This window comes from Pseudomonas sp. NY15181, assembly GCF_048068055.1.
In the GTDB taxonomy this organism is placed as follows: Bacteria; Pseudomonadota; Gammaproteobacteria; order Pseudomonadales; family Pseudomonadaceae; genus Pseudomonas.
In genome coordinates this window covers 278,103-334,711 of the sequence record NZ_JBLUPT010000001.1, presented here as the reverse complement: position 1 = coordinate 334,711, position 56,609 = coordinate 278,103, and the positions used below count along the sequence as shown (strand labels likewise).

The following is a 56,609-nucleotide window of genomic DNA, read 5'->3' as shown; positions in this document are numbered from 1 at the left end:
TCCTCGCCCTGGGCGTTGGCTACATGCTGGTCGCACGCCGCTGGCTCGGGGACGACGACGGCGATGCCGGGCAGAGCCTCAAGCGCCGCACCCTGGGTGACCTGATCCGCGACTACCAGCTGGCCGGCCGCGAACGCCGCCTGCGCATCCGCGCCGACTCGCAGCTGGTGGGCGCGAGCCTGGGCGACGTGGAGCTGCGCGCCCGCGCCGGCACCAACGTGGTGGCCATCGAGCGCATGGTGCACTTCCGCGTGAAGATCCTCGGCCCCAGCGCCAACATCGTCCTGCAGGCCGGCGACGTGCTGCTGGTGGACATCTACGGCGAGCGCGGCGACCTGCTCGGCCTGTACCACGAGTACGGCCTGGAACCGCTGAGCCTGCAGGGCGACTACTTCACCGAGCGCGCCCATGAAGTGGGTATGGCCGAAGTGACCCTGCCGCCGGAATCCGCGCTGCAGGGCAAGAGCGTGCTGGAACTGGGCTTCCGCAGCCAGTACGGGCTCAACGTGGTGGGCCTGCGGCGCAACCGCGAGGCGCTGGTGGACGGCCTGCTGGAGGCCAAGCTGAAGGTCGGCGACACCCTGCTGGTGATCGGCGCCTGGAAGGATATCCGCCAGTTGCAGGCCCGTGGCCGCGACTTCCTGGTGCTCAGCCTGCCAGCCGAGGTGGACGAGGCCGCCCCCGCCGCCAGCCAGGCACCCCACGCGCTGTTCAGCCTGGCGGTGATGGTGATCCTGATGGTCAGCGGCCTGGTGCCCAACGTCATGGCCGCGCTGATCGCCTGCCTGCTGATGGGTGCCTTCCGCTGCATCGACATGGACAGCGCCTACCGCGCCATCCACTGGCAGAGCCTGCTGCTGATCGTCGGCATGCTGCCCTTCGCGCTCGCCCTGCAGAAGACCGGCGGCATCACCCTGGCGGTCAACGGCCTGGTCGGCGTCCTCGGCGATGCCGGGCCCTACGCGATTCTCGCCAGCCTCTTCGTGCTCACCGCACTGATCGGCCTGTTCATCTCCAACACCGCCACCGCCGTGCTCATGGCGCCCGTCGCCATCGCCACGGCGAAAGCCCTCGACGCCTCGCCCCAGGCGTTCGCGATGATCGTCGCGCTGGCCGCCTCGGCCGCCTTCATGACACCAATTTCGTCGCCGGTGAACACCCTGGTGCTCGGCCCCGGACGCTATCGCTTCGGAGATTTCGTCAAGGTTGGCGTACCCTTCACGATTCTGGTGATGATCGTCAGCGTTCTGCTGGTACCCTGGCTGCTGCCGCTGTAGCAGATCCACAAGGCCAACAAGGAAACGTCTCGATGGAAGTGAGCAAGACCAAAAGCAGTTTCTACCGCCGCCTCTATGTCGCCTGGCTGATCGACAGCGGCACCGCCACCAGCGTCCCGGCCCTGATGGAAGCCACCGGCATGCCCCGGCGCACGGCGCAGGACACCCTGGCCGCGCTGGCCGACCTGGACATCGACTGCGCCTTCGAGCAGCACGACGGCGAACGCAACAACGCCGGGCACTACCGCATCCGCGACTGGGGCGCCATCGATCCGCGCTGGATCGCCCAGCACCTGGCGCAGATCAAGGACGTCCTGCAGTACCCCTGAGTCCGTCCCATGCAGTCCCTTCCATCCCCGATCTGGCGTTATCGCCGACTGATCCTGCTGCTGGCCTTCGCCCTGGTGCTGTACGCGCTCTACCGCGCCAGCGGCCTGCACGAGGATTTCAGCCTCGACTACCTGCGCAACGAGCTGCAGGACAACCGCGTGCGCGGCCTGCTGCTGTTCGTCGGCCTGTTCGCCCTGGGCAACCTGCTGCACATTCCCGGCCTGCTGTTCCTCGCCGCCGCCGTGCTGGCGCTGGGCAAGCTGTGGGGCGGGCTGATCACCTACGGCGCGGCGGTGTTCTCCTGCGGCTTCACCTTCCTGGTGATACGCGCGGTGGGCGGCAACGGCCTGCGTCTGCTGAACAACCGGGTCACCCGCGCGGTATTCAGCCACCTAGACCAACGCCCAGGCATCTGCGTCTTCCTCCTGCGCCACGCCTTCATGACCTCTCCGACGCTGAACTACAGCCTCGCCCTCTCGGGCGTCGGCTTCGCACCCTACATGCTCGGCACCTTGTTCGGCCTGCCGATTCCGCTGCTGCTCTGCTGCCTGCTGTTCGACCGACTGGGCAACGTGCTGCTCGGCTGAGGCGCGCCACGCCCATCTGTGGGAAAATCGCCCACCGCTTCCCAGCCCCGCGCCCCGTCATGCCGAAACCGCCGAAACGCCCCACCGCCAAACCTGAAGCCCTGCGCGACCCCGCCGCCAAGCGGCCGAACCTGTTGCACCCGCGCAACCGGCATCAAGGGCACTATGATTTCCCGGCGCTGATCGAGGGCTGCCCGGAGCTGGGCCGCTTCGTCATCACCAATCCCTACGGCAAGCCGAGCATCGACTTCGCCAACCCCGAAGCCGTGCGTGTGTTCAACCGCGCGCTGCTCAAGGCGCAATACGGCATCGCCCGGTGGGACATTCCCGCCGGCTTCCTCTGCCCGCCGATTCCGGGCCGCGCCGACTACGTGCACTACCTGGCCGACCTGCTCGGCGAGGAGAACGGCGGCCGAGCGCCGCGCGGAGCCGGCCTGCGCCTGCTGGACGTCGGCGTCGGCGCCAACTGCATCTACCCGCTGATCGGCCACCGCGACTACGGCTGGCGCTTCCTCGGCTCGGACATCGAACCTGCCGCGCTCGCCTCGGCCCACGCCATCCTGAACGGCAATCCGGGCTTGAACGAGGCCATCGAGCTGCGCCAGCAGCACGACCCGCAGCACATCTTCCGCGGCCTGCTCGGCGCCGATGAGCGCTTCGACGCGACCCTGTGCAACCCGCCCTTCCACGCATCGCCCGAGGAAGCCAGCAGCGGCAGCCGGCGCAAGTGGAAAAACCTCGGCAAGCTCGACCCCTCGCGCAAACTGCCGACGCTGAACTTTGGCGGGCAGAGCAACGAGCTGTGGTGCGAGGGTGGCGAGATCGCCTTCCTGCGCAAGCTGGCGGCGGAAAGTGCGGAAGTCGGCAAGCAGGTGCTATGGTTCAGCTCGCTGGTGTCCAAGGCCGGCAATCTCGACGAGTTCCGCCGCGCCCTGAAGAAGGCCGGCGCCGTCACCGTGCGCAGCGTGGACATGGCCCAGGGGCAGAAGCAGAGCCGCTTCGTCGCCTGGACCTTCCTCGAACCCGAGCAGCGAGCGACGTGGCGCGCGCAGTGGAAGTGACGCTCAGCGGATGAACTGCTTGCTGACCTCGCGGAACACTTCCGTACCGGCGCGTTCCAGCCACTCGAAGGCGACCATCTCCCGCGAGACGATCATCGCCCCGGCCTGACGCATGCGCTCCAGCGCCAGCGCCTTGTCCCTCGGGCGGCGCGAGCCCACGGCCTCGTCCACCACGAACACCTCGCGGTCCTCGGCCAGCAGCCCCAGCACCGTCTGCAGCACGCAGACATGCGCTTCGGTGCCACAGACCACGAACTGCCGGCGCTCGCCGCCGTTCATCTGCAGCAGGCCGGGATCGGTCACGGCGGAAAAGGCGATCTTCTCCAGCACGGCCTCGGCCGGCAACGCCTCGCGCAGTGCCGGCAGGGTCGGCCCCAGGCCCTTGGGATACTGCTCGGTCGCCAGCACCGGCACACCCAGGCGCTGCGCAACCGCCAGCAGCCAGGCCGTGTGTTCCAGCACCGATTCGGCCTCATGAATGGCCGGGAACAGGCGCTCCTGGATATCGACGATCAGCAGGGTGGACGTCTGGGCGCGTAACAGCATGGCGGTCTCTCCTCTGGTCGGTGGGTGGTCAGCCGGCATAACCCTCGGCGATGTGCTGGTCCTTGAGCTTCACATAATTGCCGGCGCTGTAGGTAAAGAAGGCGCGCTCCTTGTCGGTCAGCGGACGGGCCTTCTTCACCGGGCTGCCGACGTAGAGGTACCCGCTTTCCAGCACCTTGCCCGGCGGCACCAGGCTGCCGGCGCCGAGTATCACCTCGTCCTCGATCACCGCGCCGTCCATCACGATCGACCCCATCCCCACCAGGATACGGCTGCCGACGGTGCAGCCGTGCAGCAGCACCTTGTGACCGACGGTCACATCGTCGCCGATGGTCAGCGGGAAGCCATCCGGGTTGAAGGGCCCGGCGTGGGTGATGTGCAGCACGCTGCCATCCTGCACGCTGGTACGCGCGCCGATGCGGATGCGGTGCATGTCGCCGCGGATGGTGACCAGCGGCCACACCGAGCTGTCCGCGCCGATCTCCACGTCGCCGATCACCACGGCGCTGGCGTCGACGAACACGCGCTCGCCGAGCGATGGCGTTTTGCCCTGATACGAACGAATGGTCACGATAGCTGCTCTCCTAAAGTAAGCCTCTGGCTGCGAATACGGCCGATTGTATTTAAGATGGCCGAGTGTTTCTTCAACCAAGGTGCCACCGTGAGCGCGAATCCCCTTCTGCAGAGCTACGACCTGCCGCCCTTCTCGTCCATCCGTCCGGAACACGTGAAGCCGGCCATCGAGCAGATCCTCGCCGACAACCGCGCGGCCATCGCGCGCATTCTCGCCGGGCAGAACGGCACCCCGACCTGGGCCGGCCTGGTGCTGGCCATGGACGAACTGCATGACCGCCTGGGCAAGGCCTGGAGCCCGGTCAGCCACCTCAACGCGGTGTGCAACAGCGCCGAACTGCGCGAAGCCTACGAAGGCTGCCTGCCGCTGCTGTCCGCCTACTGGACCGAACTGGGCCAGAACCGCGAGCTGTTCAAGGCCTACGAATCGCTGGCCGCCAGCACCGAGTCCAAGGGCTTCGACGTCGCCCAGAAGACCATCCTCGAACACGCCCTGCGCGACTTCCGCCTGTCGGGCATCGACCTGCCGGCGGAACAGCAGAAGCGCTATGCCGAGATCCAGACGCGCCTGTCCGAACTGGGCAGCCGCTTCTCCAACCAACTGCTGGACGCCACCCAGGCCTGGACCAAGCACATCACCGATGAAGCGGCACTGGCCGGCCTGACCGATTCGGCCAAAGCGCAGATGCAGCAGGCTGCACAGGCGAAGGAACTGGACGGCTGGCTGATCAGCCTGGAATTCCCCAGCTACTACGCCGTGATGACCTACGCGCAGGACCGCGCCCTGCGCGAAGAGGTGTATGCCGCGTACTGCACCCGCGCCTCGGACGAGGGCCCGAACGCCGGGCAGAACGACAACGGCCCGGTGATGCAGGAAATCCTCGACCTGCGCCAGGAGCTGTCGCGACTGCTGGGCTTCAAGAATTTCGCCGAGCTGTCCCTGGCCACCAAGATGGCCGAGACCCCCGAGCAGGTGCTGAACTTCCTCCGCGACCTGGCCGTACGCAGCAAACCCTTCGCCGCCCAGGACCTGGAGCAGCTCAAGGCCTACTCCGCCGAGCAGGGCTGCCCGACGCTTTCGAGCTGGGACGCCAGCTACTTCGGCGAGAAGCTGCGCGAGGCGCGCTACAGCGTGTCCCAGGAAGCGCTGCGCGAGTACTTCCCGATCGACAAGGTGCTCTCCGGCCTGTTCGCCATCGTGCAGAAGCTCTACGGCATCCAGATCCGCGAGCTGAACGACTTCGAGCGCTGGCACCCGGACGTGCGTCTGTTCGAGATCGAGGAAAACGGCCAGCACGTCGGCCGCTTCTACTTCGACCTCTACGCCCGCGCCAACAAGCGCGGCGGCGCCTGGATGGACGGCGCCCGCGACCGTCGCCGCACCGCCGGTGGCGAGCTGCAAGCGCCGGTGGCCTACCTGGTGTGCAACTTCACCCCGGCCGTCGGCGGCAAGCCGGCGCTGCTGACCCACGATGAAGTCACCACCCTGTTCCACGAATTCGGCCACGGCCTGCACCACCTGCTGACCCGCGTCGAGCACGCCGGTGCCTCGGGCATCAACGGCGTGGCCTGGGACGCGGTCGAGCTGCCCAGCCAGTTCATGGAGAACTGGTGCTGGGAGCCGGAAGGCCTGGCGCTGATTTCCGGCCACTACGAGACCGGCGCGCCGCTGCCGCAGGACCTGCTGGAGAAGATGCTGGCCGCGAAGAACTTCCAGTCCGGCCTGATGATGGTCCGCCAGCTGGAATTCTCCCTGTTCGACTTCGAGCTGCACGCCACCCACGGCGACGGCCGCAGCGTGCTCGACGTGCTGGAAACCGTGCGCGATGAAGTCGCGGTCATGCGCCCGCCGGCGTACAACCGCTTCGCCAACAGCTTCGCGCACATCTTCGCCGGCGGTTACGCGGCCGGTTACTACAGCTACAAGTGGGCCGAAGTGCTGTCCGCCGACGCCTTCTCCCGCTTCGAGGAAGAAGGCGTGCTCAACCCGGCGACCGGCGCGGCCTTCCGCGACGCGATCCTGGCCAAGGGCGGTTCCCAGGAGCCGATGGCGCTGTTCGTGGCCTTCCGGGGTCGCGAGCCGTCCATCGACGCCCTGCTGCGCCACTCCGGCCTTTCCGAGGAGGCTGCGTGATGGCCGAGGTGAAGAAGCGCTTCATCGCCGGGGCTGTCTGCCCGGCGTGCAGCGAGCAGGACAAGATCGTCATGTGGGACGAGGACGGCGTGCCGCACCGCGAATGCGTGGCCTGCGGCTATGCCGACACCCTCAACGCCCAGGGCCAGTCGGTGCCCAAGGAGCTGACCACCCGCGTCAACGTCAGCGGCCTGAAGAAGCCCGCCGATCCCAAGGTGCAGGGCGTGCAGTTCTTCCCCAACCCGAAGCTGAAGAAGCCGGGCGAGTAACTTCACCCAGCCAATAAAAAAGCCGTTTCTCCGCAGGGAGAAACGGCTTTTTTCATGCCCCGGAAATCAGTGCCCGGTGCCGTCACCGCGGCGGCTGGTCTCGAACAGGAACCAGGTGCGCTGCTCGGTTTCGTCGATCCAGTTCTCGATCAGGCTGGCCGTGGCGATGTCGTGGTGCTCGTCGCACAGGTCATGGACTTCGCGCATGTAGGCGGTCAGCGCCTTGTTGTCCCCCTGCAGCTCGGCCAGCATGTCCAGCGGCTGCACGAACTCGGCGTCGTTGTCGAGGATGCGCTGGTCGCGGGCGATATGGCCGATGGAGCGGAGGGTGTTGCCGCCGATCTTGCGGGTGCGCTCGGCGATGACGTCGGTCATCGCGAAGATCTCGGTGGCATGGTCGTCCAGCAGCAGGTGGTAGTCGCGGAAGTGCGGGCCGCTGACGTGCCAGTGGAAGTTCTTGGTCTTCAGGTAGAGGGCGAAGACGTCGGCAAGCAGGCGGTTGAGCGCGGCGGAAAGATCGCGGGTAGCGTTCTTGCTCAGGTCCGAAGGCGTGGCCAGTGCCGCTGCGCGGCGCACGGCGGGCTTGGCGGCAGCCGGCTTGGCGGCTTTGCTGGCAGCAGGCTTGCTGGCGGCGGCCTTGGCGGCCGGCTTCGCTGCCGGCTTCGCAGCGGCGGGTTTTGCCGCCGCAGGTTTCTTCGGAGCCGATGCGGATTTCTTCATCACAAATCACCTCTACGAAAGATCACGATACCTGTGGATGCCTTCCCGTTCGGGACGTGGCTGACTTACGCGGTCTTGAGCCTATCTCGCTCACCGTTGTTTGCAAGTCGACAGCCGCTGGCGCCCATGCGTTCCCCATGACTGCAGATCAATCGGGCAACAACCGCCTCAACCCTTATCCGGCGTGAAGCGGAAGCACGCGTCAAGCTGGCTATAGCCCATGCCGACGCCCTTGTGCACCTTGAGCTGCACCGGGATGCGCTCCTTGAGCGCCTCGACGTGGCTGATCACGCCGATGGTCTTGCCCGTCGCGTTGAGGCTGTCGAGGGCGTCCAGCGCCACTTCCAGCGTCTCGCCGTCGAGGGTGCCGAAGCCTTCGTCGAGGAACAGCGAGTCGATGCTGGTCTTATGGCTGACCAGGTCGGACAGTGCCAGGGCCAGCGCCAGGCTGACCAGGAAACTCTCGCCGCCGGACAGCGTCTTGCAATCACGCGCGGTATCGCCCTGCCAGGTGTCGATCACCTCCAGCTCCAGCTCGCCGTCGCTGCGCCGCGCCAACTGGTAGCGGCCGTGCAGGCGTTGCAGCTGGCGGTTGGCGAGGTGCACCAGGTGGTCGAGGGTCAGGCCCTGGGCGAAGCGCCGGTAGCGCGCGCCATCGGCGGAGCCGATCAGGCTGTTCAGGCGCTGCCAGAGGTCGTGCTCCTCCTCCTGCCGGCGAATCTCCTCGAACAGGCTTTGCTGGCTGGCGCGCCGCGCATCGTCGCCTTGCAACTGCGCACGGATTTCGCCCTGGCGCTGGCCCAGTTCGCGCAGCTCGGCGTTGAGGGTGAGCAGTTGCTGGTTCAGTTCGTCCAGCGACAGGTCGCCGTGAGGTTCTGCTTTCAGCCGCTCGACGTCCTGCGACGCCGCCGCACGCAAGGCCACGGCCTCGGCAATGGCAGTTTCCAGTTTCTGCTTGAGGGTACTGAGCGCGGCTCGCTGGGCGTCATCCAGCAGCGCCGCCAGATACGCGGATTCGTCGGCGAACGGGCTCTGCTCCAGCGCGTGCTGCCAGGCCGCCTGGCTCTGCGCCAGACGCGCCTGATCCTGCTCCAGGCGCTCCACCAGCGTCTGTTCACGGCCTTGCAGCGCATCGGCCTGGCGCTGGCTGGCGCCCAAGCGTGCCTCGGACTCGATCAGCGCCTGCTGCGGATCATCCACGCGGGGCGACTCTGGCCGTGGCTCGAAGGCAGCGTCCTGCCAGCGTTGCAGCCATTGCTGCGCGGCCTCCCGCGCAGCAATGGCTGCCTGCGCCGCATCACGGTCGGCGGCTGCCAGCTGCTGGCCAAGTTGCTGGTCCCGTTGCCAGTGTTGCCATTCCTCGCTGCGCTCGGCCAGCCACTGCTCACCGTCGTCCGGCAGACCATAGCCCAGCTCCGCCAGCGCAGCGGTCAAGGCGTCTTCCTGCTGTTGCAGCTCGGTACACAGGCTGGCGATCTGCTGCGTACGCTCATCCTGGCGCTGCCGGGCGAACTGCTGCTCGCCTTCGAACAGCGCCAGCCGCTGCGCCGCCTCACTGTGGGCACGCTCAGCATCGATACGCGTCTGCGCGTTCTCCTGCAGGCGAGCCTTGTGCTCTTCCAGCGCCTTCAACTGCTGCTGCAGATCAGTCAACGCCGCTTCGTGACGCTGGCGCTCGGTCGCCAGCGACTGCTCATCATCCAGCTGCAGCCCCTGCACCGCGCACTGCTGTTGCCAGGCTTCGTGATGCTGCCGGAGCGCCGCTTCCGCCTCTTCGAGCTGCCGCTGGCCCTGCTGGATCTGCGCCTCCAGTTCGGCCAGCTCGCCGCGCAGGGCAATGCCCTGGCTCTCCAGCTCCGCCAGCGTCCGCCTGCTCTCTTCGAGCGCGGTCTGGGTGGCCGACACGTCCATTGCCTGATACGCATCCACCGCCGGGTGCTGCTGGGAACCACAGAGCGGGCAGGCTTCGCCCGGCTGCAATTGCGCACGCCAGTGTTCGAGTTGGTGGATACGCTGCTCCTGCTGCAGGAGTCTTTCCCGGTCGGCGACCTGTTGCTGCACCGCCTTATAGCGCTCGCGCAGGGCGACGATGGCCCCGTCGCGCTCGCCCTTGCGCTGGCGCAACGCGAGCAGCTCCGGTTGCCAGCGGGCAAGTTGCGCGGCGGCCTGGCCCCGTGTCTGGGCGATCTGTTCCAGTCGGTCGAAACCACGTCCAAGCGCCTGCGACTGCTGCGCACGCTCGCGCAGTTGTGCTTCGGTCGCCCCAGCGAGCAGCGCCTCCAATTGCTGCCGGGCGGAGGATTCGTTCAGGCGAGCTTCGCCGAGCTTCTGCTCGGCAAGGGTGACGGCGCCTTGCAACGCTTCACGGCGAGTGCCGGCCTCGCGGAACGCCTGCTCCGCGAGATCGAACTGACGCTGGCTATCCGCGCTGGCCGCCACCAGGCGCGCACGTTGGGCGAACTGTGCGCGCCAGCCGCCCAGCAACTCGCCCAGCCGCGCACGTTGCGGCTGCCGGGCAAGACGAGCCTCCAGCGACTGACGCTCTGCAACCAGGGCGTCCAGTTCCGCGCCACGGGCGTCGCTGACCTGCCGGGCGAACTGGCTGGCGCTCCACAGCGCCTCGGCGATCCGCTCGCGGCTGGCGGCCTGCTCGCGGCGATTGTCCTCCAGCGCGGTACGGTCCTGCGCCAGGCTGTCGTGGCTGGCACGCCAGGCCTGATGCAGCGGCTGCAGGCGCGCGGCGGGCTCGCTGGCGGCCAGGCGTTGCAGGTCCAGCTGCGCCGCATCGAACGCCCGCCGGGCGCCGGCTTCCTTCTCGCTGGCCTGCTGCATCTGCTGCTCGGCGCGGCCGAGGTCATCGCGCCAGCGGTGCTGGGCCTGCAACGCAACCTGACGGCCTTGCAGCGAGGCTTCCTGCAACAGCGCCTGGTGGTTCTGCTGTTCGAGGGCTTCACGCTGCTCGCCGCTGAGCAACTCGACGCCGTCGGCGCGGGCGCGCAGCTGGTCGAGTGCGCCGCGTACTTCGCGGGTACGCTCGAAGACGCGCTGCGAGATCAGCCCGTAGATTTCCGTGCCGGTCAGCTCTTCCAGCAGTTCGGCGCGCTGGTTGGCGTTGGCTTCGAGGAAAGCGGCAAAGCCGCCCTGGGCCAGCAGCATGGATTTGGTGAAGCGCTCGAAGTCGAGCCCGGTGAGGGTCTCGGTCTGCTTGAGCTTGTCGTTGATCTTGTCGGTGAGGATTTCCCCCTCGCCGCTGGCGCGGTCGATGCGCACCAGCTCCACCTTCGGCGCCTGCAGCGCGCCCTCGGCCTTGTCGCGGGCGCGGCGCTGGCTCCAGAAGGCGCGGTAGGGCTGCCCCTTCACCTCGAACTCCACCTCGGCGAGGCAGTCGGCGGTGTGCCGGGTCATCAGCTCGTTACCGCTCTGCGACAGCACGCTCATGCGCGGCGTGCGGTGGTAGAGCGCGAGGCAGATGGCATCGAGCAGCGTGGTCTTGCCGGCGCCGGTGGGGCCGGTAATGGCGAACAGGCCGTTGCCGGCGAAGGGCTCGGCGGTGAAGTCGATCTTCCACTCGCCCTTGAGCGAGTTGAGGTTCTTCAGGCGCAGGCTGAGGATTCTCATGGCTGTTGCTCCTGTTGCTCATGCAACTCGCTGACCACCTGCCGGTACAACCCAGTCAGGCGATCGCGCAGGGGCGCTTCCAGTTCCTCGCTGTCCAGGCGCTGGCGGAACACATCCTCGGGGCTGAGTTCGTCGAGGGTTTCCTTCGCCTCGCTGAACAGGCTCGCCTGCGCAGTGCCGCGCTCGCGGCGGGTCCGCAGGACGACAACCGGCAGGTCTTCGCAAAGCTTCTCGACGCGCACCTGGATATCAGTGAGATAGTCGTCGGTATGCACCAGCACCTCCAGCCACACAGGCTGCTCGGCGCCGCCCTCCCGGGCCACGCGGGTCAGTTCGGCGGGCAGGCTGGCGAGGCTGCCGGACACCGATTTCAAGGGCTGGAAGCAAGGCACTGGCAAGGCGCTGACGCCGAGCAGGCCGCTGTCATCCAGGTCCACCAGCAGCACCTCCTTGCCTTGCGTGGCCTCGTCGAAACTCAGCGCAATGGGCGAACCGCAGTAGCGGATGTGCTCCAGCCCACCGACCTTCTGCGGCCGGTGGATGTGCCCCAGGGCGATGTAGTCCGCCGGCGGGAAGGCGCTGGTGGGAAAGGCTTCGAGCGTGCCGACGTAGATTTCCCGCACCGACTCGCTGGCGCTCGCGCCCACCGTGGTGAGGTGGCCGGTGGCGAGGATCGGCAGGTGGCGGCCGAGGGTTTCGCGCTGCGCCTCGGCGCGTTCGAACAACTGCCGGTAATGGCCCTGGATCGCCTGTTGCAGCGCCAGCTGCTTGTCCTGCGCGCTCTGCCCGGCCTGGCTGGTGAGCACGTCGCGCGGGCGGATGAAGGGGATCGCGCAGAGGATCGCGCCGGGCTCGCCGCCACGCTGCGGCAGCACCAGCACCTGCGCATCCAGGTCGGTGCCGGCCGCGGCGATCACCTGGGTATCCAGGCATGCCAGCAGCTCGCGGGACTCCTCCAGCATCGCCACCGAATCATGGTTGCCGCCCAGCACCACCAGCCGTGCGCCGGTATCGCGCAGTTCGACGATGAAGCGGTTGTATAGCTCGCGGGCATAACTGGGCGGCGCGCCGGTGTCGAACACGTCGCCGGCGATGATCACCGCATCCACTCCCTGCTCGCGCACCTGCCCGACCAGCCAGGTGCAGAAGGCCTGGTGCTCGGCCTCGCGGCTCTTGCCCATGAAGTGCTGGCCCAGGTGCCAGTCGGAGGTGTGGAGAATGCGCATACCGAGACGTCCGCAGCGGTGATCCAAAGGCTGGGATGATAGCGGCTTCCGCCTCCGTGATGGCGGATTCGCCGGCCTGCGCCGCGCAGGCTGGCTATCTTTCAGGAAGGCACGCCGTGAAAAGGACTCTCCATGCAACGCCTCCTCAACATGCTCAAGGACCTCGCCATCCTCGTCCGCGCCAACCTCTGGCTGGTGCCGGTGCTGGCTGCGCTGGTGGCCGCGCTGTTCTACTTCGTCGCCCCGCCGCCGCCGATGAGCGCGACCCTCGCCACCGGGGCGCCGGGCGGCGGCTACGCGATTTTCGGCGAGCGCCTGAAGGAGGAACTGGCCAAGCAGGGTTTCGAGCTGAAGCTGATGCAGACCGCAGGCTCGACCCAAAACCTGGAGAAGCTGCTGGATGCGAACAGCGGCGCGAACATCGGGCTCGTGCAGAGTGGCCAGGAGCAGCAACTGGAACCCGACCAGCGCGCCAACCTGCAGACGCTCGGCGCGATGTTCCAGGAGCCCATGTGGCTGTTCCAGCGCCACGACGTGAAGATCGATCGCATCGCCGACCTGTTGCCGCTGCGGCTGGCCATCGGCACGCCCGGCAGCGGCACCGAGGCGGTGACCGAGGCCATCCTCAAGGCCAATGACATCCCCAGCGACCCGCTGCCGCCGAACTGGCAGGCCCGCGGCGGCAACACGGTGGCCAGTGAACTGCTGGCCGGCACGCTGGACGCGGCCTTCTTCGTCGGCCCGGCGGAGAACCCGCTGATCCAGCGCCTGGCCGCCAGCCCGGAGCTGAAGCTGACCGACTTCCGCCGCGCCCACGCCTACGAGGCGCGGATTCCCTTCCTCAAGCGGGTGGAGGTCAGCGAAGGTCTGCTGAACCTGGCGCAGAACGTCCCGGAACAGGACATGGCCACGTTGTCGCCGGTGGCGACCCTGGTGATCAACGACAACTTCCACCCCGCGCTCACCCCGCTGATCCTGGAGGCGGCGCGCCGGGTGATGAGGAAAGGCACACTGCTCGACCCGGCCGGCGCCTTCCCCAGCGCCGAGCCACGCACCCTGGCCCTGCAGGGCGACGCCGAACGCTACTACAAGAGCGGCCCGCCGCTGCTGCAACGCTTCCTGCCGTTCCGCATCGCCTCCCTGGCCGATCGCTACATCATCCTGCTGATCCCCTTCATCGCCATCCTGATTCCGCTGCTCAAGTCCATCGGCCCGTTGTACCGCTGGCGCATCCGTGCGCGCATCTACCGCTGGTACCGCTACCTGCGCGAGATCGACCGGCGCCTGGACGAGCGCGCCGGTACCGCCGAGCTGAGCACCGAGATCGAGCGCCTGGAGCAACTGGAGGCGGAGCTGGCCAAGGTCGAGGTGCCGCTGTCGTACTACAACGAGCTGTACGAGCTGCACCTGCACCTGAACTACGTGATCCGCCGCCTGCGCCAGCTGCGCCGCAACCGGCGCGAGCGCGACGCAGGGACGGCGCCGGCGGCGGACTGATCGGCGTCGCGCACAGGTGCTCCGGGTCGGGTAAACTCTGGCGTTTTCCAATCATCTGCCCGCCCCGCCGCCGCCCTGCCTGCGGCGTGGCCGGCATTGAACCTCCAGGTCCGCCATGCCGATTCGCCACGCCATCGTCCACCTGATCGACAAGAAGCCCGACGGCAACCCCGCGACGCTGCACGCGCGCGAAGCCGAACTGGGTGACTCCCAGGCCATCGAGAACCTGATGGCCGACCTCAACGAAAGCTACAACGCCAAGCCGAACAAGGCCTGGGGCCTGTTCCAGGGCGAGTCCGGCGCCTACCCGTTCAGCGGCTGGCTGACCGATTACCTGGACGGCGGCAAGGATTTCGTCGCCTTCTCCAAGCAGGCGGTGGAACACCTCAAGAGCCTGATGGAAGAGTCCAACCTCTCCACCGGCGGCCACGTGCTGTTCTGCCACTACCAGCAGGGCATGACCGACTACCTGGCCATCGCCCTGCTGCACCACAGCGAAGGCGTGGCGGTGACCGAGTCGCTGGAAGTGACGCCCTCGCGCCACCTGGACCTTGGCCAGCTGCACATGGCGGCGCGGATCAACATCTCCGAGTGGCGCAACAACAAGACCTCCAAGCAGTACATCTCCTTCATCAAGGGCAAGGGCGGCAAGAAGGTCTCGGACTACTTCCGCGACTTCATCGGCTGCACCGAGGGCGTCGACGGGCCGAGCGAGACCCGCACCCTGCTCAAGGCCTTCAGCGATTTCGTCGAGAGCGAGGACCTGCCCGAAGAGCAGGCCCGCGAGAAGACCGACGTGCTGGTGGACTACGCCACCAGCCAGGCGAAGATCGGAGAACCGATGGCCCTGGACGCGCTGTCCGAGCTGATGGACGACCAAGCGCCGCGCGCCTTCTACGACTACATCCGCAACAAGGACTACGGCCTGTCGCCGGAGATCCCGGCGGACAAGCGCACCCTCAACCAGTTCCGCCGCTTCACCGGACGCGCCGAGGGGTTGTCGATCAGCTTCGAGGCGCACCTGCTGGGCAGCAAGGTGGAATATGACGAGGAGCGCGACATGCTGATCATCCGTGGCCTGCCGACCCAGCTGCACGACCAGCTCAAGCGCCGCAAGAACTGAGGCCGCGCAGCCCCAAGGGAAGCCCATCTCGCGATGGGCTTTTTTGTGGGTGAGACATCGAGGCTGGGCCGTTCGCGAGCAAGGGCTGGGCATTCCCTTCGGTTCTAAGCAGAGCGACGCCGTGCCTGCAGGAGCGAGCTTGCTCGCGAACCCACCACGTTCCACCGACGAACCGCCGGAAACCTCCACGCCGCGGCTGCTAGAGTCAAGTGAGGCGCCTCACTTTCGCGGTGGCCGCCATGTCCGCCCACGCTTTCACCGCCGCTCTCCCCCCGCGCTCCGGGTGCTCCCGGGCGCACCGCTCATACCTCGCATTGCTGTTCCTGCTCTGCGCCGGCCTCGTCTGCGCCGATCCCGTACCGCCGCTTTCGCCCAACGTTGCGCGCTTCGTCCTGGCCAACGCCGAATTCAGCGTGATGCACGAGATGGGGCACATGCTGATCGCCGAATACGACCTGCCAGTGCTGGGGCGCGAGGAGGACGCTGCCGACCAGCTCGGCTTCATCCTGCTGTTCCGCTATTACGCCAATCTGCCCCAGGATGAGATCGATGCGCGCCTGCTGGACATTGCCGACTACTGGCGCCTGGAATGGCAGACGCCCAAGCCGCTGCCAGACCAGGTGCTGGCCTGGGACAGCCACCCGCTGGACGAGCAGCGCTACTACAACATCGCCTGCCTGCTGTACGGCAGCGACATGAACCGGCTGGACTGGGTGCCGGCACTGACGGGGCTACCCTACGAGCGTGCCGTCTATTGCGACCAGGAATTCCAGCAGGCCAGCAAGGCCGTGAACTGGGTGCGCCACGCCCGGCGTACCCTGGCGATACGGCACCATCCCGGGGTGCACCTGGATTTCGAACCGCCGGTCGTCAACCGCGAGGAAACCGAGCAACTGATCGCCCTGCTGCGTGACGAAAACCGCCTCCAGACCCTGGTGAACGAGGTCCTGCTGCAGTTCCATCCGCCCCGCCCGCTGACGCTGCGACTGGTCAACTGCGGCGCACCGGATGCCTGGTACAACATCAACGGCAGGGAAATGGCGCTCTGTTACGAGCGCCTGCAGCATTTCCGCGAGCTGGCCGAGAACCTGCCGCGTCTGCGTACCCCTGCGACGCGGCAGTGCCCCTGGCCTGCGGGGCTCAGACCGGGCGGATGCTGAAACCCAGACGCGGGAAGTGCACGTGGACGGTGCCGGCGCGCGGGTCCTCGCGACACAGTACCAGGCTTTCCCGCCCCGCATGCAGCAGCTCCCCTTCCACCGGGTCGACGCCGTAGTCGGTGGCGGCGATCACCACGCGCTGGCCAGCCGTGAAGCCATTGGGATCGACGAAATCGTCGTCCGGCAATGCGGCGGGCTGGCTGTCGCGGGCAATGGCGATCGCCTCCTCCGCACTCATCTCGCTATGGGCGCCGTGGCCAAAGCCGAGCACGCGGCCCAGCCAGGCGCTGACGGCAGGGTAGTCATCCACCAGCGGCGCGGTCACCGGCGTACCCTTGAGGAACCACAGGCAGTGGGCCAGGGCGAAGTCGGCAATCGACGGTTCGCCGAACAGGAAGTCGCCCTCCTCCCGCGCCAGTTGCTGTTCGACCCGGGCCATGAACACCGGCCACTGGTGCCGGGCCTGCTCTGCCGGCAGGCGGCTCGCGGTGCCGCCGCTGAACAGCTGGCTGCGGTCGGCGATGAAGGCCTTGAGGAATTCCGGCGGCAACTTGCCAAAGCGCACCGCGATGGAATCGGGCTGGAACACCAGGCTGACGGCGTGCTGGAAGATCACCGAGTCGGCCCACAGGGCGAAGCTCGCGGCGGTGAACTCCTGGCCTTCGGGGAACAGCGAGGGCACGGCCTTTTCCTGCTCCAGGCGGCGGGAGATCAGCGCGGTATCGCAGTAGATGTCGGCGCCGACCTGCAGCACCGGGGTCCGGCGGTAGCCGCCGGTCAGGGCCATCAGGTCCGGCTTGGGCATCAGCGGCGGGATGGTCACCGAGTGCCAGGACAACTGTTTGAAGCCCAGCAGCAGACGCGCCTTTTCGGCGAAGGGCGAAGTCGGATAGTGGTGCAGGATCAGCTCGGACATCACGGGCTCCAGCGGCCGGAAGGTAGACAGGCAGCTTAACCCGCAGGGCGACGGCGGCCTACCTCATGCCTCGGATAGGGCAACATCCACGGCAGTGATGGCCGGATTGGCCTGCACCAGGCGCTCCTTGGCCAGCTTGGTCAGCCCTTTGATCGCCCGTTCGCGGCGCAGGGCGTCGCCCTTGCCGGGGCAGGCCTCGACATAGACCAGCGCCTGCGCCGGGCTGGAGTGGAAGAAACGCGCACCGCGCCCACTGCGATGGGTCTCGAATCGGCGCTGCGGGTCATCGCTGATGCCACAGTAGAGCGCGCCATTGGCGGCGCGCACCAGGTAGACGAACCAGGGTTTGGCTTCTGCTGCGGTCACGACGCCCAGACTCGCGCCTGCATGCGCTCGCAGTAGGCCACTAGCCGTTCATAACTGCGCGCCATGTCGTTGAGCGGGGTTTCCAGGGTGCTCAGCACCAGGTTGGCCAGCACGCCGTAGGCGGCTGCGTCGGCACTGCAGGGCTGGGCGCCGCCGTAGAACGGCAGGTCGCCGAGCATGCCGTCGAGCGCTTCGAGGTCGTCGCGGGCGAAGCTCAGCAATTCTTCACGGCTGTGCCGGGTCAGGCCGCGACCGCTGAGGTCGCCACGGATCTTGCGCTGTATGAGCTGCCCCACCAGCGGGCGCAGCGGCGCCGGGAGGCTGCGGAACATCACGTCCTTCACCTGGCGGAAGCCCTGGTCGTCGAGCCAGCGGAAATACACCAGCAACGGCACCAGGTGCTCGTCGCACAGCCGGGTGATCGACACCGCCCAGCCACGGCCGCGAGCGTCCAGCCCGGCGTCGAGGTCGAATTCGTAGTACTGCTGCAGGGTGCGCATGATGATCGCGGTATCGGCGATGGCCTTGCCGTCCAGGGTGATGAACGGCAGCTTGCCCTTGGGCCCCTTGCGCGGATCGGTCACGTGCTTGATCTGGTACTCCAGCCCGGCCAGGCGCAGGAAGGTTTCCAGCTTCAGGCAGAAGGGGCTGATGTTGGGCACGTTGAACGCGGGCGGGAACTGAAAAAGAGTGATCATGGCGGCATCCTGTCGGAGTCGCCTGTCATTTAAGCCTATCCGCCCCGCGCGGGCGAGCCCGGCACCTTGACATCAGGCCGTCGCGGACCGTTGTGCGCGGTACGCCGCAAGTCCTCTGGCCGCCTGGGCGCGGATCGCCGCCTGCACCGGAGGCGCCCAGCCCAGCAGGGCTCCCTTGGCGCCGAGGGCCTGGCGCGACCACTTCCACAGATCGAACGAATCCACGTGCTGACAGATCAATCCGTCACGGAAGTGGAAATGTGCCTGGATGTGATTGATCACTTTCCGACCGGTCTGGGTGAAGGTGTAGGACGCCACCCAGCGTGCCGAACCACGCGCATCGTCGGCCTCCACGCCCTCGTAGCTGAGAGAGAAATCCTGGGCGCGGGCGGTGAGCATGCGCCACATGTCCCCGGCCTCGGCGCCACGCAGGTCGGTGAAGACTGGATCGCTGAACCGCACATCGGCGCTGTAGCAGGCCGCCATGGCCTCGCCGTCACGGCGTTGGAAGGCCTGGTAGAAGCGTTCGATCAACTGGGCGTTGGGATGGGCCATGGCGGCGCTCTCGTGATGGGATTGAGCGCAGTATCGGTGCGGCTTCGACTGGACACGATTGGCAATATCGACAAAATTATGACCGATACCGCCAACTGTAGTGAGACGTCATGTTCAGGATAGCCCTGTTCGTCTGCCCGCAAACGCTGTGTTCCAGCCTTGGCCTGTCCATGGATGCCTTCCACCTGGCCAACCGGCTCGCCGGCCGGCGTCTCTTCGAGGTGTTGCGAGTGAGCGCCGACGGCATGCCGGTCACCCTCTCCTTCGGACGCATCGAAGTGGAAGGCGGCCTCGACCTCGCCCGCGGCTGCGATCTGCTGCTGATCCCGGCCACCGGGCCGGACGTGGCCGCCGCCTGCAATGCCAATCAACCGCTGCTCGCCTGGCTGCGCGCCGCCCCGCCCGGCGTGGAGCTGGGCAGCCTGTGCAGCAGCGCCTTCCTGCTCGCCGAAGCGGGGGTGCTGGACGGCCGCCGCGCCACCACCCACTGGGCGCTGGAGGCCGCCTTCCGCGAGCGTTATCCACAGGTAAACCTGGACATCGACGCGCTGTGCACCGAAGACGGCGGGCGCCTCTGTTCCGGCGGTGCCCAGGCCGGGCTGGACCTGTGCCTGTACCTGATCGAGCGCCACGCCGGCGCTGCATTGGCCCGGCGCGCCGCGGCCACGCTGGTGTTCGAGCATGGCCGAGGCCGGCAACGGCGTTTCACCCCGCTGCTGCCCGAGCCGCTCCCCGAAGGTTCGGCGCTGGCGCCCTTGCTGGAATGGCTGCAGGACAACTACGCCGAACCGTTCGACCTGGCCGCGCTGGCGCAGCGCGTGCATTGCTCGACGCGCACCTTGTTGCGGCGTTTTCGGGAGCAGTTGGGGATGACGCCCAACGATTACGTGCAGCGCCTGCGCATCGCTTCGGCGCAGGAGGCGCTGGGCGACCCGGGGCGCTCTCTGGAGCGCATCGCCAGCGATATCGGCTACGCCGACCGCGCCAGCTTTGCGCGGCTGTTCAAGCAGTTGTGCGGGGAGACGCCGGGGGCCTTTCGGCAACGGCTGATGGGGCGGTAGGCGTATAGCGTTCGATGTTATACGCCGCTTGACCGAGGCCCGTGCACACTCCAGAGGGGAGCCCGAAGCCCCGAGTCAGAGCCTAGAGCGTGGCCCCGGAAGCAGCGAACAGGCGAGGTATATCGGCGTACAACCGCGAACGGTTGTACGCCCTACGTCCGAATGGATAGCCGAGCGATGGATCAGTGGAACCACTCCACCGCCGTGCGCCAGATGCACACACCCACGAAGTAGGCCGACGCGGCGAACCACAGGCCGAGCTGCCAGGGCTGGTCGTGCGGCTGCTGGAGGATCAGCAGCGCACTGCTGAGCATCCAGATGAAGGTCACGGCGATGTTCAGCGGCATGAACTGGCGCACGCGGAACGGGTGCAGGAACTTCATCTTGGTCAGGGTCAGCGCGGCCAGCCCCAGCACCGTGATGAAGCTCACCCAGGGATGCAGGGCGAGCACGTAGAAGTACACCGCGACCACGTTCCATGCGGCCGGGAAGCCGACGAAGTAGTTGTCCTTGCTCTTCATGTTGACGTTGCAGAAGCAGAACAGCGAGGACACCAGGATCACGCCCACCGCCAGCAGTTCGGTGTGCGCCGGCAGCGGCACGTAGCGGTAGATGAAGATCGCCGGGATGAACACGTAGGTGAGGTAGTCGATCACCAGGTCCAGGGTGGAGCCGTCGAAATGCGGCAGCACCGCCTTGACGTCGAACTTGCGCGCCAGCGTGCCGTCCAGGCCATCCACCAGCAGGGCCACGCCCAGCCACAGCAGGCACGCCTGGGGTCGGTTGTCGACCAGAGCCAGCAGCGCCAGAAGCGCGAGGATGACACCGCTGGAGGTCACCGCATGGGCGCTCCAGGCTTTGGCTTTGCTCAGGTTCACTGGCGATAGGATCAGGTTCACGTCGGCTCTCTTCCTTCGGACGGCGATGCAGGTGAGCTATTTGAAACGGTAGCCCATCCCTGACAAACCACTGCGCATGGGAACACCGATCCGCCGGCCGAGTTCAGCCTGCGCGTATCGTTGCCGTCATGTCGGCGGTGGAAGTTCCAGCATACGCTGTCGCGGCGGCGGGGTGCCATCGGGGGAGACGAGCGTGAGGTTTCCGGGCATTGCGTTGGGGAAGCGGAAGAGCCCCTCACCCTAACCCTCTCCCAAAGGGAGAGGGGACCGTTCGACGTTCCTGGAGAAACTCCCGAGCTCGCCGGCTGATATCTTGGTTTCCGCCTTGCACAGGCAGCCCCTCTCCCGCTTGAGGAGCGGGGCGCGCAGCCAGGGTTCGGGTGAGGGCGCTTCTCCCTCTCAGTGCAGGATCTGGCTGAGGAACAGCTTGGTGCGATCCGACTTTGGATTGTCGAAGAACTGATCCGGCGCGGCCTGTTCGACGATCTCGCCCTTGTCCATGAAGATCACCCGGTTCGCCACGGTGCGCGCAAAGCCCATCTCGTGGGTCACGCAGAGCATGGTCATGCCGCTCTGCGCCAGGCCGATCATGGTGTCGAGCACCTCCTTCACCATTTCCGGGTCGAGCGCCGAGGTCGGCTCGTCGAACAGCATGATCTTCGGCTTCATGCACAGCGCCCGGGCAATCGCCACCCGCTGCTGCTGGCCGCCGGAGAGCTGGCCGGGGTACTTGTTGGCCTGCTCCGGGATGCGCACGCGCTCCAGGTAATGCATGGCGACTTCCTCGGCCTGGCGCTTGGGCATCTTGCGCACCCACATGGGCGCGAGGATGCAGTTCTGCAGCACGGTCAGGTGCGGGAACAGGTTGAAGTGCTGGAACACCATGCCGACCTCGCTGCGGATCGCCTCGATCTGCTTGAGGTCGTTGGTCAGCTCCGTGCCGTCGACCACGATGCTGCCCTGCTGGTGCTCCTCCAGGCGGTTGATGCAACGGATGGTGGTGGACTTGCCCGACCCGGACGGGCCGCAGAGGACGATGCGCTCGCCCTGCTTCACCTCCAGGTTGATGTCCTTGAGCACGTGGAACTGGCCGTACCACTTGTTCACGCCCTTCATGGTGATCATCGTGTGATCGCCGATGGCCGGCTGTGCGGTCTTGTTAGTGGCTTCAGACATGACGATTCACTCCTAACGCTTGTGGCCGGTGTCCAGCTTGCGCTCCAGGTGCTGGGAGTAGCGGGACATGCTGAAACAGAAGATCCAGTAGACCGCCGCGGCGAACACATAGCCTTCGATGGCCATGCCCAGCCAGGCCGGGTCCGCGGTAGCACGCTTGATACTGTTGAGGAAGTCGAACAGGCCGATGATGATCACCAGGCTGGTGTCCTTGAACAGCGCGATGAAGGTGTTGACGATGCCGGGGATCACCAGCTTGAGCGCCTGCGGCAGGATCACCAGGCCCATGATCCGCCAGTAGCCAAGGCCCATGGCGGCGGCGGCCTCGTACTGTCCCTTGGGGATCGCCTGCATGCCGCCGCGCACCACTTCGGCGATGTAGGCGGCCTCGAACAGCACCACCATCACCATGGCCCGCAGCAGCTTGTCGAGGTTCATGCCCTCGGGCAGGAACAGCGGCAGCATCACTGAGGACATGAACAGCACGGTGATCAGCGGCACGCCGCGCCAGAACTCGATGGTGGTGACGCAGATGACCTTGATCGCCGGCATCTTCGAACGCCGCCCCAGCGCCAGCAGGGTGCCCAGCGGCATTGCCCCGCAGATGCCGACCGCGGCGATCACCACGGTGAGCATCAGGCCGCCCCACGCGCTGGTGGACACGGTCTCCAGGCCGAGGAAGCCGCCATGCAGCAGCCAGAAGGCCACCAGCGGCAAGGCCACGAGGAAGCACGCGCCGTACTTGAGCTTATAGTGGAAGCGTTTGAGGAACAGCGGCGCCGCCCCGAAGACCACGAAGAGCACGGTGAGGTCCACGCGCCAGCGCAGTTCCTCGGGATAGAAGCCGTACATGAACTGGCCGAAGCGCGAGGCGATGAACACCCAGCAGGCCCCCTCGCGGGAACAGTCGGCACGGGTCGTGCCGACCCAGTTGGCCTTGATGAACGCCCACTCCAGCAGCGGCGGCAGGATCAGGAACACCAGGTACAGGCCCACCAGCGTCAGCAGGGTGTTGAACCAGCCGGAGAACAGGTTGGCGCGCAGCCAGCCGACAACGCCCACGCTCATCGCCGGCGGCGGCAGATCGGGCTTGAAGGTATGAGTTGCCATCGAAGACTCCCTATCGCTCGATCAGCGCGATGCGCTTGTTGTACCAGTTCATCAGCAGCGAAATGCTGATGCTGATGGCCAGGTACACGCTCATGGTGATGGTCATGGTCTCGATGGCCTGGCCGGTCTGGTTGAGCACCGTGCCGGCGAACAGCGAGACCATGTCCGGGTAGCCGATGGCGGCCGCCAGCGAGGAGTTCTTCGCCAGGTTCAGGTACTGACTGGTCAGCGGCGGAATGATCACCCGCAGCGCCTGCGGGATGATCACCAGGCGCAGGGTCTGCCCCGGGCGCAGGCCGAGGGAGCCAGCGGCCTCGGTCTGGCCGTGGCTGACCGCCTGGATGCCGGCGCGCACCGTTTCGCCGATGAAGGCGGCGGTGTACACCGACAGCGCCAGGATGATCGACACCAGCTCAGGGATCACCACCCAGCCACCACGGAAGTTGAAGCCCTGCAGCACCGGCACGTCCCAGTGGAAGGGCGCACCGGCGAACAGCGATACCAGCGCGGGCAGCAGGATCAGCAGCGCCAGGCCGCTGAGGAACACCGGGAAGGTCTTGCCGGTGGCGTGACGGCGGGCCTTGGCCCACTTCCAGATCACCGCCCAGCCGACGATCGCCAGGATGAACGCGACGATGAACGGCCCCAGGCCATCGGCGGCGATCGGCTGGGGCATCTGCAGGCCACGGTTGTTGACGAAGAACAGGTTGCCGAAGCTGATGCTCTGCCGCGGGTTCGGCAGCGGACCGAGCACCGCGAAGTACCAGAAGAAGATCTGCAGCAGCGGCGGGATGTTGCGGAAAGTCTCGATGTACAGCGTCGCCAGCTTGCGGATCAGCCAGTTGCGCGACAGCCGCGCCACGCCAAGGATGAAGCCGATGACGGTGGCGAAGAAGATGCCCACCACCGTGACCAGCAGCGTATTCAGCAGGCCGACCAGGAACACCCGGCCATAGGTGTCGCTTTCGCTGTAGTCGATCAGGTGCTGGGAGATGCCGAATCCGGCGCTGTTCTGCAGGAACCCGAAGCCGGACTGGATGCCCCTGTGCGCCAGGTTGGTCTGGGTATTATCGAAGAGGAACCAGCCGACGCCCAGGACGCAGATGACGGCGATGATCTGGAATGCCCAGCCGCGCACGACGGGATCGTTGAGCGATACCCCTCGCGGGCGCTGGGCCTTGACGGAATTCTGCATGTAAGCCCCTCGGAAGGCCGCCGGGCGACCACGGGGCTACGCCCGCGAACACCCGGAGGCTTCACGTCGTTCGAAACAGTCCGGCGCCCAGACTCCGGGCGCCGGAGCGGGTCGGGTCAGCGCACCGGCGGTGCGTACTGCAGACCACCCTTGTTCCACTGGGCGTTGAGGCCACGCTTGATCTTCAGGTCGCTGCCGTCACCGACGTTGCGGTCGAAGATCTCGCCGTAGTTACCCACTTGCTTGACGATCTGCACCACCCAGTCCTTGGACAGTTTCAGATCCTTGCCGTAGTCACCTTCGGCACCGAGCAGGCGGGCGACGTCCGGGTTCTTGGTGTTCTTCGCCATCTCCTCGACGTTCTTCGAGTTCACGCCCAGTTCCTCCGCGTTGAGCATGGCGAAGAGCGTCCAGCGCGCGATGTGGAACCACTCCTCGTCACCCTGGCGTACCGCCGGGGCCAGCGGCTCCTTGGAGATGACTTCCGGCAGCACCACGTAGTCGTCCGGCTTGGCCAGCTTGATGCGCTGGGCGTAGAGCTGCGACTGGTCGGAGGTCAGCACGTCACAACGCCCGGACTCCAACGACTTGGCGCTCTCGTCGGAGGTGTCGTAGGTGATGGGGGTGTACTTGAGGTTGTTGGAACGGAAGTAGTCGGACAGGTTCAGCTCGGTGGTGGTGCCCGCCTGGATACACACGGTGGCGCCGTCGAGCTCCTTGGCACTGGAGACGCCGAGTTTCTTGTTCACCAGGAAGCCCTGGCCGTCGTAGTAGGTCACGCCCACGAAGCTCAGGCCCATGGCGCTGTCGCGCGAACTGGTCCAGGTGGAGTTGCGCGAGAGGATGTCGATCTCGCCGGACTGCAGCGCGGTGAAGCGCTCCTTGGCGGTCAACGGGCTGAACTTGACCTTGCTGGCATCGCCGAACACCGCGGCGGCCACGGCGCGGCAGACATCGACGTCGATGCCCTTGTACTGCCCCTTGGCGTCGGCGTAGGAGAAGCCCGGAAGACCGTCACTGATACCGCACTGCACGTAGCCTTTCTTCTTCACTGCATCCAGGGTGGTGCCCGCGTGAGCGAGGCCGCTGATACCGAACACGGCGGCGGTGGTCAGCACTGCCAGGGTGGATTTCACCATCTTCATCGATCTTCTCCGTTGCTTTTTTAGTGTTCTGGAGTCCCGGCTCCACCGCCGTACCCTCGTGAGGCACAAGCAGGACCACTGACGGGATGGAGACCTAAGGGTGAGTCTAGTCGGCTCTCGGAATCCGCACCGAGGCATTGCAGACGCCCCCCGAGCCCGCGGGTGATGCGGGCTGGAACGGGTATAAGCAGATCATTGCGCGTGAAGGCGAAGGCCCGTCGGGCCAACCGTTGACCGCGGCCGGACGTCGACGGGCCCTGAAGCGGCCCAAGGCCCTTGCCACCCCGCTTGCGGTACAGCTTTCCGGATGGGGTCGGTAAAGTGTTACCGCAAGCGGGGTGGCACAGCCTGGAGCCTGAGACAGCAAGGGTCGTACCAGCTCCGCGAAAGTTCCTGCAATCTGGCAGCGTCAAGCCCCGCAAGTTATGGCAATGCGACATCTTCTTGCAGGGCGCTTTCGACCGTTTTCGCGCGCGGCGCGCCATCCTAGAGCGCCCGCCCCACACTGGAGCCTCCATGACCCAGCCCCTGATCCTCGACCCCTCCCTTCCGGCCGACGCCTGCGTCATTTGGTTGCACGGCCTGGGGGCCGACCGTTACGACTTCGAACCGGTAGCACGGATGCTGCAGCGCATCTTCACCAGCACCCGCTTCATCCTCCCGCAGGCGCCGACCCGGCCGGTCACGGTGTTCAACGGCATGCCCGCACCGAGCTGGTACGACATCCTCGCCATGGCACCGGCCCGCGCCATCGACGAAGCACAGCTGGAGGCCTCGGCCAATAGCGTGATCGCGCTGATCCAGGGACAGATCGGCCAGGGCATTCCGGCAAGGCGCATCATCCTCGCCGGCTTCTCCCAGGGCGGCGCCGTGGTGCTGCACACCGGCTACCTGCGCTGGAACGGCGAGCTGGGCGGCGTCATGGCCCTGTCGACCTATGGCCCGACCTTCGGGGAAGGCGTCAGCGTCCCCGCCGCCAGCAGACAACTGCCCGCGCTCTGCCTGCATGGCACGCTTGACGACGTGGTGACACCGGACATGGGCCGCGCCGCGTACGACTTCCTGATCGGCAACGCAGTCCCGGCGCAGTGGCGCACCTACCCGATGAGCCATGAAGTGAGCAACGAGGAGCTCGGCGACATCGCCGCGTGGCTGCGGGAACGCCTCTGACTTACTCGCCCGCAGGAAAGCGGCCGGCGCCCGAGCAATGAGGTTCACCCCTCGCAAGCCGGGCGTGCAGGCCAGCCCGGCGGAGCGGCTGGAAAGCTGATGAATCGCCGGGCCGACCGCCGGTCGGCCCGGCGTGACGCCAGATTGCCAGTATCCAAATCTGATTAATACTGATGGCTCAATGTGCGAATTGGACTACTAGGGAGAGTCGGTCGTGCACATCATCAGTCCCTTCCCCGCCTCCATCGCGCCATGAAGCCCGCGCAATGGAAGGAGGATATCCAGCAACTGCAGCACCTTCGCCTGTTTCAGAACGTGGCCGCGGCCAGCCTGCAACAGTTGCTGAAGGACTTTCGCGCCTGCGAGCTGGAAGCCGGTGAAATCCTCCTCTCCCCGTTCAACCGCAACCACTTCCTTTATATGGTCCTGCACGGCCAGCTGAAGGTGTACCTGGGCTCGCTCGACAACCAGCCGGTGACCACTCTCAACCCTGGCGACTGCGCCGGCGAAATCAGCTTCATCGACAACGACCACCCCTCCGCCTACGTGGTGGCCGGTGAATCGACCACCGTGCTGCGCCTGCATCGCGAAGCGCTGATCAGCCTCTTCCAGCACTCCCCGCAAGTCATGCAGAACCTGCTCGGCGTGCTCTGCGAAAAGGTCCGCCAGGGCAACCGGATCATTCTCGACACCGAGCAGAACGCCAACATCGACACCCTGACCGGGCTGTTCAACCGGCGCTGGCTGGAGCATATCTACGACCGCGAAAGCACCCGCTGTGCGTTCAACGAGCAGCCGTTGTGCCTGCTCATGCTGGATGTCGACCGCTTCAAGGACTACAACGACGAGCACGGCCACCTGGCCGGCGACTACGCCCTCTGCCTGGTCGCCCACACCCTTCGCAGCCAGTTGCGCCCCAAGGACAGCATGGCGCGCTACGGCGGCGAGGAGTTCGTCATCCTGCTCCCGGAAATCGGCGCGGAAGAAGCCCGGCGCATCGGCAACCGGCTGCGCCAGAGCCTCGAGCAGGTGAAGACCTTCTACTCGCCGATGGGCGTGCTGCCTGGCGTCACCGTGTCCCTGGGCCTTGCCCAGATGGACTACCAGGAGAGCCTGCCGAACCTGATCCTGCGAGCCGACAGCGCGCTCTACCAGGCCAAGCAGGATGGTCGCAACCGCCTGGTGGGATGACCCTCTCGCACAAGCCTCGCGGATTCCCGCACCCGCCCCTCCCCGCCTTTGCTAGAGTCGCCGCACTGGAACAAGACAGCCGGGAAGCTGACATGCGCAAAATCCTGATCGCGTTGCTATTGCTGGTGGCCGTTGGACTGGGGATCTTCTTCAACCTGCCGGGATACCTGGACCGCAAGATGAACACGGTGGCCACCCCGCCGCCCTACCCCGCCTCGGATACCGCGACCGCCCTGCACAACACCCTGTTCGTCGCCGACCTGCACGACGACGCCCTGCTCTGGGACCGCAACCTGCTCGACCGTCACGATCACGGCCACACCGACCTGCCGCGCCTGCTCGAAGGCCACGTCGGCCTGCAGGTGTTCTCCACCGTCACCAAGACCCCGCGCGGCCTGAACTACGAGCGCAACGGCGCCGACAGCGACAACATCACCCCGCTGGTCATCGCCCAGCGCTGGCCGGCGCGGACCTGGAACAGCCTGCTGGAGCGTGCCCTCTACCAGGGCGAGCTGCTCGACAAGGCCGCCGCCGACAGCCAGGGCAAGCTCACCCTGGTCCGCAGCCGCGACGACCTCGCCCGCTACCTCGACGCCTGGCAGAAAGACCCGAAGCGGCTCGCTGCCGTGCTGGCCACCGAAGGCCTGCACCCGCTGGAAGGCCGGCTCGAAAACATCGACCGCCTGTACGACGCGGGCTTCCGCATCATGGGCCTGACCCATTTCTTCGACAACGAAGTCGGCGGCTCCGCCCACGGCCTGAAAAAGGGTGGCCTGACGCCCTTCGGCCGCGAGGTGATCGCCCGCCTGGAAGAGAAGAAGATGCTGGTGGACCTGGCGCACGCCTCCCGCGCCCTGATCGACGACGTGCTGGCCATCGCCACCCGCCCGGTGCTGGTCTCCCACACCGGCGTCGAGGGCACCTGCCCGGGCATCCGCAACCTGACCGACGCCCACCTGCAACGCATCGCCGCCACCGGCGGAGTGATCGGCATCGGCTACTGGGACGGCGCCGTATGCGACACCTCGGTCAAGGCCATCGTCAAAGCCATCCGCTACGCCACCGACAAGGTCGGCGTGCAGCACATCGCGCTGGGCTCGGACTTCGACGGCGCGGTGCACACGCCCTTCGACACCAGCGGCCTGGCACAACTGACCCAGGGCCTGGCGGAAGCCGGCTTCAGCCAGGCGGACATCGCCGCCATCATGGGCGGCAACGTGCGCCGGCTGCTGCTGGAAACACTGCCCTGAGGCCCGCCGCCGCTTCGCCGAACCGACGGCGAAACGGCATCCGCCCGGCCCGTCAAGCCCGCGAAATCCTGTGGCACTTCGCCCTGCGGGCATCTTGCATTACACTGGCGGCCGTTCATTCCTTAACCAGTACGAGATCACCGTGCTCAAAGCACTCAAGAAAATCTTCAGCAAAGGCGAGGGCGAACAGCCTGTCGCCACGCCGGCAGCCCCCGCCCCCGCTGCCTCCGAGCCCGCCCAGAGCGGTGAGAAACGTCCGCGCAAACCGCGCAATCCGCGCCCCGAAGGCGAAGCTGCCGAGAAACAGGCTCGCGCCCCCAAGGGCGACAAGCCCCGTGCCGAGCGTTCCGAGAAAGCCGAACGCGGCGAAAAGATCGAGCGCGCCGACAAGCCCCGCGAGCCCAAGGCCGACAAACCGCGCCGCGAGCGCAAGCCGCGTCCGCCGGTGGTGGACAACTGGAAGCTGGAAGATTTCGTGGTGGAGCCGGCCGAAGGCAAGACCCGTTTCCACGACTTCAACCTCGACCCGCGTCTGATGCACGCCATCCATGACCTTGGGTTCCCCTACTGCACGCCGATCCAGGCGCAGGTGCTGGGCTTCACCCTCAAGGGCCAGGACGCCATCGGCCGCGCCCAGACCGGCACCGGCAAGACCGCCGCGTTCCTCATTTCCATCATCACCCAGCTGCTGCAGACCCCGCCGCCGAAAGAGCGCTACATGGGCGAGCCGCGTGCGCTGATCATCGCGCCGACCCGCGAGCTGGTGGTGCAGATCGCCAAGGACGCCGTGGGCCTGGCCAAGTACACCGGCCTGAACGTGATGAGCTTCGTCGGCGGCATGGACTTCGACAAGCAGCTCAAGACCCTGGAATCGCGCTTCTGCGACATCCTGGTGGCCACCCCGGGCCGCCTGCTGGACTTCAACCAGCGCGGCGAGGTGCACCTGGACATGGTCGAGGTGATGGTGCTGGACGAAGCCGACCGCATGCTCGACATGGGCTTCATCCCGCAGGTCCGCCAGATCATCCGCCAGACCCCGTACAAGGGCGAGCGCCAGACCCTGCTGTTCTCCGCCACTTTCACCGACGACGTGATGAACCTGGCCAAGCAGTGGACGGTCGACCCGGCCATCGTCGAGATCGAGCCGGAGAACGTCGCCAGCGACACCGTCGAACAGCACGTCTACGCCGTGGCCGGCAGCGACAAGTACAAGCTGCTGTACAACCTGATCGCGCAGAACGACTGGACCCGCGTGATGGTCTTCGCCAACCGCAAGGACGAGGTGCGTCGCATCGAGGAACGCCTGACCAAGGACGGCATCAGCGCCGCCCAGATGTCCGGCGACGTGCCGCAGCACAAGCGCATCAAGGTCCTGGAAGGCTTCCGTGAAGGCAAGATCCGCGTCCTGGTCGCCACCGACGTAGCCGGCCGCGGCATCCACGTCGACGGCATCAGCCACGTGATCAACTTCACCCTGCCCGAAGATCCGGACGATTACGTGCACCGCATCGGCCGTACCGGCCGCGCCGGCAGCACCGGCACCTCGATCAGCTTCGCCGGCGAGGACGATGCCTTCGCCCTGCCGCCGATCGAGGAACTGCTGGGCCGCAAGATCAACTGCGAAATGCCGCCCACCGAGCTGCTCAAGCCGGTCCCGCGCAAGCACTGACCGCTTGTTGCACCACAAGAAGGCGAAGCCACCCGGCTTCGCCTTTTTTGTTTCCATCGGCGTTACGTCCGGTGACGCCTTTGCTGTCCGTTCCCGCCCCAGCACATCCCATTCGTCCCGCCGGACCCGCCGGGACGACCTTGAGCTAACCCACCACAAACAATGGCAACACGCCATCCTCCTGCGCCGGCATCAGTCGCGCGCCCTTTTCGATCATTTTTATTTACAGACGTAAATTAATTCGCACGCTTCTTGCACAGCAAGCGAGAACAATTCCAAGAAACCTCGCCGGAATCCTCCCATGTCCCTGCGCGCCAAACTTGCCCTCAGTTTCCTGTCGATCGGCCTGCTTCCCGTACTGGTGATGGCTATCGTGGTCTACCTCCAGGCCAGCCGGGCCCTCGAAGAGCAGAGCCTGAATGCCCTGGAGGCGGTCGCCAGCATCAAGCAGCGGCAATTGATGGACGCCTGGAAGGCGCGGCACGACCAGCTCAGCAGCCTCGCCAACAGCCTCGGCAGCAACTACGCCGGCCTCGACAACGACGCCCTGGTGACCACCGCCAACTACGACCGCCCGGTGTTCGAGAACTTCATCAAGACCTTTGGTTACCGCGAGCTGCGCCTGGTGGCTGTCGACGGAACCGTGGTCTTCAGCCTCGGGCGCGGCGCCGACTATCAAAAGAACGTCGGCGCCCCGGAATGGCGCGACACCCCGTTCGGCAAGTTCATCCGCGCGGCCCTGGACGGCGGCAAGGCCAGCATCAGCGACCTGGAGCCCGCGCTGGACGACAAGCAGCCCGTGCAATGGCTGGCCGCACCGATCAAGGACAATGACAAGCTGAAATTGCTGCTCGTCCTGGAACTGCCGCTCACCGCGATCAACGAGGTGATGCAGAACCGCCAGGGCCTGGGCGACGCCGGGGAAACCTACCTGGTCGGCAGCGATGGCAGCCTGCGCTCGGACTCCGCGCGCTTCGCCGATCATCACGTGCGCCGCGACAAGGAAAGCCCCGCCGCCCTGCCCGGCCAGGCCATCGAGAAGGCCCTGGCCGGCGAGCAGGGCCGCCTCGCCGAGAATGGCCTGAACAACCAGCCGGCGCTGAAATCCTTCGTGCCGCTGAACCTGGACGGCCAGCACTGGGCCTTGGTGGCGGAAATGGACCAGGACCAGGCCTTCGCCCCGGTCCGCAAGCTGATGTGGCAGATTCTGGTGCTGGGCCTGCTGACCCTGTTGGGCGTGGCCGCCGGCACCTGGCTGGTCAGCCGCAGCGTGATGCGCCCGCTGGGCGGCGAGCCCGCCAGCATGGCCGCGCTGGCCCAGCGCCTGGCCAACGGCGAACTGCGCCTGGGCGACGACGCCAGCGCCAGCAGCGGCCTGATGCAGGCCCTGCGCGAGATGACCGCGGCGTGGCGCCAGGTAGTCGAGCGCTTGCGCCAGGCCAGCGAGGCCGTGGGTGACGCCAGCGGCGACATCCTCGACGCTGCCGGGCGCACCAGCAGCCACCTCGACCAGCAGCAGGAAGCGCTGGAAATGGTGGTCAGCGCCGTCGACCAGATGGCCGCCACCGTGCAGGAGATCGCCGGCAGCGCCAGCCGCAGCGCCGATGGCAGCGCCGCGGCGCGGGAAGCCTTCGTCGCCATGCAGAGCACGCTGCAACACATGATCGGGCGCCAGGACCAGTTGCTCGTCGGCCTGCGCCAGGCCGATGGCGTGGTGCAGACGCTGGCCGGCGAAAGCCAGCAGATCGGCTCGGTGCTGGACGTCATCCGCTCCATCGCCGAACAGACCAACCTGCTCGCCCTCAATGCCGCCATCGAGGCCGCCCGCGCAGGCGAAGCGGGCCGTGGTTTCGCCGTGGTCGCCGACGAGGTGCGCAGCCTCGCCCAGCGCACCCGCAGCGCCACCGACGAGATCGTCGCCATCGTCGGCAGCCTGGGCGACTCCTCCGTCCAGGCCCAGGCGAGCATGAGCGGGGCCAGCGAGCAGGCCCATACCCTGGAACAGGACACCCAGGCGGTACTGGCAACCCTCGGCGCGCTCGACGAATCCCTGCAAGGCGTCCACGCCATGGCCTTCCAGATCGCCGCGGCGGCCGAACAGCAGGCCGCCACGACCCAGGAAGTGAACCAGCACATGCACCGCCTGAGCGACATGACCGTGGAAAACCGCAAGACCGCCGCCCACACCCGCGATTGCGGCGAGCACCTTCGCCGCGTGGCCGGTAGCCAGGAAGAATTGGTGGCACAGTTCAAGCTGTAGATTTTCTGCACAGGGTGGTGGGCTCTCGTAGGAGCAACTGTCTTCTTCTGGGGAGTCCGTGCCGATGCATCCCCCTCACCCCAGCCCTCTCCCTCAGGGAGAGGGGGCAGTCCGAGCCGACTGACACGACGGTTTCATCCGGCACCGAACGATCCCCTCTCCCCCTGGGAGAGGGTTAGGGTGAGGGCCAACCCGAGCACAGATAAATCTCGTAGGAGCGGACTCCGTCCGCGATGAGCCCAGCACCATGCGGATCGCGGACGTACCATCCACCCGACCATCCGCCCTTGCCGATCAAGACAATAGAGTCCAGAATGGATAAATAAATCCATTTCCGGAGTCTCGCCATGTCCGCCGCCACGCCTCTCACCCTTAACCAGGCCGACGCCGAACGCCTGCTCGAACAGGTCGACGTGCTCCAGGCCATGCGCGACATGTTCGCCGAGCTGGCCACCGGCAATGCCGTGCAACCCGCGCAGCAGCTGGTGGAATTCCCCAACGGCGGCGGCGACTTCATCAACTACCTGGGCGTCCTGGCCTCGCAGAAGGTCTACGGCGTGAAGACTTCGCCCTACATCGTGCGCCAGCCCAAGTCGCTGGTCACCGCGTGGAGCCTGCTGATGTCCATGGAGACCGGCCAGCCGCTGCTGCTGTGCGACGCCGGCAGCCTGACCACCGCGCGCACCGCCGCCACCACCGCCCTCGCGGTCCAGGAACTGGCGCGCCCTGACGCCAAGCGCCTGGTCATCGTCGGCAGCGGCCCGGTCGCCCGTGCGCACCTGCGCTACGTCGCCGGCCTTCGCGACTGGCAGAGCATCCGCGTCTACTCGCCGAACCTGAGCGCCGGTGTACTGGCCCAGTTCGGCGCCATCGACTCCCGCGCCGAACCGGCTACCAATATCGAAATCGCCGTGGCCGATGCCGACGTGGTGCTCCTGTGCACCTCTTCCGGCACCCCGGTGCTCGACCCGGCCATTCTCACCAAGCCGGCGCTGATCACCTCCATCAGCACCAACGTCGCCCGCGCCCACGAAGTCCCGCCGCAGTCGCTTGCGCAGATGGACGTGTACTGCGACTACCGCGCCACCACCCCGGCCTCCGCCGGCGAGATGCGCCTGGCCCGCGACGAGCACGGCTGGGACGGCAGCATCCGTGGCGACCTGCCTGAGCTGGTCAGCGGCCAGGCCGTCAAGCCGGAGTACCAGCGCCATGCCTTCTTCCGCTCCATCGGCCTGGGCCTGGAAGACGTCGCCCTGGCCAATGCGCTCTACCACCTGCAACTGAAGAACGCCTGAGTCGGAGACGAACATGATCGAAGTCGACTTCCTCATCATCGGCGGCGGCATTGCCGGCGCCTCCACCGGCTACTTCCTCTCCCGCCATGGCAAGGTCGCCGTGCTGGAGCGCGAATCCCACGCCGGCTACCACTCCACCGGCCGTTCGGCGGCGCTCTACACCGTCGCCTACGGCACGCCGCAGGTGCGCGCGCTGACCGCCGCCAGCCGCGCCTTCTTCGACAACCCGCCCGAAGGCTTCGTCGAACACCCGATCCTCACCCCGCGTGGCGAGATGACCGTGGACTTCGAAGGCAACCCCGAAGAACTCCAGCGCCAGTACGAGAGCGCCCGCGCCAGCGTGCCGGAAATGCGCCTGCTGGACGCTGACGAAGCCTGCGCCATCGTTCCCGTCCTGCGCCGCGAGAAGGTCCACGGCGCGATGATCGACCCCAGCGCCGCCGACATCGACACCGACGGCCTGCTGCAAGGCTACCTGCGCGGCATCCGCCGCAACGGCGGCAGCGTGCAGCTGGACAGCGAAGCCCTGGAAATCAGCCGCGTCGACGGTATCTGGGCAGTACGCTGCGCGCAGGAAACCTACCGCGCGCCAGTGCTGATCAACGCCGCCGGCGGCTGGTGCGACAAGATTGCCGAACTCGCCGGCGTCACCCCGCTGGGCCTGACGCCCAAGCGCCGCGCCGCCTTCCTGTTCAGCCCGCCGGAAGGCGTCGATAGCCACGCCTGGCCGGTGCTGGTGAGCCTGGACGAATCCTTCTACTTCAAGCCCGACGCCGGCATGCTGCTCGGCTCGCCGGCCAACGCCGACCCGGTGGAACCCCACGATGTGCAGCCCGAAGAACTGGACATCGCCCTGGGCATCTACCAGATCGAGGAACACACCACCCTGAGCATCCGCCGGCCGAGCCACACCTGGGCGGGGCTGCGTTCGTTCTTCGCCGACGGCGACCTGGTGTCCGGCTTCGATCCGGCCACCCCCGGCTTCTACTGGGTCGCCGGCCAGGGCGGCTACGGCATCCAGACCTCGGCGGCGATGGGCGAGGCCAGCGCCACCCTGATCCGTGGCGAGGCGCTGCCCGAGCACCTGACGCGCCACGGCCTGACCGCCGAGATGCTGTCGCCGGCGCGCCTGCTGCAGAACTGACCGTGACAGCCCGCGGGCGCTTGCGGCACACTCGCCGGCGCCCGCCCGGCCCCATCGTTCGAGAGCCTTGCCCATGACCGCCGCAGACCCGCTGGACAACTACAAGGCGATCGCCGACGCCATCGCCACCCTGTTCTTCCCCCACGCCGAGGTGGTCATCCACGACCTGCGCAACCAGCGCGTGGCCTATCTGGCCAACAACATCTCCAAGCGCGAGGTCGGTGATGACTCGGCGCTGGAAGACATGCTCGAAGGCAGCGGCGAGGAGCGCAACATCGGCCCCTACGAGAAACTCAACTGGGACGGGCAGAAGATCCGCTCCGTCAGCACCGTGCTGCGCGACGGCAAGGGCGAGCCGCTGGCGGTGCTGTGCATCAACCTCAACATCACCCTGTTCGAGACCGCCAAGGCGGCGCTGGACCTGTTCCTCTCCTCGACCAAAGTCATTCCCCAGCCGGACGCACTGTTCCGCGACGACTGGCAAGAGCGCATCAACACCTTCCTGCATGGCTGGCTGCAGCAGCGCCAGCTGAGCCTGTCGACCCTCAGCCGCGACCATAAGCGCGAGCTGGTGCTGGCGCTGCATGCGGAGGGGGCGTTCAAGGGCAAGAGCGCGGCGAACTATGTGGCCAATGTGCTGAATATGGGGCGGGCGACGGTTTACAAGCATTTGAAGGAGTTGAAGGAGGAGGTCTGAGCCGGCTCCTTCTCCCCTGCTTCACCTCGGCACGTTGCCCATCGCGGACGGAGTCCGCTCCTACGCAGGCGCGAAGCCATGTGCCTCCTGGCAACAACGAATTCATCCGCGATGGATTTCGCTGACAAGGGCTAGGCGCCCCCGTCCTTCCTACGAAAGCGCACTGCGCGTCTCGCTCTTCGCTCTCGCCCTTACGATTTCCAGAGAAATATCCGCGCGCTCCGAATGGCCCCGTTCAGGAGGCCTCGTTGAAGCGGAGTTTCAGGGGTTGAGCGACATGGATGTCGCGAGAGCTGCGATGGGCCAGGGACGGCCCTTCGCAGCGTGCCCCTGAAACTCCGCTTCAACGAGGGAATTTTTCGCCTAAGCGAAAAACCGGATGTCCGGGGCAAGCCTTCTTGGTTACTTCTTCGGCGCTTGGAAGAAGTGACTCGCCCGAGGGGGCGAAACAAGAAGTCGGCGCCTATGCCGAAGCGGCGCAGGAATACCCAAGTCAAAGCAGCGCATTGGCGCCGGGGCATACGCCGGCCCTGCCGACGGATCGCGGGCATGGCCCGCTCCTAGAGGGAAAAACGAAAAAGGCCGCCCGAAAGCGGCCTTTTGCAGGACTCGACGAAGTGATCAGTCCCCGTAGATATCGCTCTTGAAGTACTTGCCTTCAATTTCCTTGTACTTGCCATTGGCCCGCAGCGCATCGATGGCGGCGTTGAGCTGGCCGACCAGCTCGGTATTGCCCTTGCGTACCGCGATACCGGCACCCTCACCGAAGTATTTCGGGTCCTTGAACTCCGGCCCGACGAAGGCGAAACCCTTACCGCGTTCGGTATCCAGGAAGCCGATCTGCAACGGGATGGAATCGGCGAATGTACCGTCCAGACGGCCCGCGACCAGGTCCAGGTAGATCTCGTCCTGGCTGGTGTAGCGCACCACATTGGCGCCGGCCTTGCCCAACACCTCGGTGGCGAAGCGGTCGGCCGTGGAGCCACGCTGCACGCCGACGTTCTTGCCCTTGAGCTGGCTGAACTTATCGTCCAGCTGCGCGCCTTCCTTCATCACCAGGCGACCGGGGGTGAAGTAGTACTTGTGAGTGAAGTCCACCGAACGCTTGCGCTCGTCGGTGATGGTGATGGACGACAGCGCGGCGTCGATCTTGCGCACCTTCAGCGAGGGGATCAGGCCGTCGTATTCCTGCTCGATCCACTGGCACTTGCGCTTCATCTGCTCGCACAGGGCGTTGCCGATGTCGTAGTCGAAGCCGGCGATGCCGCCCTCGGGCGTCTTGAAGGCGAAGGGTGGATAGGCCGCCTCGATACCAATGCGCAGCGGCTTGTCGTCGGCGTGGGAGAGGGTGGCAAAAGCGGCCAGCAACAGGCCGCCCAGCAGGGCTTTGCGATTCATCGATGAACTCCGTTGTGTGGTCGCCGGGGAGGAGCGCCGGCCGTTACGTCTTGGCAGTGAGTACGGCATTTCTTGATTCGTCCAGGGGCGCGACACGAACGGTCGCAGCGGCATTGCCTTGCCCTCACCCAGGCGAACGACTTCTTGTTCTGGTCGGTCCACGCGCGGACGCGCGTAAACTTAAAATCCAATCTGGACTAAAAAGTACAGAACGTCAATCACCCCTGACGTGGGCTCCGACCGTAGGGCGTACAACCGTTCGCGGTTGTACGCCGATTCACCAAGCGCATCGGCGACTCCGTGTTCAAGCTCGGAGTACGCTTTGGCCACGGTTAAACGGCGTATAACGTCGAACGTTATACGCCCTACGTACTGGCTCGGCGCGGCAGCGTCCTGCGACAGCCCGGCGCACTCTCCTTTGCTGCCCCGCCGCTACTCCTTCGGAGGAATGTCGGCAACGCGGCGCTGGCCTTAGGCTCGTGGTGTTCCAGCCAATCCGAGGAGGACTCGAACAGCTCATTCGCATGATTTTCCGTAGCTTCCACGGTTCAACTTGGCAGATTGCCCGAGGCCCCGCGATACGCTCATGTCGCCGGGGCCTTTTCTTTTTCCCGGTGAAAAGCGCTGCTCTTGAAGACCTGGAGCTAGGGTCGCCCTCACCCCAACCCTCTCCCGCAGGGAGAGGGGGCTGCTCGGCGTGGCCGGATAGTGAGGCAGGCAAGGCAAAGGGCAGGCGCAGGGCCCGCAGTGGGAGGAAGGATCAGCCGCCGCTGAGGTTCATGAAGCGCAGCACCTGCACGTCGCCAACGGTAAATTCGTGGCGCGCCGGCTTGCGCTGCAAGGAGCCATGCAGCGCTTCGAGGATGGGGTCGTCGTGCAGCGGATGGCGGCGCAGCAGGCCTCGCAGGTCCAGGGAGTGATCGTGGCCCAGGCACAGCAGCAGGCGGCCCTCGGCGGTCAGGCGCAGGCGGTTGCAGGTGGCACAGAAGTTGTGCGAATGCGGCGAGATGAAACCGATGCGCGTACCCGGGTGCTGCGCCAGGCGCACGTAGCGCGCCGGGCCGCCGCTGTGTTCGGCGCTGTCCAGCAGTTCGTGGCGCTCGGCGATCAGCGCGCGGACTTCGTCGCTGGAGCAGAAGCTTTCCTCGCGCTCGCGGCCAACCTGCCCCAGGGGCATTTCCTCGATGAAGCTGATGTCCAGCCCGTGGGCAATGGCGTAGTCCACCAGCGCCGGCACCTCGTCCGCGTTGCGGCCTTTCATGACCACGCAGTTCAGCTTGATGCGCTCGAAGCCGGCTTGCTGCGCCGCGTCGATGCCGCGCAGCACCTGTTCCAGGTGGCCGGTGCGGGTGATGGCGGCGAAGCGTTGCGCATCGAGGGTGTCGAGGCTGATGTTCAGGCGGGAAAGACCGGCGGCACGGAGATCACCGGCCAGCCGGGTGAGCTGCGAGCCGTTGCTGGTCATGCACAGTTCGCGCAGGCCAGGCAATGCGGCGAGGCGCTCGCAGAGGTGGACGATGCCGGGGCGTACCAGCGGTTCACCGCCGGTAAGGCGCAGCTTCTTCACCCCGCGCTCGACGAAGAGGCGCGCCACCCGCTCGATCTCTTCCAGGGTGAGCACCTGCTGGCGCGGCAGGAAGCGCATGTTTTCCGACATGCAGTAGACGCAGCGGAAGTCGCAGCGGTCGGTTACGGACAGGCGCAGGTAGTCGATCTTGCGACCCTGGCCGTCGATCCAGTCGGACATGGTGTTTCACTCCAGCCGGTCGTCATGCCGTCAGGTGCGGCGGCGACCGTTATTCGTATCCGTTTCCGAAGCCCCTCCCCCCTGGGGAGGGATGGTCGGGAGAGAGGGGCCCGGAACCGGTTCACTGCACCAGCGGACTCTCCGCACCGTCGAAGGCGAAGCCGTCGATCCGGGCCTCGCCCGCCAGTACGCTGATGTACTGGCTGACCGCACGCTGCAGCACCTGCGCGCGCAGGTAGGCGGCGATGCGCGGGCGCGCTTGCTCGAAGTCCAGCGGCTCGCCGCCGTCGCGCTCGATCAGCTCGACGACGTGCAGGCCGTAGCGGCTTTCCAGCGGATGGCCGAGCAGGCCGGGTTGCTGTTGCAGCAGGCGTTTCTCGAACTCGGGGACGGTCTGCCCCGGTTCGATCCAGCCCAGATCACCGCCGTCGTCCTTGGACGGGCAGTCGGAGAAGCGCATGGCCTTCTCCGCAAAACGCTCGGGGTGTTCGCGCAGCTCGGCCAGCAGTTCCTCGGCCTGTTCGCGGGCCTTGGCGCGGCCTTCCAGGTCGTCCGGCGCGCAGCCCAGCAGTACGTGGCGCAGGCGCATGCGCCAGGGCGCGGTCAGACGGGTCGGGTTGGCTTCGTACCACTGGCGGCAGCTGGCTTCGTCGGCTTCGGGAACGCCGACTTCACGGTCGATCAGGGCGCGAATACGCGCTTCTTCCGGGGCCTCGCCCTCCTCCGCCTCGGCCGCAAGGCCCAGCGCGTCGGCGCGCTGCACCAGCAGCTGGCGTATGACCAGCGCGCGACAGGCGGAGTACAGGGCTTCGGCGTGGCTGGAAGCGGGATGGTATTGCAGTTCGCGGGCCAGTTCGTCCTCGGCGATGGCGACGCCGTTGACGGAGATGGCGGGCAGGTCGACGTGTTCGACCTTGGCTTCGTAGTGGGAGCAACTCATTTTCGCTTACCTCCGGATGGCGGATAACGCCTGTGGCGTTATCCGCCGCTTGTTCACGCTGCGCGACGCTTGGTACGGACCACCTGGTAGCGGCGGCCGAAGTACCACACCGGGGCGCTGACGATGTGCACCAGGCGGGTGAAGGGGAACAGCACGAACAGGGTCAGGCCGAGGGTCACGTGCAGCTTGTAGACCAGCGATACCGGCGCGATCGCCTCGGCGGCGGCCAGCGGCTGGAAGGTGACGATGGACTGCGCCCAGTTGGCCAGCATGACCATCACCGAACCATCCAGGTGATGGGTGGAGGCAACGATGGTGGACAGGCCAAGGATCAGCTGGACGTAGAGCACCAGCAGGATCATCAGGTCCGACGCGTTGCCGGTGGCGCGCACGCGCTCGTTGGTCAGGCGACGCAGGATCAGGCCGGTCAGGCCGATGAAGCAGAGGATGCCGAAGAAGCCGCCGGAGACCATCGCCAGCAGTTGCTTCTGCTCGGTGCTGATCAGGTGCTCGTAGACCGAGTGCGGGGTCAGCAGGCCGACGAAGTGGCCGGCGAGGATGAACAGCACGCCGAGGTGGAACAGGTTGCTGTACACACGCATGCCCTTCTTGCTCAGCATCTGGCTGGAGCCGGCTTTCCAGGTGTATTGCGAGAGGTCGAAACGCGCCCAGCTGCCGATCAGGCAGATGAGCAACGCGACGTAGGGATAGACCCCGAAGGCGAGAAGATCGAGGGACATGTTCAGACTCCTTCTCGGGCCGCGCGGTACTGCATCTGCGGCACCGGCTGGGCGACCCACTGCATGGGTTGTTCGGCGGACGTGGAAACACGTCGCGCACTGGTGGACGGGCAACCGGCGGCGGGCTCTGTGAAGCTCACCGGGGTTTCCTCCCAGGCCTTGTCGATGGCTTCCAGGCTGTCGTCGCGCACTTCCTGCTCGCGGTCGCGCTTGAGCGCGCCGAGATCCGGTTGCTCGCCGGACAACTCCAGCAGGCCCTGGAACACGGCGGCGTAAGCGCTGCCACGCTCCTCCAGGCGCAGTGCGATCAGCGCGAGAATGTGCGCGACTTCGGCCAGGCCGACCCGCGCCGACTCGGCGTCCTGCAGGGCGAGGAATTCCAGGTACAGCGGCAGGTAGTCCGGCAGCTCGTTGACGTCGATGGCCAGGCCCGCCTGGGTGTAGCGGTCCATCAGGTCGACCATGGCCTGGCCACGGTCGCGGCTCTCGCCATGCACGTGCTCGAACAGCAGCAGCGACACCGAGCGGCCGCGTTCGAACAGGCCGTCGTAACGGGCCTGCACGTCGAGTATGTCGCCCTGGCATAGCTCGTTGAGCAGCGCGGCGAGGCCGTCGCGCTGCTGTTCCGGCAGGTCGCAGGTGCGGATCAGGGCGTGCAGCGCCAGGCTCTCCTCGCGCAGTTCGACGCGCGGGTAGTCCAGCAGCAGCGCACTGAGTTTCAGTAACTGGCTGTGGCTTTCCATGGAAATGGTCATGGTGCTCACTCCTGGATCTGCACGGTCTGGATGACGTTGCGCTTGTCCACGGCCTTGCCGCCGAACAAGTTCACGCCGGAGTTACTGGAGCAGCCGTTGCCGAAACTGAAGCCGCAACCCGAACGCTCGGCGAAGGCATCCGACAAGGCCTCTTCGCGATGGGCAGACGGAATGACGAAGCGGTCTTCGTAGTTGGCGATGGCCAGGTAGCGGTACATCTCTTCCACCTGGTTCACGGTCAGCCCGACCTTCGCCAGTACGTCCAGATCCTGTTTGCCTTCCACGTGCTCGGAGCGCTTGTAGGCACGCATGGCCAGCAGACGCTTGAGGGCCAGCAGCACCGGGGCGGTGTCGCCGGCGGTCAGCAGGTTGGCCAGGTACTGCACGGGGATGCGCAGGGACTCGACGTCCGGGATCACCCCGTCGCTGCCGATATGGCCTTCGGAAGCGGCGTTCTGGATCGGCGACAGCGGCGGCACGTACCACACCATCGGCAGCGTGCGGTATTCCGGGTGCAGCGGCAGGGCCAGCTTCCAGTCCATGGCCAGCTTGTACACCGGCGATTTCTGCGCGGACTCGATGACGCTGTCCGGCACGCCGTCCTTGCGGGCCTGTTCGATCACTTTCGGGTCGAACGGGTCGAGGAAGATTTCCAGCTGCTTCTGGTACAGGTCGCGCTCGTTCTCGCAGGTGGCCACTTCGTGGATGCGGTCGGCGTCATACAGCAGCACGCCGAGGTAGCGGATGCGGCCCACGCAGGTTTCCGAGCAGACGGTCGGCTGGCCGGCCTCGATGCGCGGGTAGCAGAAGATGCACTTCTCGGATTTGCCGCTCTTCCAGTTGAAATAGATCTTCTTGTACGGGCAGCCGCTGATGCACATGCGCCAGCCGCGGCACTTGTCCTGGTCGATCAGGACGATGCCGTCCTCTTCGCGCTTGTAGATCGCGCCGCTCGGGCACGAGGCCACGCACGCCGGGTTCAGGCAGTGCTCGCACAGGCGCGGCAGGTACATCATGAAGGTGTTTTCGTACTCGCCGTAGATGTCCGCCTGGACCTGGTCGAAGTTCTTGTCCTTGCGGCGCTTGGCGAATTCGGTACCGAGGATTTCCTCCCAGTTGGGGCCCCACTCGATCTTCTGCATGCGCTGGCCGGAGACCAGCGAGCGTGGGCGGGCGACCGGCTGGTGCTGGGCCTTGGGCGCGGTGTGCAGGTGCTGGTAGTCGAAGTCGAAGGGCTCGTAGTAGTCGTCGATTTCCGGCAGGTCCGGGTTGGCGAAGATGTTCGCCAGCACGCGGAACTTGCCGCCGATGCGCGGGACGATGGAGCCGTCGGCGTTACGCTTCCAGCCGCCCTTCCACTTCTCCTGGTTCTCCCACTCTTTCGGGTAACCGATGCCGGGCTTGGTTTCGACGTTGTTGAACCAGGCGTACTCGACGCCTTCGCGGCTGGTCCAGACGTTCTTGCAGGTGATGGAGCAGGTGTGGCAACCGATGCACTTGTCGAGGTTCAGCACCATGCCGACTTGCGAACGAATTTTCATGGCAGTAATCCTCAAATGTCCTGGGGCAGCGGTTGCGGCAGAGCGTCACCGCCCAGCCCGCCCTGCTCCGGCTCGTCGAGCCAGTCGACCTTGTTCATCTTGCGCACCACGACGAACTCGTCGCGGTTGCAGCCGACGGTGCCGTAGTAGTTGAAGCCCCACGCCTGCTGGGCGTAGCCGCCGATCATGTGGGTGGGCTTCAAGACCACGCGGGTCACCGAGTTGTGGTGGCCGCCGCGGGTGCCGGTGGTCTCGCTGCCCGGCAGGTTCACGATGCGTTCCTGGGCGTGGTACATCATCACCATGCCGTCCTTCACGCGCTGGCTGACCACGGCGCGGCAGGTCGCGGCGCCGTTGGCGTTGAAGACTTCGACCCAGTCGTTGTCCTCGATGCCGGCGCGCCTGGCGTCGTTCTCGCTCATCCAGATGATCGGGCCACCGCGCGACAGGGTGAGCATCAGCAGGTTGTCGCTGTAGGTGGAGTGGATGCCCCACTTCTGGTGCGGGGTGATCCAGTTCAGGGTGATCTCGGTGTTGCCGTTGGGCTTCTTGTTCAGCAGCTTCTCGGTGGTGCGGGTGTTGACCGGCGGCCGGTAGCTGACGAAGCCCTCGCCGAAGGCCTGCATCCAGGGGTGATCCTGGTAGAACTGCTGGCGACCGGTGAGGGTGCGCCACGGGATCATTTCGTGGACGTTGGTGTAGCCGGCGTTATAGCTCACGTGCTCGTCTTCCAGGCCCGACCAGGTGGGGCTGGAGATGATCTTGCGCGGCTGCGCCTGGACGTCGCGGAAGCGGATCTTCTCTTCTTCCTTGGGCAGCGCCAGGTGGTTGTGCTCACGGCCGGTGATCTTCGCCAGCGCGTCCCAGGCCTTGACCGCGACCTGGCCGTTGGTTTCCGGCGCCAGGGCAAGGATCACCTCGGCGGCGTCGATGGCGCTCTCGATGCGCGGACGGCCTTCACTGATGCCCGGCTCGGTCACGCGATGGTTCAGCTCGCCGAGCAGCTTCACTTCCTTCTCGGTGTTCCAGCCGATGCCCTTGCCGCCGTTGCCGAGCTTGTCCAGCAGCGGGCCAAGGGAGGTGAACTTCTTGTAGGTATTCGGGTAGTCACGCTCGACCACGTGCAGGGTCGGCAAGGTCTTGCCCGGAACCGGCTCGCACTCGCCCTTCTTCCAGTCGCTGCCGCCGAACGGCTGCGCGAGTTCGTTCGCGGTGTCGTGCAGCAGCGGCACGGTCACCAGGTCCTTCTCCACGCCCAGATGGCCGACGGAAACCTCGGAGAATTTCTTCGCGATGGCCTTGTAGATTTCCCAGTCGCTCTTGGCTTCCCAGGCCGGGTCGGTGGCGGCCGACAGTGGGTGGATGAAGGGGTGCATGTCGGAGGTGTTGAGGTCGTCCTTCTCGTACCAGGTCGCGGTCGGCAGGACGATGTCCGAGTACATGCAGGTGGAAGACATGCGGAAGTCCAGGGTGGTGACCAGGTCCAGCTTGCCTTCGGCGCCCTGATCGACCCAGTCGACTTCGCCCGGGCAGGGGCCGCCGGCCTTGCCGAGGTCGTCGTTCATCACGCCGTTCTTCGCGCCCAGCAGGTACTTGAGCATGTACTCGTGGCCCTTGCCCGAGGAGCCGAGCAGGTTGGAGCGCCAGATGAACATGTTGCGCGGGAAGTTCTGCGGATCGTCCGGTTGCTCGCTGGCCACGCGCAGGTTGCCGGCCTTGAGCTCACGCACCACGTAGTCCTGCACCGGCAGGCCGGCCTTCTCGGCGTCGGCGGCGATGCGCAGCGGGTTGCGGTTGAGCTGCGGGGCGGACGGCAACCAGCCCATGCGCTCGGCGCGGATGTTGTAGTCCAGCGCGTGCTCGGGGAACTGCTTGGTGTCGGCCAGCGGCGAGAGGACTTCGTGCATCGAGATCTTCTCGTGGCGCCACTGCGAGCTGTGCAGGTAGAAGAAGCTAGTGCCGTTCATCTGCCGTGGCGGACGGCTCCAGTCGGTGCCGAAGGCCAGCGGGACCCAGCCGGTCTGCGGGCGGAGTTTCTCCTGGCCGACGTAGTGCGCCCAGCCGCCACCGCTCTGGCCGATGCAGCCGCACATCATCAGCATGTTGATGACGGCGCGGTAGTTCATGTCCATGTGGTACCAGTGGTTCATCGCCGCGCCGATGATCACCATGGCCTTGCCATGGGTCTTGTCGGCGCTGTCGGCGAACTCGCGGGCCACCTGGATCGCGCGGGACGCCGGGACGCCGGTGATGCGCTCCTGCCAGGCCGGGGTGTAGGGCACGTCGGCGTCAGCATAGGAGGCGGCGACGTTGCGGCCACCCAGGCCACGGTCGACGCTGTAGTTGGCCATCTGCAGGTCATACACGGTGGCGACACGCAGGGTCTTGCCGTCGGCACCGGTGATTTCGCGGAACGGCACGCGGCGCACCAGCACCTCGTCGTTGGCCACACCCTTGAAGTGCGGGTGTTCCTGGCCGGCGAAGTACGGGAAGGCCACGTCGCAGGCCTTTTCCGGTCCGTCGATCAGGGTCAGGGCGAGGCGGGTGTCACGCTTCTCGCCGCCTTCCTTCTCCTCGATGTTCCACTTGCCCGACTCGCCCCAGCGGTAGCCGATGGCGCCGGTGGGCGAGACCAGCTCGCCGGAGATTTCGTCCAGGCCGATGGTCTTCCACTCGGGGTTGTTGTCCTGGCCGAGGTTGTTCGCCAGGTCCGCTGCGCGCAGGTAGCGGGTCGGCTTGAGCACGCCATCGGTGTGCGGTTCGAGCAGCACCAGCATCGGCATGTCGGTGTACTGGCGGCAGTAGTCGACGAAGTAGGCGCTGGGTTTCTCGAGGTGGAACTCCTTGAGGATGACGTGACCAAAAGCCATGCCCAGCGCAGCGTCGGTACCCTGCTTGGGGTTGAGCCAGAGGTCGGTGAGCTTGGCCACTTCGGAGTAGTCCGGGGTGACGGCCACGGTCTTGGTGCCCTTGTAGCGGACCTCGGTGAAGAAGTGCGCATCGGGGGTACGGGTCTGCGGGACGTTGGAACCCCAGGCGATGATGTAGCTGGAGTTGTACCAGTCGGCCGATTCCGGCACGTCGGTCTGCTCGCCCCAGATCTGTGGCGACGCGGGAGGAAGGTCGCAGTACCAGTCGTAGAAGGACAGGCACACGCCGCCGATCAGCGACAGGTAACGGGCGCCAGCGGCGTAGCTGACCATGGACATCGCCGGGATCGGCGAGAAGCCGATGACGCGGTCCGGGCCATAGGTCTTGGCGGTGTAGACGTTGGCGGCGGCGATGATCTCGGTGACTTCGTTCCAGCTGGAGCGCACGAAGCCGCCCAGGCCGCGCTCGCTCTTGTAGCTTTTCGCCTTGGCGGAGTCCTCGACGATGCTGGCCCAGGCGTTCACCGGGTCCTTGTGCACGGCGCGCGCTTCACGCCAGAGCTTGAGCAGCGGCTTGCGCACCTTGGGGTACTTCAGGCGGTTGGCGCTGTACATGTACCAGGAGTAGCTGGCGCCACGGGGGCAGCCGCGCGGCTCGTGGTTGGGCAGGTCCGGGCGGGTGCGCGGGTAGTCGGTCTGCTGGGTTTCCCAGGTGATCAGGCCGTTCTTCACGTAGATCTTCCAGGAGCAGGAACCGGTGCAGTTCACCCCGTGGGTGGAGCGCACGATCTTGTCGTGCTGCCAGCGCTGCCGGTAGCTGTTTTCCCAGGCACGGCTCTCGTTGGTGACCTCGCCATGGCCATCGGCGAATTCACCCTGCTTCTTCTTGAAGAATTGCAGGCGGTCGAGCAGGTAACTCATCGGTATCTCCTCACCCGGTCTACGCCGGGCGTTCAAACGCTAATCAAGCTCGCGAAACGGGTTTGCGGCGGGCGCACAGCGCGCCCGCCACGGTAATCAGCAGGGGCTCTCGGCCCCTTTGCGCGCGTACCACCACCAGGTGACGACGATGCAGCTCAGGTAGTAGGCGACGAACACGTAGAGGGCGCCCTCGGCGCTGCCGGTCATGGCCAGCGAAGTGCCGAACGCCTTGGGAATGAAGAAGCCACCGTAGGCGCCGATGGCGGCGGAGAAACCGATCACCGCGGCCGATTCCATGCTGGCGCGCTTGGCACCGTGGGCTTCGGAGGCTTTGCCTTGCTGCACGCGCTGAGCCCACTCATTGCGGAAGATCACCGGGATCATGCGGAAGGTGCTGCCGTTGCCGATGCCAGCGAAGAAGAACAGCCCGATGAAGGAACCGAGGAAGCCGAAGAAGCTGCCGGCGCCGTTCGCACCGGGCAGGAAGCTGATCACCGCGAATACGCCGGCGATCATCGCCGCGTAGTTCCACAGGGTGATGCGTGCGCCGCCGAACTTGTCGGCCAGCCAGCCGCCCAGCGGCCGGCTCAGGGCGCCCACCAGCGGGCCGAGGAAGGCGTACTGCAGCGGGTTGATGTCGGGGAACTGGGTCTTGCTGAGCATGGCGAAGCCGGCGGAGAAGCCGATGAACGAGCCGAAGGTGGCCACGTACAGCCAGCACATCAGCCAGTTGTGCTTGCGCTTGAAGATCACCGACTGCTCACGGAACGAGGCCTTGGCATCGGCGATGTCGTTCATGCCGAACCAGGCGGCGACGGACACCACGGCGATGAAGGGCACCCAGATCCAGCCGGCGTTCTGCAGGAACAGGCGACCGCCGTCGGAGAGCTGCTGCGGCTCGCCACCGAAGGCGCCGAACAGGCCACCGGCCACGGCCAGCGGCACGGCGAACTGCATCACCGAGACGCCCAGGTTGCCCAGGCCGGCGTTCAGGCCCAAGGCAGTGCCCTGCTGGTTCTTCGGGTAGAAGAAGCTGATGTTGGACATGCTGGAGGCGAAGTTGCCGCCGCCGAAGCCACACAGCAGGGCGATGGTGGCGAACACCCAGTAAGGCGTTTCCGGGTTCTGCACGGCGAAGCCGAGCCAGATGCAGGGGATCAGCAGGGAGGCGGTGGACAGTGCGGTCCAGCGGCGGCCGCCGAACACCGGCACCATGAAGGAGTAGAACACCCGCAGGGTGGCGCCGGAGATCGACGGCAGCGCGGCGAGCAGGAACAACTGGTCGTTGCTGAAGCTGAAGCCGGCGGAGTTCAGGCGCACGGTGACGGTGCTCCAGATCATCCACACGGCGAAGGCCAGCAGCAGTGCCGGGATGGAGATCCACAGGTTGCGCGCGGCGATGCGCTTGCCGCTTTGCGCCCAGAACTCGGAGTCCTCGGGGCGCCAGTCGATCAGCAGCGGACCGCTGGCGGCTTTGAGTTGGGTGTTGATCATGCCCATGACGGCACTACCTCAGGATTGACTGTAAGGAATGGGAGAGGCATCGACTTCGGCCGCGCGGGCCTGGCCGTCGATGCGCTGCTGTTGCTTGATCGCGTAATGCATCCAGACCATGCAGACCACGGTCAGGCCGAACAGCAACATGAAGCAGGAGGAGCGCACGCCGATGTGGTCGGCGGCGTAGCCGAACAGGATCGGCAGGCAGAAGCCGCCGAGGCCGCCGATGACCCCGACCATGCCGCCGACGGTGCCCATGTTCTGCGGGTAGTAGTCGTGGATGATCCGGTACACGCTGGCCTTGCCGAAGCCCTGGGCGATGCCCACGACGAACACCAGGAAGGTGAACAGCCAGACGTTCAGGCCGATGCCGAGGCTGACGTCACCCTTGATGCCGTGGATGGTCATGGTGGTCGGCGGGTAGGAGAGGAAGAACAGGCAGACCAGGCAGATCCAGAACACGCCCCAGTTCACCGCGCGCGCGCCGTAGTGGTCACTGAACCAGCCGCCCAGGGCGCGGATCAGGCCCGACGGCAGGGTGAACAGCATGGTGATGAAGGAGGCGGTCTTCAGGTCCAGGCCGTACTCGGCGATGTAGTACTTGGGCAGCCACAGGGCCAGGGCGACGAAGCCGCCGAAGACGAAGAAGTAGTACAGGCCGAAGCGCCACACGCGCAGCTCGCCCAGCGGCGCCAGCTGCTTGGCCAGGGTCGGCCGCGGACGGCTGGGGTCGGCGTCGCCGCCCTTGGTGTGGGCCGGGTCGGTCCAGGTGCAGAACCAGAACAGCAGCGCGGTCACCAGCATGGCCACCGAGTAGATCTGCGGGACCATGCGCCAGCCGAAGGCGACCACGATCATCGGCGCCACCAGGTTGGTGATCGCCGCACCGGCGTTGCCGGCGCCGAAGATGCCCATGGCGGTGCCCTGGCGCTCCTTCTCGAACCACGAGGAGGTATAGGCGATGCCCACCGCGAAGGAACCACCGGCCAGGCCGACGAACAGGCCCAGCACCAGGTAGTGCCAGTAGAGGGAGGCGAAGGCCAGGCCGTAGATCGGGATGGCCACCAGCAGCATGTGGATGAAGAACACGATGCGCCCGCCGAAGCGATCGGTGATCAGGCCCAGCGGCAGGCGCACCAGAGAACCGGTGAGGATCGGCAGCGCCACCATCAGGCCGAACTGCGCCTCGGACAGGCCCAACTCCTCCTTGATGCGGATACCGATGATCGAAAACATCGTCCAGACCGCGAAGTTCACGGCGAACGCCAGTGTGCTCATACCGAGCACGGAGTACTGTTTCTGACGGTGGGACAACATGGCTAAGCTCACTTCCTGACAGCCTTTGCCCGCACGTTAGGTAAGGCCTAAGCCTCTTCTCTTGACCCCCATCAATGAGCCAAAGGGCGTTTCATGAGCAGATGCGCGCCGCTACCTCCAAGTAGGTATCTCTTCCATGAACTCCTAATTTGTTGTTTTTAAAGGCCTTTTCAATGAACACGGTGCACCCTGCGGAGCCTTCCGCCAACGACCGATTCTTTGTGGGTAGTACACCTGCCGGCCGCCCTCCCCTGCGCAAATCCATCGTCGTCCGCTTCGGCTGCTACCTCACCCTGCTGGTCTCCCTGGCGCTCGCCGGCATGTTCAGCGCCCTGCTCTTCGCCGACTATTCGCACCAGGACGCGGCGGTGATCAACCAGGCCGGCTCGCTGCGCATGCTCACCTACCGCCTGGCGCTGGACCCTTCGCCGATCAACCGCCAGGCGCTGCAAGCCACGCTGCGCGCGCGCCTGGACAGCGAGGAGATCACCCGCCTGCTGCGCCGCGCCGACGCCGATGCGCCGATCCGCCGGCAGCACGAACAATTGCGCAGCGAGTTGAAGAGGCTCGACCTGGCCCAGGCTCCGGCACTGGAAACACTGGACACCTTCGTCAGCCACATCGACGCCTTCGTCGGCACGCTGCAGAGCAACGCCGAGCATCGCTCGCAGATGCTCAGCACGGTGCAGGGCCTGTGCCTGTTCCTCAGCCTGCTGGTGGTCTTCATCAGCCTCTACGACCTGAGCTACCACGTGGTCGGCCCGTTGCGCGACCTCACCAGCACCGCCCGCCGACTCGGCCAGGGCGACCTCAGCGCGCGGGTCAGCAGCAGCGGTGAGGACGAGCTGAGCCAGTTGGGCGAACGCTTCAACCAGATGGCAACCGAACTGCAGGCCATCTACCGCGAGCTGGAGGCGCGGGTGGAAGACAAGACCCGCGACCTCTCCAACAGCCACCAACGCCTGGAACTGCTCTATGCCAGCGCCCGCCGCCTGGGCCAGGATCCGTACGACGAGCGCACCCTGCAACCGCTGCTGAACCAGCTCGAACGCGTGCTGCAGGCCGGCAAGGTGACGCTGTGTCTGAACAAGGACGGCGTCGAGCGCGCCTACACCTCGCTCACCACCGACGGCATCAGCGGCAGCTTTTGCCTGCAGGGCAACTGCGGTGACTGCCGCGCCCAGGCCGACCACTGCAGCGAGCCGGTCAAGGGCCTCAACCCGCTGCTGATGCAGCCGCTGGCCATCGGCGAGCACCGCTTCGGCGAGCTGTTCATCGAGACCGCCAGCGGCCGTCTGGAAGACTGGCAGCGCCAGTTCGTCGAAGGCTTCTGCGACAACATCGCGCGCACCTTCGCCCTGTCCCTGCAACAGGAACAGGAGAACCGCCTGGCCCTGTTCGCCGAGCGCGGCACCATCGCCCGCGAGCTGCACGACTCGCTGGCGCAGTCGCTTTCCTACCTGAAGATCCAGGTCAGCCGCCTGGCCACGCTGCTCAAGCGCGACGTGCCGCCGGAGAAGATCGACGAAACCCTGGGCGAACTGCGCGAAGGCCTGAACAGCGCCTACCGCCAGTTGCGCGAACTGCTCACCACCTTCCGCCTGAGCCTGGAGCAATCCAGCCTGGAGGCGGCGTTGGTGAAGACGGTGGAGGAATTCGGTGAACGCGGCGGGCTCTCCATCGAACTGGACAACCGCCTGGCGCACATCCCGCTCAACCCCAACGAGGAAATCCACATCCTGCAGATCGTCCGCGAGGCGCTGTCCAACGTGGTCCGCCATGCCCAGGCCAGCCATGCAAAGGTCAGCCTCATCGAATATGCCGACGACCGGGTGTGCATCACCATCGACGACGACGGCGTCGGCTTTGATCCAGCGCAGAGCCGCAATGGGCACTATGGGCTTAGCATCATGCGGGAGCGCAGCCAGACCCTGCAGGCTGCCTTCAGCATTGCCCCGCGCGAGCCGCAGGGCACCCGCGTCAGCGTGCGCTTCACCCACAAACCCCTGTCGCAGTCCCCGGAGACATCCTCATGACGGCCCACCCCACCGACGACCGTGCACGCATTCTGCTCGTCGACGACCACCCGATGATGCGCAAGGGCGTGGTCCAGCTGCTGGAGTTCGAGGACGACCTGCAGGTAGTGGGCGAAGCCGGCAGCGGCGAGGAAGCCCTGCGCCTGGCCGCGGAGCTTGCGCCGGACATGATCCTGCTCGACCTCAACATGAAGGGCATGACCGGCCTCGACACCCTGCGCGCCATGCGCGAGAACGGCGAGGACGCACGCATCGTAGTGTTCACCGTCTCGGACGATCGCAACGATGTGATCAATGTGCTGCGCGCCGGCGCCGACGGCTACCTGCTCAAGGACATGGAACCCGAGCGCCTGCTGGAGCACATCCGCCAGGCCGCCACCGGACAGCTCACCATCAGCCCGCAGCTGACCCAGGTACTGGCCCAGGCCCTGCGCGGCGATGACCGGCCCAAGGGCATCGAGGAACTCACCGACCGCGAACGGCAGATCCTCCGCCAGCTGTCCAACGGCTACAGCAACAAGATGATCGCGCGCAAACTCGACATCACCGAAGGCACGGTGAAGGTCCATGTGAAGCGCGTGCTGCACAAGCTCGGCATGCGCTCGCGGGTGGAAGCGGCGGTCTGGGCGGTGGAGAACCACCTGGTCTGATCGCCCGCACCGTACCTGCTCCAATCTGTAGGAGCGAGCTTGCTCGCGAACAGGCTCCGCTGCTGGGTTTGTTCGCGAGCAAGCTCGCTCCTACGAAAAGCGCCCTACCTCACTGGGAGTAGTCCGCCAGCCGACTTGATTCAGATCATGTCGCGACAGCCCACGGCGGCAGGACACTGCGGCACTCACCCAGGAGGTCCCCATGCCGCCCTCGCCGCACCTGCCCCTCGTCTACTCCTGCTCCGGCTGCTCCAACCTCGCGCAGCTGGCCAACGACCTCGCCCTGCGCCTGGACCGTGACGGCCTGGCGGAAATGTCCTGCATCGCGGGCGTCGGCGGCGACGTACCGGCGCTGGTGAAGAAGGCCTGCTCCGGCCGGCCGATCATCGCTGTAGACGGCTGCCACCTGCACTGCGTGCAGAACTGCCTGGCGCGCCACGGGGTGAAGGCCGAGCACGAGATCACCCTCACCGAATACGGGCTGAAGAAACGCTACGGCCAGGACGCGCCGGTACAGGACTTCGAGATGCTCTACGAAGAATTGCAGTTCCTCCTGCGCAGCAGCGCCTGAGCTATCGCTCAGGCGTTCTCTTGCACCGCCCGGCTGGCCCGGCGCATGGTGCTCCACAGCCAGGCCGGGAGGCTGTCCGGATCGAGGCTGTCAATCAGGTTCTTCACCGCCAGGCCCAGTTCGGTATCGCCCTCAATCACCAGGCGCCGGCGAAAGAACAGCGTATCGGGGTCCTCCTGCCTTCCCGCCAGCAGCAGGAAGTCGCGCCAGTTGCCACGGATGGTCACGCTGGGCGCGCAGGCGTCGGCGAAGCGCAGGCCGTTGCGATCGTGGGTGAAGCTCCAGGCCAGCCCGAGATCGCTCACCTCCAGGCGCAGCCAGTGGCCGTCGAGGATGTCGAAGGCACCGTCGGCCAGCGCATCGGTGAACAGCCGGTTGGCGGCACGCTGCAACACCGCGCGCTGAAGTCCGGCTGGAAGGCGAGCAGCCAGCGGCAACAGGCGGTCGGCGGCGCGCAAGGCGCCGGCTTCAAGATTCAGCACAGCGTCACCTCATCGCTGCGCAACATGCCCGGGCGGCCATGCCAGTATCCGTTGCAGCCCTCCACCGCCAGCGGCGGCGTGGCGCCCCGGCGCACCCGGTCGAAGGCCTGCACCACGTCCACCATCCCTTCGGCACGCGGGCTCAGGCGCAGCAGGTCGGCACCGCAATCGCGCAACGAGGCGTAATCCGCCAGCAGGTTACTCACCTCACCAGACAGGGTCTGGATGCCATTGAGGGTGAACAATGGCATGCCCTCCTGGCTGAGCATCGACATGCCTTCGGGGTAGTTCTGGCAGCAGAACTGGCAATCGTCCTTGGGGCGGTTCTCCGCCCGCGCAGTGAAGCAGCGCGCCGAATAGGCCAGCGGCAGATGGCCGTAGGCGAACACCTCGGTTTCCACGTCGCCGATGCCCAGCTCGCGAGCCTGTTCGATCACCGAGTGGATCTGTTCACCGGAGCATTCAACCGGCGGCACCCAGCGGCGCAGGCCGGCGGCGTGCAGTTCCGCCAGCGTGTGGCCGTTGTAGACATTCAGCGCAGGGCCGCCGACGAACTCGACGCCCAACCCGGAGAGAATCTGTACCGCGCCCATGTCGTTGGCCTCGACCTGAAATTCTCCGTTGGCGCACAGGCGGCGCAGCGCGGACAGCTCCGATGCCGCCTCGATCAGCGCCAGCCCCGAGATGAGGATCTGCGCCCCACTGTGCTGTTGCAGCTCGCGCCCAAGGCCGAGCCAGTCGTCCAGCGACAGCGCGCGGCGCTTGGAGCAGACGGTCTCGCCGATGGTGATCGCGTCCAGCGGCTGTTCGGCCAGCCGCGCATAAAAATCCAGGAGTGTCCGGCGGTCCCAGTAGAACAGCACCGGCCCCAGGCTGAGTTTCATCGCGACTTCCTCACTGCCAGGAACGATGGTAGGCGCCCAGGGTGGTCTGGTGGCCTTCGGAAAGCTTGTCCAGGGCGTCCTGCCACTGCGTCAGCGCACGGTAGTTCTCGGGCGCGCGCTGCCAGGCATCCAGCGCCTGGCGCCAGACGCGGGTGACCTGCTCGACGTAGGCCGGGCTGCGCTGGCGACCCTCGATCTTCACCGCCGCCACGCCGATCTCCGCCAGCTGCGGGATCAGGTCGATGGTGTTCAGGCTGGTGGGCTCTTCCAGCGCGTGGAAGCGCTCGCCGTTGACCACGAAGCGCCCCTTGCACAGCGTCGGGTAGCCGGCCGGCTCGTCCGGCGCATAGCGGTCGATCAGCACGCCGTTGAGGCGCGAGGTCAGCCCTTCCGGCTCTTCGCTCCAGCGCACCGCCTTGGCCGGCGAGCAGACGCCGCAGAGGTTGGGCGACTCGCCGGTGACATAGGACGACAGGTGGCAGCGCCCCTCGGCCATGATGCACAGGCTGCCGAAGGCGAAGACTTCGATGGGCACCGGGCTGTTCGCCGCCACCTGGCGCACCTGCGCCAGCGACAGCACGCGCGGCAGCACGGCGCGGCGGATGCCATAACGCTCGTGGTAGAACGCCAGCGCCGCCACGTTGGTGGCCGAGCCCTGCACCGAGAGGTGCAGCGCGAGATTCGGGTGACGCCTGGCGGCGTAGCCGAGCACCGCGCAGTCGGCGGCGATCAGCGCGTCCACGCCCAGCTCGGCGGCGTGGTCCACGGCGCGCTGCCAGCGCGCCCAGCCGGCCGCGCCGGGGTAGGTGTTGACCGCCACGTACATCTGCTTGCCGGCGCTGTGGATAAGTTCCACGCCCTGGCGCAGCTGCCGGTCATCGAGGTTGAGGCCGGCGAAGTGCCGGGCGTTGGTGTCGTCGCGAAAGCCGACGTAGATGGCGTCGGCCCCTTCGCGCAGGGCCGATTTCAAGGCGGGCAGACTCCCCGCCGGACAGACCAGTTGCATGCTCCCCCCGGACACTTCGAAGGCCGCCGGCCCCTGCCGGCGGCAGGGTACGGCGTCAGTCGCCGAGTTCGCTGAAAGACAGGAAAGGCACCGGCTCACCCATGCGCAGCGTGCGCCCGGCCTCCACCACCGACAGGCCATCGGCCCAGCTCGCCGCGCGCAGCATGGCCGAGCCCTGCTGCGGATGCAGGCAGATGCGGGCCACGCCGGCGCCATCCAGCTCCAGGCGCGCGCGCAGGTACTGGCGGCGCGAGTTGGGCGTGGGCCAGTCGAAGCCCGCCGGCAGCGTAACCGGCAGCGTCTCCACCTCGCTGCGCCCCTGGGCACGCCAGAGGAACGGCCGGGCCACCACCAGCGCGGTGACCAGCGCGGCAGCCGGGTTACCCGGCAGGCCGATCCACGGCTTGCCGGCGATACTGCCGAACGCCAGCGGCTTGCCCGGCTGCATCTTCAGCTTCCACAGATGCAGTTCACCCAGCTCGCGGATCGCCTGTTTGAGGTAGTCGCGGTCGCCCACGGAAACACCACCACTGGTGATCAGTACGTCCCATTCGGACGCCGCGAGGCTCAACGCGTCGCGGCTGGCCGCCAGGGTGTCGGCGAGCACGCCGTAGTCGTGCACGTCCATGCCCCAGCCACGCAGCAGCGCGCCGAGGCTGAAGCGGTTGGCGTTGTAGATTTGCCCCGGCGCCAGCGCCTCACCCGGCTCGCGCAGCTCGTCGCCGCTGCTCAGCAGGCAGACGCGCAGCGGGCGGTACACGCTGACGCGGTCGAGACCGACGCTGGCCAGCAGGCCGAGTTCCTGGGCGCGCAATTTCTTCCCGGCGCTCAGCAGTGCGTCGCCTGCGCAGAGCTCTTCGCCACGACGGCGCACATGGCTGCCGTGCTCGACCAGGGGCACCTGCAACCAGTCGCCATCCACCCGGCAGTCTTCCTGGGCGATCACGCTATCGGCGCCCGGCGGCAGCGGCGCGCCGGTGAAGATGCGCACGGCCTGGCCGGGTTGCAGTTCGACCTGGGCGGCATCACCCGCGGCGATGTAGCCGGCGATCCTCAACCGCGCGCCGGAAGCGCCCGTATCGGCGCTGCGCAAGGCATAGCCGTCCATCGCGCTGTTGTCCCACAACGGCAGGTCCAGTGGGGCGCGCACGTCCTCGGCCAGCACGCGGCCCAGGGCGTTCTCCAGGTCGACGCGCACCGTCGGCGGCGCCATCGGCACGAATTCCATCAGCGCGGCGATGGCCTCGTCCACCGGGCGCAGGCCTGCGCCGGAACAGCCGCAGGCGCTCATGAGCGGGTACCGCAGGCCAGCACCGGGCGCTCGGGCAGGCGCTTG

The 56,609-nt window shown here is 66.4% G+C and carries 49 protein-coding genes (2 of these 49 cut by a window edge); 21 read left to right on the top strand and 28 right to left on the bottom strand.

Going from position 1 to position 56,609, the window contains the following annotated elements; translation table 11 throughout:
• The 4 genes in view from ACNFBT_RS01550 to rlmF are tightly spaced (at most 59 nt apart) and all read left to right on the top strand, a layout consistent with a single transcriptional unit that may run on beyond the window.
• Positions 1–1,277, top strand: the 3' portion of a protein-coding gene (locus ACNFBT_RS01550) for an SLC13 family permease (protein WP_416745840.1). The gene continues 553 nt to the left of window position 1, outside the view; 1,277 of the gene's 1,830 nt are visible here — the last part of the coding sequence; its start codon lies off the left edge, out of view; the stop codon is at positions 1,275–1,277.
• Between the two features lie 32 nt (positions 1,278–1,309).
• Entirely contained in the window at positions 1,310–1,606 is a 297-nt protein-coding gene (locus tag ACNFBT_RS01545; protein WP_207887515.1) for a winged helix-turn-helix domain-containing protein, read from the top strand.
• A gap of 9 nt (positions 1,607–1,615) precedes the next feature.
• Positions 1,616–2,194: a VTT domain-containing protein gene (locus ACNFBT_RS01540; RefSeq protein ID WP_416745837.1), complete on the top strand. Its 579-nt coding sequence runs from the start codon at positions 1,616–1,618 to the stop codon at positions 2,192–2,194.
• 59 nt (positions 2,195–2,253) lie between these two features.
• Positions 2,254–3,255 (top strand): 23S rRNA (adenine(1618)-N(6))-methyltransferase RlmF, encoded by a 1,002-nt coding sequence (rlmF, locus tag ACNFBT_RS01535; protein WP_416745834.1) that lies wholly within the window; start codon positions 2,254–2,256, stop codon positions 3,253–3,255.
• Between the two features lie 3 nt (positions 3,256–3,258).
• On the opposite strand, the gene ACNFBT_RS01530 is transcribed toward rlmF, so the two are convergent.
• Together ACNFBT_RS01530 and ACNFBT_RS01525 are read right to left on the bottom strand one after the other, a co-directional pair.
• Entirely contained in the window at positions 3,259–3,801 is a 543-nt protein-coding gene (locus ACNFBT_RS01530) for a hydrolase (protein ID WP_416745832.1), read from the bottom strand.
• 28 nt (positions 3,802–3,829) lie between these two features.
• A complete protein-coding gene (locus tag ACNFBT_RS01525; RefSeq protein ID WP_152225410.1) occupies positions 3,830–4,372 on the bottom strand; it encodes a gamma carbonic anhydrase family protein in 543 nt (180 codons plus the stop codon).
• 90 nt (positions 4,373–4,462) lie between these two features.
• Between ACNFBT_RS01525 and prlC the strand changes: the two genes are divergently transcribed.
• Together prlC and ACNFBT_RS01515 are read left to right on the top strand one after the other, a co-directional pair.
• Positions 4,463–6,508, top strand: a complete 2,046-nt coding sequence (gene prlC / locus ACNFBT_RS01520) for an oligopeptidase A (RefSeq protein WP_416745829.1) — start codon at positions 4,463–4,465, stop codon at positions 6,506–6,508.
• Positions 6,508–6,777, top strand: coding sequence for a YheV family putative zinc ribbon protein (locus ACNFBT_RS01515; RefSeq protein WP_416745827.1), 270 nt, complete (start codon positions 6,508–6,510; stop codon positions 6,775–6,777). The genes prlC and ACNFBT_RS01515 overlap by 1 nt, the downstream gene beginning before the upstream one ends.
• Before the next feature lie 66 nt (positions 6,778–6,843).
• Here the strand turns inward: ACNFBT_RS01515 and ACNFBT_RS01510 are convergent, their stop codons facing one another.
• The 3 genes from ACNFBT_RS01510 to sbcD all read right to left on the bottom strand — a co-directional run bounded on the left by ACNFBT_RS01510 (position 6,844) and on the right by sbcD (position 12,341).
• Entirely contained in the window at positions 6,844–7,497 is a 654-nt protein-coding gene (locus ACNFBT_RS01510) for a Dps family protein (protein ID WP_416745825.1), read from the bottom strand.
• A gap of 168 nt (positions 7,498–7,665) precedes the next feature.
• Positions 7,666–11,115 carry an AAA family ATPase gene (locus ACNFBT_RS01505; RefSeq protein ID WP_416745823.1) on the bottom strand — a complete coding sequence of 1,150 codons (3,450 nt, stop codon included), beginning with the start codon at positions 11,113–11,115 and terminating at the stop codon, positions 7,666–7,668.
• A complete protein-coding gene (gene sbcD / locus ACNFBT_RS01500; protein WP_416745821.1) occupies positions 11,112–12,341 on the bottom strand; it encodes an exonuclease subunit SbcD in 1,230 nt (409 codons plus the stop codon). Before sbcD ends, ACNFBT_RS01505 begins: the two co-directional genes overlap by 4 nt.
• 132 nt (positions 12,342–12,473) lie before the next feature.
• On the opposite strand from sbcD, the gene ACNFBT_RS01495 reads away from it, so the two are divergent.
• The 3 genes from ACNFBT_RS01495 to ACNFBT_RS01485 all read left to right on the top strand — a co-directional run bounded on the left by ACNFBT_RS01495 (position 12,474) and on the right by ACNFBT_RS01485 (position 16,121).
• Positions 12,474–13,838, top strand: coding sequence for a TAXI family TRAP transporter solute-binding subunit (locus tag ACNFBT_RS01495; protein ID WP_416745819.1), 1,365 nt, complete (start codon positions 12,474–12,476; stop codon positions 13,836–13,838).
• 115 nt (positions 13,839–13,953) lie between these two features.
• The gene (gene yejK, locus ACNFBT_RS01490; protein ID WP_416745818.1) at positions 13,954–14,961 is read left to right on the top strand and encodes a nucleoid-associated protein YejK; all 1,008 of its coding nucleotides are present in this window, start codon (positions 13,954–13,956) and stop codon (positions 14,959–14,961) included.
• A gap of 239 nt (positions 14,962–15,200) precedes the next feature.
• On the top strand, positions 15,201–16,121 hold the full coding sequence (locus ACNFBT_RS01485) for a DUF4344 domain-containing metallopeptidase (RefSeq protein ID WP_416745816.1): 921 nt from the start codon (positions 15,201–15,203) through the stop codon (positions 16,119–16,121).
• Here the strand turns inward: ACNFBT_RS01485 and ACNFBT_RS01480 are convergent.
• From ACNFBT_RS01480 to ACNFBT_RS01465, 4 genes are all read right to left on the bottom strand, one after another.
• Positions 16,102–17,037, bottom strand: a complete 936-nt coding sequence (locus tag ACNFBT_RS01480) for a glutathione S-transferase family protein (RefSeq protein WP_416745815.1) — start codon at positions 17,035–17,037, stop codon at positions 16,102–16,104. The genes ACNFBT_RS01485 and ACNFBT_RS01480 overlap by 20 nt on opposite strands.
• Before the next feature lie 63 nt (positions 17,038–17,100).
• Positions 17,101–17,403, bottom strand: coding sequence for a GIY-YIG nuclease family protein (locus tag ACNFBT_RS01475; RefSeq protein ID WP_416745813.1), 303 nt, complete (start codon positions 17,401–17,403; stop codon positions 17,101–17,103).
• Complete coding sequence (locus ACNFBT_RS01470; RefSeq protein ID WP_416745811.1) at positions 17,400–18,101, bottom strand: glutathione S-transferase C-terminal domain-containing protein; 702 nt, start codon at positions 18,099–18,101, stop codon at positions 17,400–17,402. The genes ACNFBT_RS01475 and ACNFBT_RS01470 overlap by 4 nt, the downstream gene beginning before the upstream one ends.
• A 72-nt stretch (positions 18,102–18,173) precedes the next feature.
• On the bottom strand, positions 18,174–18,656 hold the full coding sequence (locus ACNFBT_RS01465; RefSeq protein ID WP_416745810.1) for a nuclear transport factor 2 family protein: 483 nt from the start codon (positions 18,654–18,656) through the stop codon (positions 18,174–18,176).
• Positions 18,657–18,766: 110 nt separating this feature from the next.
• On the opposite strand from ACNFBT_RS01465, the gene ACNFBT_RS01460 reads away from it, so the two are divergent.
• Positions 18,767–19,717, top strand: a complete 951-nt coding sequence (locus ACNFBT_RS01460) for a GlxA family transcriptional regulator (protein WP_416745808.1) — start codon at positions 18,767–18,769, stop codon at positions 19,715–19,717.
• A 182-nt stretch (positions 19,718–19,899) separates the two neighbouring features.
• On the opposite strand, the gene pcsA is transcribed toward ACNFBT_RS01460, so the two are convergent.
• The 5 genes from pcsA to ACNFBT_RS01435 all read right to left on the bottom strand — a co-directional run bounded on the left by pcsA (position 19,900) and on the right by ACNFBT_RS01435 (position 25,242).
• The gene (gene pcsA / locus ACNFBT_RS01455; protein ID WP_416747166.1) at positions 19,900–20,643 is read right to left on the bottom strand and encodes a phosphatidylcholine synthase; all 744 of its coding nucleotides are present in this window, start codon (positions 20,641–20,643) and stop codon (positions 19,900–19,902) included.
• A 372-nt stretch (positions 20,644–21,015) separates the two neighbouring features.
• Positions 21,016–21,792, bottom strand: coding sequence for an amino acid ABC transporter ATP-binding protein (locus ACNFBT_RS01450; RefSeq protein ID WP_416745806.1), 777 nt, complete (start codon positions 21,790–21,792; stop codon positions 21,016–21,018).
• A 12-nt stretch (positions 21,793–21,804) separates the two neighbouring features.
• Positions 21,805–22,902, bottom strand: a complete 1,098-nt coding sequence (locus ACNFBT_RS01445; protein ID WP_416745804.1) for an amino acid ABC transporter permease — start codon at positions 22,900–22,902, stop codon at positions 21,805–21,807.
• Between the two features lie 10 nt (positions 22,903–22,912).
• Entirely contained in the window at positions 22,913–24,097 is a 1,185-nt protein-coding gene (locus tag ACNFBT_RS01440) for an amino acid ABC transporter permease (RefSeq protein ID WP_416745803.1), read from the bottom strand.
• Positions 24,098–24,213: 116 nt separating this feature from the next.
• Complete coding sequence (locus tag ACNFBT_RS01435) at positions 24,214–25,242, bottom strand: amino acid ABC transporter substrate-binding protein (RefSeq protein WP_416745801.1); 1,029 nt, start codon at positions 25,240–25,242, stop codon at positions 24,214–24,216.
• A gap of 516 nt (positions 25,243–25,758) precedes the next feature.
• Here ACNFBT_RS01435 and ACNFBT_RS01430 point away from each other — a divergent pair.
• The 8 genes from ACNFBT_RS01430 to ACNFBT_RS01395 all read left to right on the top strand — a co-directional run bounded on the left by ACNFBT_RS01430 (position 25,759) and on the right by ACNFBT_RS01395 (position 35,918).
• Complete coding sequence (locus ACNFBT_RS01430) at positions 25,759–26,412, top strand: alpha/beta hydrolase (RefSeq protein WP_416745799.1); 654 nt, start codon at positions 25,759–25,761, stop codon at positions 26,410–26,412.
• A gap of 252 nt (positions 26,413–26,664) precedes the next feature.
• Entirely contained in the window at positions 26,665–27,603 is a 939-nt protein-coding gene (locus ACNFBT_RS01425) for a GGDEF domain-containing protein (RefSeq protein WP_416745797.1), read from the top strand.
• 92 nt (positions 27,604–27,695) lie between these two features.
• Positions 27,696–28,853: a dipeptidase gene (locus ACNFBT_RS01420; protein WP_416745796.1), complete on the top strand. Its 1,158-nt coding sequence runs from the start codon at positions 27,696–27,698 to the stop codon at positions 28,851–28,853.
• Between the two features lie 142 nt (positions 28,854–28,995).
• Complete coding sequence (gene rhlB / locus ACNFBT_RS01415; protein ID WP_416745794.1) at positions 28,996–30,522, top strand: ATP-dependent RNA helicase RhlB; 1,527 nt, start codon at positions 28,996–28,998, stop codon at positions 30,520–30,522.
• Between the two features lie 301 nt (positions 30,523–30,823).
• On the top strand, positions 30,824–32,782 hold the full coding sequence (locus ACNFBT_RS01410) for a methyl-accepting chemotaxis protein (RefSeq protein ID WP_416745792.1): 1,959 nt from the start codon (positions 30,824–30,826) through the stop codon (positions 32,780–32,782).
• Positions 32,783–33,129: 347 nt separating this feature from the next.
• On the top strand, positions 33,130–34,077 hold the full coding sequence (locus ACNFBT_RS01405) for an ornithine cyclodeaminase family protein (protein ID WP_416745790.1): 948 nt from the start codon (positions 33,130–33,132) through the stop codon (positions 34,075–34,077).
• A gap of 13 nt (positions 34,078–34,090) precedes the next feature.
• Positions 34,091–35,221 carry an NAD(P)/FAD-dependent oxidoreductase gene (locus tag ACNFBT_RS01400; protein ID WP_416745788.1) on the top strand — a complete coding sequence of 377 codons (1,131 nt, stop codon included), beginning with the start codon at positions 34,091–34,093 and terminating at the stop codon, positions 35,219–35,221.
• A gap of 73 nt (positions 35,222–35,294) precedes the next feature.
• Positions 35,295–35,918 carry a helix-turn-helix transcriptional regulator gene (locus ACNFBT_RS01395; protein WP_416745786.1) on the top strand — a complete coding sequence of 208 codons (624 nt, stop codon included), beginning with the start codon at positions 35,295–35,297 and terminating at the stop codon, positions 35,916–35,918.
• A gap of 621 nt (positions 35,919–36,539) precedes the next feature.
• Here ACNFBT_RS01395 and ACNFBT_RS01390 read toward each other — a convergent pair.
• From ACNFBT_RS01390 to ACNFBT_RS01350, 9 genes are all read right to left on the bottom strand, one after another.
• The gene (locus tag ACNFBT_RS01390) at positions 36,540–37,316 is read right to left on the bottom strand and encodes an ABC transporter substrate-binding protein (protein WP_416745784.1); all 777 of its coding nucleotides are present in this window, start codon (positions 37,314–37,316) and stop codon (positions 36,540–36,542) included.
• 760 nt (positions 37,317–38,076) lie between these two features.
• Complete coding sequence (moaA, locus tag ACNFBT_RS01385) at positions 38,077–39,063, bottom strand: GTP 3',8-cyclase MoaA (protein WP_416745782.1); 987 nt, start codon at positions 39,061–39,063, stop codon at positions 38,077–38,079.
• Between the two features lie 121 nt (positions 39,064–39,184).
• Positions 39,185–40,003 (bottom strand): peptidylprolyl isomerase, encoded by an 819-nt coding sequence (locus ACNFBT_RS01380; protein ID WP_416745780.1) that lies wholly within the window; start codon positions 40,001–40,003, stop codon positions 39,185–39,187.
• Between the two features lie 53 nt (positions 40,004–40,056).
• A complete protein-coding gene (gene narI / locus ACNFBT_RS01375) occupies positions 40,057–40,743 on the bottom strand; it encodes a respiratory nitrate reductase subunit gamma (protein WP_416745778.1) in 687 nt (228 codons plus the stop codon).
• 2 nt (positions 40,744–40,745) lie between these two features.
• Positions 40,746–41,486 (bottom strand): nitrate reductase molybdenum cofactor assembly chaperone, encoded by a 741-nt coding sequence (gene narJ / locus ACNFBT_RS01370; protein WP_416747164.1) that lies wholly within the window; start codon positions 41,484–41,486, stop codon positions 40,746–40,748.
• A gap of 17 nt (positions 41,487–41,503) precedes the next feature.
• Complete coding sequence (gene narH, locus ACNFBT_RS01365) at positions 41,504–43,039, bottom strand: nitrate reductase subunit beta (RefSeq protein WP_416745776.1); 1,536 nt, start codon at positions 43,037–43,039, stop codon at positions 41,504–41,506.
• Between the two features lie 11 nt (positions 43,040–43,050).
• Positions 43,051–46,830, bottom strand: a complete 3,780-nt coding sequence (locus tag ACNFBT_RS01360; RefSeq protein WP_416745774.1) for a nitrate reductase subunit alpha — start codon at positions 46,828–46,830, stop codon at positions 43,051–43,053.
• A gap of 96 nt (positions 46,831–46,926) precedes the next feature.
• Complete coding sequence (locus tag ACNFBT_RS01355) at positions 46,927–48,330, bottom strand: NarK family nitrate/nitrite MFS transporter (RefSeq protein ID WP_416745772.1); 1,404 nt, start codon at positions 48,328–48,330, stop codon at positions 46,927–46,929.
• A gap of 12 nt (positions 48,331–48,342) precedes the next feature.
• Positions 48,343–49,644: a nitrate/nitrite transporter gene (locus ACNFBT_RS01350; RefSeq protein ID WP_416745770.1), complete on the bottom strand. Its 1,302-nt coding sequence runs from the start codon at positions 49,642–49,644 to the stop codon at positions 48,343–48,345.
• A 173-nt stretch (positions 49,645–49,817) separates the two neighbouring features.
• On the opposite strand from ACNFBT_RS01350, the gene ACNFBT_RS01345 reads away from it, so the two are divergent.
• The 3 genes from ACNFBT_RS01345 to ACNFBT_RS01335 all read left to right on the top strand — a co-directional run bounded on the left by ACNFBT_RS01345 (position 49,818) and on the right by ACNFBT_RS01335 (position 52,901).
• Positions 49,818–51,680, top strand: a complete 1,863-nt coding sequence (locus ACNFBT_RS01345; protein WP_416745768.1) for a histidine kinase — start codon at positions 49,818–49,820, stop codon at positions 51,678–51,680.
• Positions 51,677–52,330 (top strand): two-component system response regulator NarL, encoded by a 654-nt coding sequence (gene narL, locus ACNFBT_RS01340; RefSeq protein ID WP_416745766.1) that lies wholly within the window; start codon positions 51,677–51,679, stop codon positions 52,328–52,330. The genes ACNFBT_RS01345 and narL overlap by 4 nt, the downstream gene beginning before the upstream one ends.
• Positions 52,331–52,532: 202 nt before the next feature.
• Complete coding sequence (locus ACNFBT_RS01335; protein ID WP_416745764.1) at positions 52,533–52,901, top strand: putative zinc-binding protein; 369 nt, start codon at positions 52,533–52,535, stop codon at positions 52,899–52,901.
• A gap of 8 nt (positions 52,902–52,909) precedes the next feature.
• Here the strand turns inward: ACNFBT_RS01335 and ubiT are convergent, their stop codons facing one another.
• The 5 genes in view from ubiT to moaB are tightly spaced (at most 55 nt apart) and all read right to left on the bottom strand, a layout consistent with a single transcriptional unit that may run on beyond the window.
• Positions 52,910–53,383 (bottom strand): ubiquinone anaerobic biosynthesis accessory factor UbiT, encoded by a 474-nt coding sequence (gene ubiT / locus ACNFBT_RS01330; protein WP_416745762.1) that lies wholly within the window; start codon positions 53,381–53,383, stop codon positions 52,910–52,912.
• On the bottom strand, positions 53,377–54,267 hold the full coding sequence (locus ACNFBT_RS01325) for a U32 family peptidase (RefSeq protein WP_416745760.1): 891 nt from the start codon (positions 54,265–54,267) through the stop codon (positions 53,377–53,379). Before ACNFBT_RS01325 ends, ubiT begins: the two co-directional genes overlap by 7 nt.
• A 10-nt stretch (positions 54,268–54,277) precedes the next feature.
• A complete protein-coding gene (ubiU, locus tag ACNFBT_RS01320) occupies positions 54,278–55,273 on the bottom strand; it encodes a ubiquinone anaerobic biosynthesis protein UbiU (RefSeq protein WP_416745758.1) in 996 nt (331 codons plus the stop codon).
• A 55-nt stretch (positions 55,274–55,328) separates the two neighbouring features.
• Positions 55,329–56,564 carry a gephyrin-like molybdotransferase Glp gene (gene glp / locus ACNFBT_RS01315; RefSeq protein WP_416745756.1) on the bottom strand — a complete coding sequence of 412 codons (1,236 nt, stop codon included), beginning with the start codon at positions 56,562–56,564 and terminating at the stop codon, positions 55,329–55,331.
• Positions 56,561–56,609, bottom strand: the 3' end of a protein-coding gene (gene moaB, locus ACNFBT_RS01310) for a molybdenum cofactor biosynthesis protein B (protein ID WP_416745754.1). The gene runs 506 nt beyond the window's last position; only the last 49 of its 555 coding nucleotides appear in the window; the start codon falls outside the window, past its right edge — the gene reads right to left on this strand; its stop codon occupies positions 56,561–56,563. Before moaB ends, glp begins: the two co-directional genes overlap by 4 nt.

What these genes read in the sequence shown, in the direction of transcription:
- ACNFBT_RS01545 (WP_207887515.1), top strand. Translation starts at nt 1,310, where the DNA reads ATGGAAGTGAGCAAGACCAAAAGCAGTTTCTACCGCCGCCTCTATGTC.
- ACNFBT_RS01540 (WP_416745837.1), top strand. Translation starts at nt 1,616, where the DNA reads ATGCAGTCCCTTCCATCCCCGATCTGGCGTTATCGCCGACTGATCCTG.
- rlmF (WP_416745834.1), top strand. Translation starts at nt 2,254, where the DNA reads ATGCCGAAACCGCCGAAACGCCCCACCGCCAAACCTGAAGCCCTGCGC.
- ACNFBT_RS01530 (WP_416745832.1), bottom strand. Translation starts at nt 3,801, where the DNA reads ATGCTGTTACGCGCCCAGACGTCCACCCTGCTGATCGTCGATATCCAG.
- ACNFBT_RS01515 (WP_416745827.1), top strand. Translation starts at nt 6,508, where the DNA reads ATGGCCGAGGTGAAGAAGCGCTTCATCGCCGGGGCTGTCTGCCCGGCG.
- ACNFBT_RS01510 (WP_416745825.1), bottom strand. Translation starts at nt 7,497, where the DNA reads ATGAAGAAATCCGCATCGGCTCCGAAGAAACCTGCGGCGGCAAAACCC.
- ACNFBT_RS01505 (WP_416745823.1), bottom strand. Translation starts at nt 11,115, where the DNA reads ATGAGAATCCTCAGCCTGCGCCTGAAGAACCTCAACTCGCTCAAGGGC.
- sbcD (WP_416745821.1), bottom strand. Translation starts at nt 12,341, where the DNA reads ATGCGCATTCTCCACACCTCCGACTGGCACCTGGGCCAGCACTTCATG.
- ACNFBT_RS01495 (WP_416745819.1), top strand. Translation starts at nt 12,474, where the DNA reads ATGCAACGCCTCCTCAACATGCTCAAGGACCTCGCCATCCTCGTCCGC.
- yejK (WP_416745818.1), top strand. Translation starts at nt 13,954, where the DNA reads ATGCCGATTCGCCACGCCATCGTCCACCTGATCGACAAGAAGCCCGAC.
- ACNFBT_RS01485 (WP_416745816.1), top strand. Translation starts at nt 15,201, where the DNA reads ATGTCCGCCCACGCTTTCACCGCCGCTCTCCCCCCGCGCTCCGGGTGC.
- ACNFBT_RS01480 (WP_416745815.1), bottom strand. Translation starts at nt 17,037, where the DNA reads ATGTCCGAGCTGATCCTGCACCACTATCCGACTTCGCCCTTCGCCGAA.
- ACNFBT_RS01470 (WP_416745811.1), bottom strand. Translation starts at nt 18,101, where the DNA reads ATGATCACTCTTTTTCAGTTCCCGCCCGCGTTCAACGTGCCCAACATC.
- ACNFBT_RS01465 (WP_416745810.1), bottom strand. Translation starts at nt 18,656, where the DNA reads ATGGCCCATCCCAACGCCCAGTTGATCGAACGCTTCTACCAGGCCTTC.
- ACNFBT_RS01460 (WP_416745808.1), top strand. Translation starts at nt 18,767, where the DNA reads ATGTTCAGGATAGCCCTGTTCGTCTGCCCGCAAACGCTGTGTTCCAGC.
- ACNFBT_RS01450 (WP_416745806.1), bottom strand. Translation starts at nt 21,792, where the DNA reads ATGTCTGAAGCCACTAACAAGACCGCACAGCCGGCCATCGGCGATCAC.
- ACNFBT_RS01445 (WP_416745804.1), bottom strand. Translation starts at nt 22,902, where the DNA reads ATGGCAACTCATACCTTCAAGCCCGATCTGCCGCCGCCGGCGATGAGC.
- ACNFBT_RS01440 (WP_416745803.1), bottom strand. Translation starts at nt 24,097, where the DNA reads ATGCAGAATTCCGTCAAGGCCCAGCGCCCGCGAGGGGTATCGCTCAAC.
- ACNFBT_RS01435 (WP_416745801.1), bottom strand. Translation starts at nt 25,242, where the DNA reads ATGAAGATGGTGAAATCCACCCTGGCAGTGCTGACCACCGCCGCCGTG.
- ACNFBT_RS01430 (WP_416745799.1), top strand. Translation starts at nt 25,759, where the DNA reads ATGACCCAGCCCCTGATCCTCGACCCCTCCCTTCCGGCCGACGCCTGC.
- ACNFBT_RS01425 (WP_416745797.1), top strand. Translation starts at nt 26,665, where the DNA reads ATGAAGCCCGCGCAATGGAAGGAGGATATCCAGCAACTGCAGCACCTT.
- ACNFBT_RS01420 (WP_416745796.1), top strand. Translation starts at nt 27,696, where the DNA reads ATGCGCAAAATCCTGATCGCGTTGCTATTGCTGGTGGCCGTTGGACTG.
- ACNFBT_RS01410 (WP_416745792.1), top strand. Translation starts at nt 30,824, where the DNA reads ATGTCCCTGCGCGCCAAACTTGCCCTCAGTTTCCTGTCGATCGGCCTG.
- ACNFBT_RS01405 (WP_416745790.1), top strand. Translation starts at nt 33,130, where the DNA reads ATGTCCGCCGCCACGCCTCTCACCCTTAACCAGGCCGACGCCGAACGC.
- ACNFBT_RS01400 (WP_416745788.1), top strand. Translation starts at nt 34,091, where the DNA reads ATGATCGAAGTCGACTTCCTCATCATCGGCGGCGGCATTGCCGGCGCC.
- ACNFBT_RS01395 (WP_416745786.1), top strand. Translation starts at nt 35,295, where the DNA reads ATGACCGCCGCAGACCCGCTGGACAACTACAAGGCGATCGCCGACGCC.
- ACNFBT_RS01390 (WP_416745784.1), bottom strand. Translation starts at nt 37,316, where the DNA reads ATGAATCGCAAAGCCCTGCTGGGCGGCCTGTTGCTGGCCGCTTTTGCC.
- moaA (WP_416745782.1), bottom strand. Translation starts at nt 39,063, where the DNA reads ATGTCCGACTGGATCGACGGCCAGGGTCGCAAGATCGACTACCTGCGC.
- ACNFBT_RS01380 (WP_416745780.1), bottom strand. Translation starts at nt 40,003, where the DNA reads ATGAGTTGCTCCCACTACGAAGCCAAGGTCGAACACGTCGACCTGCCC.
- narI (WP_416745778.1), bottom strand. Translation starts at nt 40,743, where the DNA reads ATGTCCCTCGATCTTCTCGCCTTCGGGGTCTATCCCTACGTCGCGTTG.
- narJ (WP_416747164.1), bottom strand. Translation starts at nt 41,486, where the DNA reads ATGGAAAGCCACAGCCAGTTACTGAAACTCAGTGCGCTGCTGCTGGAC.
- narH (WP_416745776.1), bottom strand. Translation starts at nt 43,039, where the DNA reads ATGAAAATTCGTTCGCAAGTCGGCATGGTGCTGAACCTCGACAAGTGC.
- ACNFBT_RS01360 (WP_416745774.1), bottom strand. Translation starts at nt 46,830, where the DNA reads ATGAGTTACCTGCTCGACCGCCTGCAATTCTTCAAGAAGAAGCAGGGT.
- ACNFBT_RS01355 (WP_416745772.1), bottom strand. Translation starts at nt 48,330, where the DNA reads ATGGGCATGATCAACACCCAACTCAAAGCCGCCAGCGGTCCGCTGCTG.
- ACNFBT_RS01350 (WP_416745770.1), bottom strand. Translation starts at nt 49,644, where the DNA reads ATGTTGTCCCACCGTCAGAAACAGTACTCCGTGCTCGGTATGAGCACA.
- ACNFBT_RS01345 (WP_416745768.1), top strand. Translation starts at nt 49,818, where the DNA reads ATGAACACGGTGCACCCTGCGGAGCCTTCCGCCAACGACCGATTCTTT.
- narL (WP_416745766.1), top strand. Translation starts at nt 51,677, where the DNA reads ATGACGGCCCACCCCACCGACGACCGTGCACGCATTCTGCTCGTCGAC.
- ACNFBT_RS01335 (WP_416745764.1), top strand. Translation starts at nt 52,533, where the DNA reads ATGCCGCCCTCGCCGCACCTGCCCCTCGTCTACTCCTGCTCCGGCTGC.
- ACNFBT_RS01325 (WP_416745760.1), bottom strand. Translation starts at nt 54,267, where the DNA reads ATGAAACTCAGCCTGGGGCCGGTGCTGTTCTACTGGGACCGCCGGACA.
- ubiU (WP_416745758.1), bottom strand. Translation starts at nt 55,273, where the DNA reads ATGCAACTGGTCTGTCCGGCGGGGAGTCTGCCCGCCTTGAAATCGGCC.
- glp (WP_416745756.1), bottom strand. Translation starts at nt 56,564, where the DNA reads ATGAGCGCCTGCGGCTGTTCCGGCGCAGGCCTGCGCCCGGTGGACGAG.